Below are 57,671 nucleotides of genomic sequence, written 5' to 3' on the forward strand. Positions count from 1 at the left end.
TTTCATATTGAGAGTGGGCGTTGTCCGAACCCGCCTAGCGAGCATCCTTTGGAATTCAAAATTACTCAGATGGAAACTCAAGCCCTTGGGCACTATGACATTGAATACGGAGGTTATATCAATCTATTTGATGAGGAAAACCACCTCGTCGGCGGATTACAGCTTCAACGTCGCTGGCAAATGTGCAAGTTATTCGCGTTTTGGTTAGAGGAACAATACCGAGGGATGGGTCTAGGCAAATATTTATTAGCCGAGGCAGAATCCTTGGCACAGTTGATGGGTGCAAACCATTTAATGCTGGAAACCAGCACGTTGCATCATTATGCCTTTTATTTAGCTCAAGGTTTTGAAGTCATTTCGGCGTTAGATAATGTTATCCCCGGACACGATTTTTACATTATGCGTAAATCAATTTTCACCTCGGCCTCCCAAGAAGAGAGCCGATTGGCGTCCGTTTAAAATGAATAATCGCCAGTTACACGACGTAAATAAACACCGCCTCTTGGATTGGGCGCAGCAGCAATTGTGCCAGCTTGATGCGAACGAGAAGCGGAAATGGCCTGCCCTAAGTGCACCGACTCAAGAGCAGCATGCCGTTGAAAATAAGCACTACGACCTTGATTTTGAAGAGGGAGCATCCCACCCCGAAGTTGTTGCTGTAGCTGTGGAGAAAGTTGATAAGAAAGTGCCGTTTGTTCACGTGCAGGGAGTGGTTGTTTAATGCCGGTTGCCGCACCGTTTCCAGCGTTTTGTGGGCGACCATTGTGGGCAACGCCCCAAGCAGAGGCAACGCTTTCGCGTTTGTTGTGGCTGCTGCTAAATTCGCGACCAAATTGTAACTTGGGCTCAAAAGGTGCGTTGATACCGATCAATTGCACGGGATTTTGGCCAAGGCGGCTATCGGATAAACTCATCGTGTTTCATTCGTACAAAACTGTGCTTATTGCCTGACATTAGGTGTTATTTAATCGATTTACAACGTTAATTTTCAAAAGAGAAAGCCGTTTTGCGCGTATTTCAAACCTTTAATCAAGGTGAAGCTCACTATATTGCCTACATTACTCAGGATGTAAGCCAAGCGGATTTGTGTGTTTATATCACTAAAAATCAAGGACTTGCTTATGGTGAAAACCGCTGGTTTATCACCAACAATAAAACCCAAACCGATAAAACGTTGTTCTTTGGTAGCCGTGGCTCAGCGCAATTGGTGGTGTGCTTTGTTAACTCCCCCGCTCTGGCAGGATGGCAGCGTAATCATCCACTCCAAGGAAAGCTGTGTCGTTTTTAACAGCACAAATTTTGTATTAGGCACTATTCGGACTGAGGAGGAGGCAAACGCACCACGGAAAGGTTAATGTCGTAGCGAATTTCTAGGGCTTTTTCTCGCTCTTGTGCCGCGTTTTGAGTGGAAAACTCCCCAAGCGTCACCAATACCCACTGACTGCCTGTTGGCCGCATAAAATCAAAATAAAACACAGTTTCTTCGATATTTCGATCTGCAATAAATTGTTCAGCGGCCTGCTTTGAAGGAAAGCTATCTAACGATAGTGTGGCTTTTTCTGGCAAATTCTTTGAGGAAAACATCAAGTCTGAGATACCGATGTAGGTTGTCTGCTGACTATCCCCTTCGATAACCTCGTTTGTTGGTGCGGTGTTTTTTGAAAGTGCTTCTGTTAATACCTTATCTTCACTTTGTTGTTCACTTGTCTCATTCCCTGTGACTTGTGCTTCTATTGTATTAACCGAGTTTGCACTTAGTTCTGATAATTTTGAGGAGAGGTTTTCTGGCAGCGGAAACCAGAAGGCAATCAGGTAGCCTAGGGCAACAAGCAAAACAACAAGCATGATTTTCTTCAACAGAAGACTTCCTTATTTCAATGGCTTAGCTCAACCAATGTAACCCTAGCAATGTGTTTATGCTTCATTATTGTTCATAATTCGGCTAACACAAGCACAAATTTGCCTAAACACTAATGCATTAAAGACAAAAAAACAATTGATAACAATGGTCTAAACAAGAATCATTCTTTTTGGTATCTATTTGTTTTTTAAATATTTTTTTGATTTCGATCAAGTTTAAAACTATACTCCGTCGGAAAGTTAGCAAATACCAGCGAGTGTAATTCTCATGCAAGGCAACACTAAAATTGTCAGCTTATTAAACGAGGTTTTGACTCAAGAACTGACATCCATTAATCAGTTCTTTCTCCATGCCCGTATGTACAAGAATTGGGGACTCGAAAAGCTCAATAGCGCCTGTTACAAAAAGTCAATTAAAGACATGAAACAAGCCGACAAGCTTATGGAGCGAATCTTATTTTTAGAAGGGCTACCTAACCTTCAGAATCTTGGCAAATTGATGATTGGCGAAGAAACGAAGGAAATGTTGAAGTGTGATTTGGATTTCCAAACGGCTCAACTCGACAAACTGAGACAAGCCATTAGCGTTTGTGAACAAGAGAAAGATTACGTTACCCGTTTACTTCTCGTCGACATTTTAGATTACGAAGAAGAGCATATCGATTGGCTAGAAACGCAATTTTATCAAATCGATAACATGGGCATCGAAAATTATCTTCAAGCTCAAGTAGGAGATGAATAACATGCAAGGCAAACAAAATATTATCGATGCGTTAAACCTTTTGTTGAAAAACGAACTCACTGCAATGGATCAGTATTTTATCCATTCCAGAATGTATCACGACTGGGGTTTAACCAAATTATATGAACGCATCGACCACGAATTTGACGATGAAAAGCAACACGCTTCCCTACTCATTGAGCGAATTTTATTCCTTGAAGGAACGCCGGATTTAAGTCAACGTGATCCGCTAATGGTAGGCAAAGATGTGCCTAGTATGTTGGAAAATGACTTAAAAGTTGAATACTTAGTCGATACGTTATTGAAAGATACCATCGCATTATGTGAGCAAGAACAAGATTACGTAACCCGTCATATGTTGTACACGCTCATTGAAGAAACCGAAATGGATCATGCGTATTGGTTAGAGCAACAACTTCGCTTAATCAAAACTTTAGGATTAAGCAACTATTTGCAATCGCAAATGTAATTCGAATTTCGATTGATAAAAAAGGGCGTCTTTTCAGGCGCCCTTTTCGTTTTCATCGGTTTTATTGTTAATTAAAAACGATAATTCAACGTGACTTTGAATTGTCTTGGTGTGCCGTAGCGATATTGTTCGAAAAAGCCGATTTGGCTGAAGTATTTTTTATCGAACAGGTTGTCGAGGTTCACTTGAATGCGAGTTTTTGGATTAATATCATAACGCGCCATCAAATTCACAATGGAATAGGCTTCTTGATCTAACCGAATACTGCCATTCACAGAATAAGTTTCATCCTGCCAATTGACACCACCACCAACGGTTAGCTCTGGTAATGCATCAACAAATTGATAAGTCGTAAAAAGCTTAAATTGTTTACGAGGATGATCGGTGTTTACGTCAATACCCTGTGCATCTTCAGCATTAAAGTATGAATAACCGGCGTTAATGTTCCAACCTTCAACGGGCTGACCAACCACTTCCAATTCAAAACCCTCACTCACCGTACCTTGTGCTTCTCGTTGCGCTTGGGTGTTGACTGTGCCGGGAACAAGGTAGCCGACATCAGGCTGCGCTAAATTATCTTGCTCAATGCGGAAAACCGCCACAGAGGTATGCAAGGCATCATTTAAGAAGGTGCTTTTCAGGCCGATTTCTTTGCTCTTTCCTTTAATAGAGTCGAGAAAATCACCGAATCTATCTTGAGCATTTTGTGGCTGGAAAATTTCGGTGTAGCTGGCATAAACACGATGTTGTTGGTTAATATCGTAAAGCACCCCAGTATAAGGAATGAGCACATCGTCTTCACCAAAATCGGTCACAACATCGTAGCTAATTCCCGTTCTGTCCCAACTTGATAAACGTGCACCAACAATCACTTTTAGATCGTCATTAATATGAAAACGTGTTGCTCCGTAAAAGCCTTTTTGTTCAGTATCCATATCTTGTGCAATGCTGCTTTCAGTTGACCAATCCGGCTCAGGAAACTCACCATTCCATTCAAAGAAATTACCCACTGGCAAAAAGGCATTGGTTAACGCTGCATAAGTCAGGGTGTCTGCGCTTTGCTCACTGTAAATTGCCCCCAACACAAACTCGTGGATGTCGCCAAAGGCACTGTAATCGCCTTTTAACTGAATATCGTAGCTATTTTGCGAACTCTCGCCGCTACTTTTATAAGGAAATGAACTTAAGCCAATACCCGTGTCTTTGTCTAACACACCTGATAGATATAGAAGCTCGGTGCTTTGTTCATACTTCAAATTGTTGTAGTTAACTAAAAGCTCCCAGCCATTAGCAAAGCTGTGTTGCACGTTAGCGAATACATTTTTGCCTGTTGTTTCCCATTCTGTCCATGTCGCTGCGGTGGTAGTAGATACATCCCAATCGGTTGTGCTGCCATCAGTGTAAAAGCTAGGTAAAGCGCCCCACGTTGGCGATGTTGGATCGTTATTTTGGTAGCTCGCTCCCACGCGCACTAGCGTATTTTTGCTCACATCCGCTTCAAAAACACCATATAAAACGGAAACGCTGTCTTCATATAAATCAAGAAAGGATTCGCCATCTTGATACTTTGCTACAACACGACCTCGCATTGTGCCGCTGCGGTTGAGCCCAGTGCTAACATCAGCACTTAATTCACGACTTTCCCAGCTACCAATTGCCGCATTTACAAAGCCCGTTAGCTCTGTACTGTTAGCGCGCTTTCTGACAAGGTTGATAGAAGCAGAAGGATCACCCGCGCCAGTTAATAATCCCGTGGCACCACGCACAAACTCAATACGCTCGTAGATAGAAACATCTTGTATGGTTTCGCCTGAATCACCAGCGAGACTCCAAGAAAGTGGCACACCATCAATTTGATAATTGCTGATTTCAAAGCCCCGTGCTTGCAGTGTATTACGCACGTTATCAATTTCTTTTGCTGATACACCAACCGCGTTTAATACGGTATCGACAATGGTATCAAGCGCCTGATCTTGAACGCGCAATTCGGTAATTACACTCACCGATTGCGGTGTTTCACGTAAGGTTAATCCCAACCCTGTTGCGGTATCAATGACTTCACTAACAGTATAACCACCACTTACTGTAATTCGCTCGATGCTGGGGTCAGCGTTGGTTGCGTTAGTTTGGATATCAGTTTGAGTTTGGGCATGTGCCATCCCCGTACAGGCAAAAGCGATTGATGCAGTTAATGGCATCAATGTGAATCGATTTTTAATGCTCACAGAATACAACCTTGTGTCAATTTAATGAAAATAATTTAATGATAATGCGATTAATTATTATTTGCGTTATGATGTTAGCGCTTTCCTTTTTATCTGGAAAGACATTTTTATAATTCACAAAAAAAACACAGCAGTATGAACAACACTAAACGCTCGAAACTAACAAACCGCTTTTGGTTTCAATTACACGGATGGTTTTCCCTCCCTCTTTGGATACTATTCTGTTTCATCGCTTTAACGGGGAGCATTGCTTCAATTAGTCACGAATTAACGTGGTTAACTAATCCCAATGCCAGAGCCACGAACCCTGACTCCGTTAGTGCCAAATCCCCCGACGACATTATTCAAATTGTGCAGCAAGCGCATCCAAGTGCAGATATATCTGGCATGAGCACCTTTGAACCTTATCTGGTGAATGCGGTGTTGTTTTCCGATAAAGACAAACCCTTCGCCATTGCCTACGTAAATCAATACACAGGTGAAATACAAGAAATCAACACAGGTACCACATTTATTACCTTTATGCGTTCACTACACGGTTGGTTACTTTTCCCTTGGCATCATGGTTACAGTGTGGGCTATTATCTTGTCAGCCTATTTTCGCTGCTGTTAATGGGGGCCGTTGTCACGGGTATGATTGTTTACAAAAAGTTTTGGCGCGCCTTTTTCCAATTTAAACTGCGTTTTCACCAAGGCGGGCGCACTTTTCTGTCCGATCTACATAGGCTTTGCGGCGTGTGGTCTATTTGGTTCATGATTATCATGAGCTTAACGGGTTTATGGTATTTAATTCAGGCGGTAATGTGGCATAACGATGTAGAAATTGACCCCTACCCCAATATTATTCCTGTAGAACACATCCCGATGCAAAAGACATCCGTTCCTAATGCCGCAGAGCGTGTTAAAACCGCGCTGGCAGCAGCAAAAGCGACTTATCCTGATTTTGAGTTGAGCTACATGATGTTGCCTGAACACAACCGAGATACGTTAAAACTTTACGGTAGTGGTAATGATATTTTCTATGATAATTTCAGTTATGTTGTTGCAGTGGATCCATGGAGTGGCAATGTAACCCATGAATTGAGTCCTGATAATATGAACCTGACTCAAAGTGTGATGCATATTGCCGATCCCCTGCATTTTGGTTACATCGGTGGACTGTGGACTAAGTTTATTTGGTTTTTCTTTGGTTTAGTTTTATCAGGAATGATGCTTTCCGGCTTTTTAATGTGGCGTAAACGCGTGATTACGCCAAAAGCAAAACGCCCAGCCACACAAAACAAGGAGGTAATATCATGAGAAATGCCAATAAAAGCGTTTGGAAAAGATACCAATATTTGCTCAATGGCATGTTATTAGCATTGCCTGTTTTATTTTTGTATCAATCACTTACCCCAAGTTTCCCTGCGAGCTTAGGCACTAAAACCGTGGGCGAATTTGAAATCAGCGCCATGCCATTTGATGCCAACCCGCCTTATTTACACGATGGTGTTTACGTTAAAGATTTTATGGTGACGTTTACGAAGGGCAATGTTGATGAGATTCGCCAAGCTTATTTAAATATTGGCGAAAAAGCACGTCCACTTAACCAAATGCAGCGCGCTTCAGAAGGTATTTTACATGGCAGCCGCTACGGGAAACATGTTCATGCATTGGCTTCTGAGAGCATCCATCCATCAGACAAAGTATGGTTAACAATTGAGCATTGGGATGGTCGTATTGAGCAGGTGAATTGGGACTGGCGCTGAAATAGCGCCTTTGAGGCTAATCAATATGCGTGGAAAAATCGTAGAATGCTGTTACGCTTTGCTGTGTTTTTTCGTGTTTCCATTGCGTTGTTAAACGCCAGTTCATATCGGGTTCACTGCAACTTCCTAAGAAAAAAACCGCTTGATATTGGTTTTTCTGGCTCTGACTTTCTTGTATGAGAAGGGGGGTTTTTCCCATATACATATTCACCCCTTCAACCCACCCTCGTTCAAGTTTCCAACCTTTGGATAAAAACAATATCGCCTGAATTTCCTCCTCAACGAGCACGGGATCAGGTGCCAGTTTTACCTTCAGCTTGGCATAGGTTTGACAATCGTCTCCATCTAAACACACTTTTGTCCCCTGATGAGATTTTCCCGACTGAAACCCCGCTAGTTGATCGGAAAAAATATAAGAAAAAACTACCAATAAGAGCAGTAATGTTACCGAGATAATCGCTTTCAGTTGCACCAAATTTAGCCTTTATTTTGAGTTTCTGCGTATAAGCTACTTTGTAACCTTGACCAAGATCAATTTAAAGTCGAAGGTACTGTTAATTTCTTTTCAAAAACCGTATTATCTGCCGCGTTTAGCTTCCGGCAATTGCAGCATTTTTAGCTAACAAATCGGCACATTACGAACTATGCTTGTATCATCTTTAAGTTGTTATCAAGGCAGTTTGTAGACATTTTAAAGATGTATGTAAGTCGTATTTAAATAGAATGTTACGCGGTTGTGAAAAGAAGCTTAAAACCGATACTAAAATAATTAACCGCATTGAACTGATTAACTAGTGGAAGAACTCCGAAAATGAGTGAAATGAGTCACACACTCCCGAATTACAACTACAAAGTTGTTAGACAATTTGCAGTCATGACTGTCATATGGGGTATCGTCGGAATGTCTGTCGGTGTTTTACTTGCGGCCCAATTGATTTGGCCCGAGTTAAACTTCGAAACACCCTGGCTTACCTATTCTCGTCTAAGACCACTTCACACGAACGCTGTTATTTTCGCGTTTGGTGGATGTGCGTTATTTGCTACCTCTTACTACGTTGTCCAACGTACTTGTCAAACTAAGTTGTTTAGTGACAAGCTTGCTACTTTCACGTTTTGGGGTTGGCAAGCAGTAATTCTTTCTGCTGCGATTTCGTTGCCACTTGGTTACACAACTTCTAAAGAATATGCAGAGTTGGAATGGCCAATTGACATCCTAATTGCCGTTGTTTGGATTGCATACTTAATTAACTTCTTTGGAACGTTAGTGATTCGCCGTGTTTCACATATCTACGTTGCCAATTGGTTTTTCGGTGCATTTATTATCACCGTTGCAGTATTGCATATTGGTAATAGTATGGCCGTTCCCGTTTCGCTCACCAAATCCTACTCTCTCTATGCTGGGGCAGTAGATGCGATAATGCAGTGGTGGTACGGTCACAACGCCGTCGGTTTCTTCTTAACGGCAGGCTTTTTGGGTATGATGTATTACTTCGTTCCTAAGCAAGCCGAACGCCCTGTTTATTCCTATCGTTTATCGGTTATTCACTTCTGGGCACTTATTTCTCTTTATATTTGGGCTGGCCCTCACCACCTTCACTACACTGCACTTCCAGATTGGACTCAGTCATTAGGTATGGTGATGTCAATTATTCTATTTGTGCCTTCTTGGGGGGGAATGATCAACGGTATCATGACGCTTTCTGGTGCTTGGCATAAATTACGTACCGACCCAATTTTACGTTTCCTTATCGTTTCTTTGTCTTTCTACGGCATGTCGACCTTCGAAGGTCCAATGATGTCAATCAAGACAGTAAACGCCCTTTCTCACTATACAGATTGGACAATTGGTCACGTACACTCAGGGGCTTTAGGCTGGGTTGCAATGGTATCAATCGGCTCAATTTATCACTTAATCCCAGTGTTATTTGGTCAACCTAAGATGTTCAGTACGCGTTTGATCAACGTGCATTTCTGGTTAACCACAATCGGTGTTGTACTTTACATCGTAGCAATGTGGATCTCAGGTATCATGCAAGGTTTGATGTGGCGTGCAATTAATGATGACGGCACATTAACTTATAGCTTTGTTGAGAGCGTTGAAGCATCAATGCCTTATTACTTCATGCGCTTCTTAGGCGGCTGTTTCATTGTAGTAGGCATGTTGATCATGGCTTACAACGTATTTAAGACAGTTTCTGCGCCTAAATCTGAAAAGAATGCGCAAGCAGAACCTCAACCGGCATAAGGAAAAGACCTGATGAAAAATGTTCATGAGTTAGTAGAAAAGAATACTGGTCTTCTTACCATTTTTATTCTGATTGCTATCAGTTTTGGTGCAATGGTTGAAATTGCTCCGCTTATGTTTCAACAACATACAATGACGCCAGTAAAAGGCTTAAAGCCATACACTGCACTGCAAATGGAAGGTCGAGACATCTACATCCGTGAAGGTTGTGTGGGGTGTCATAGCCAAATGGTTCGTCCTTTCCGCGCAGAAACTGAGCGTTACGGTCACTACTCGGTTGCGGGTGAATCGGTATGGGAGAGACCTTTCCTTTGGGGCTCTAAGCGTACTGGTCCTGACCTTGCCCGTGTAGGTGGTCGTTATAGTGATGATTGGCATTTTGCACACTTAATGGACCCGCGTTCTGTGGTTCCTGAGTCTAATATGCCGGGCTATCCTTGGCTTGCTGAAAACACGCTAACAGGTGAATTAACGGCTAAAAAGCTGGAAACCTTCCGTTCTTTAGGCGTGCCATACACGGATGAAGATATTGCGGGCGCAAAGAAAGCGGTTGAAGGCAAAACGGAAATTCAAGCCCTTATCGCTTATTTGCAATCATTAGGTACGGCATTGAAATGATAGATTACGGCATGATCGGTAGTATTTTCACCGTATTAGTATTCGTATTTTTTATTGGAATTGTTGCTTGGGCATATAGTAAGAAATCCAAAAAGGGCTTTGATGAAGCTGCTAATTTGGTTTTCGATGATGAACCCACTCAAGCCACAAAACAAAATAACGGGAGTCATCGTTAAATGAGTAGTTTTTGGAGCATTTGGATTAGCATCATTAGCTTAGGCACAATAATGGGGTGCTTCCTGTTATTACGCTGGTGCTTAAAAAACAAAACTGGTGTTACTGAAGGTGACGATATGCATCATGAATTTGATGGTATCGTTGAGATTAACAACCCCCTTCCGAAGTGGTGGACCTACTTATTCTACGCTTGTATCGTTTGGGGCTTGGCCTATTTAGCACTGTATCCGGGCTTAGGTAACTTTGAAGGGATGCTAGGTTGGAAGAGTTCTAATCAAGGCGTTTTAACATTAGAAGAGTCACGCGCAGCGGTAGCGAAAGCAAAGGCTGAAGGTAAGATCGTTCAGTATGACCGTGAAATCGCACATGCTAAACAAAAGTATGATCCTATCTTTGATGAGTACGCGAGCCGTCCTATTCCAGAGTTAATTAACGACCCAGAAGCATTGAAAGTAGGTCAGCGTTTGTTCTTACAAAACTGTTCTCAGTGCCATGGTTCAGATGCACGTGGTCAACTTGGTTTCCCTAACCTGACTGACAACGATTGGTTGTACGGCGGTACACCTGAGAAGATTAAGGAAACCTTGTTAGGTGGTCGTAGTGGTCAAATGCCATCATGGGCGAGCTTTGGTGAGCAAGGTGTAAAAGAAGTTGTTGCTTATACACTGAGCTTAAGTGGTCGTGAAGTTGATGCGGGCCTGAAAGCTGCGGGTGAATCTCGCTTTGCAACTTGTTCAGCATGTCATGGCTCTGATGGTAAAGGTAATCAAATGCTAGGCGCACCTAACCTAACTGACAACATTTGGTTGTACGGTGCAACTGAAGAGTCTGTTACCGAAACAGTTATGAATGGTCGTAACGGCGTTATGCCATCATTCAAGGACAGATTAGGCGAAAACAAAGTTCACGTTGTTGCTGCTTACATCTATAGCCTTTCTCACAAATAAGTTGTTGTATGTATAAGCCTCGCCTTCGGCGGGGCTTTTTCTAAGTCTCAAAATCATGATAAATAACCACACTCCTCCACCTTGGTATAAACAATTTTGGCCATGGTTTTTAATCACTGTGCCAGTGGTCACGCTTATTGTAGGTGCCATACTCATAACGCTTGCTACACAAACGCAAGATTCCTTAGTCAAAGATGACTATTACAAAGAAGGAAAGCTCATCAATGCTGATTTAAGTCGCGATCAAAAAGCCAAAGATTTAAATATCAGCGCGGAGCTAAATGTGACGGATTCCGAGGTTGCATTGCACTTTCTATCTGGCGAGCCTGAAGAAGGAGCGGCGCTTACCCTTGAGTTTTTCCACTCTACACTTTCGGATAAAGATTTTTCATTACAACTAACAAAAGAAACTGATGGCTTTTATAAAGCCAATATCCCTGCCGCTTTAAAGGGTAAATGGCGAATTACTCTATGGCCTTATCACAAAGAATGGCGTATCCAGAAAACGCTCGCTTTCCCCTACTCTGGCCCAGTTAAGTTAACACCGTAATGCCAAAGAACACGACTTGCTTCCATTGTGCCGAACCCATTCCCGAGTCAGCCCATTTTCATTTATCCCTATTAGGCGCAGAACAATCATTTTGTTGTCCCGGTTGCAAAGCGGTAGCTCAAGCTGTCGTAGAAAATGGTTTAGAGGATTACTATCGTTATCGAAGTGAACCAGCAGAAAAAGCCCAAGGTGACGAAGCCTTATTGGAAAAATTACGGCTGTACGATAATCCCGTATTACGCGACGAACTCGTCGTAGATGAAGGCGAAAAAAGTACCATACAACTTACCGTCTCTGGCATAAAATGCGCAGCTTGTGCTTGGCTCATCGAAAAACAATGCTTACAGGTAGAAGGCGTTAACCGAATTGGTGTCGATGTGGCGGCAAACCGAGCAACGGTTGAATGGAATAATCAGCGCACTAAACTCAGCGATATACTTTCTAGTATTGCCACCATTGGCTATGACGCCTCGCCATTTCAGCCCGACAGCCATGAGCAGGTTTTCAAAAACGAATCGAAACGATTTCTTAAAAAATTAGGTTTATCCGGCTTGCTAACGATGCAAGTCATGATGTTGGCATTTGGCCTTTATTTCGGCGTATTTGGCGACATTGATACAGAAACTCGCAGTTATTTTCATTGGGTTAGTTTGTTGCTTACAACGCCTGTGGTGTTTTATTCAGGCTCTGAGTTTTTTTCTCGAGCACTAAGTGCGTTGGCATTAAAAGAAGTCAATATGGATGTTCCCATTAGCCTCGCGATCATGATTATTTTCGGCTCAAGCTGCTGGGCCACAATCCAAGATTCTGGAACGGTTTATTTTGAATCCGTGTGCATGTTCATCTTCTTATTACTCATAAGCCGCTTTTTGGAACATCAAAGTCGTAAAAAAGCCGCTACGATCGCCGCAAACACCAATAAACATATCCCTGTTACCGCGCATCTACTGCATGAAGGACAGGAAGTCGAAGCGCTTGCCCGCTCACTCAAACCCGGCGATAGAGTAAGAGTCAAACCGGGGGAAACCATTCCCGTGGATGCCAAAGTGGTTTCAGGCAGCAGTGATGTAGATGAATCCATGTTAACAGGTGAATTTCGCCATATTGCCAAAGACGTTGGTAGTAACGTGTTAGGTGGGACGATTAACCAAAGCAGCGTGATGGAATTACGCGTAGAAAAACGTCTTCAGAATTCAGTAGTGCAAGAAATTAGCCGTTTACAAGAACTTGCATTGAGTCAAAAACCACGTATCGCAGTGCTTGTTGATAATATCGCCAAATACTTTGTGTATGCCGTTTTAATTTTGGCGGTAATCACCTATCTATATTGGACGCTAGTGTCGCCAGAACACGCACTACTCTATGCTGTTGCAGTGCTCGTCGCGACTTGCCCTTGCGCCTTGGGATTAGCCACACCAACGGCATTAACCGCAGCAATGGCGAAACTAAAAGAATTTAACATCATCCTAAAATCAGCGGATTTTTTAGAGAACTTACCCAATATTGATACCGTGATATTCGATAAAACAGGCACGCTAACAGAAGGAAAGTTCAGCTTAACAGATATACAACTGCATGATTTTGCCGATAATGAACACGATGCAATGCGTGTTAAAGCCATTGCCGCTAGCCTAGAGGCCCACTCTGAGCACCCCATTGCCGCAGCGTTCCAAAATCCACCTAACACACTGTTAAATGTGGAGCAGGTTAAAGTTCACACCGGCGCTGGCGTTGAAGGTATGATAAAGGGCCGCCACTATGCGATTGGCTCTCCAAGTTTCATTGGTGTTAAAGAAGAAAACGGCTCTTTTAATGTACTCTTAAGCTGCGATAATAAGCACATTGCTAGCTTCACGGTTAAAGATACGATTGCTTCAGGAACTAAAGAGTTTGTTAACTCTGTTGCTCATCTAAACCCCACTATTTTAAGCGGCGATGCCGAAATTAACGTGGCTGATACAGCAAAGCAACTCGGTATTCAGCATTGGCGTTCACGTTGTTTACCAAAAGATAAACTGGCCTATATTGAGCAGTTACAGCAGCAAGGAAAGCGTGTGCTCATGATTGGTGATGGTATTAACGACGGACCAGTTCTAGCCCAAGCGGATGTTTCGATTGCGGTAAACAAAGCCACGGATTTAGCCAAAAATGCCGCGGATGTCATTATGATGCGTGACAATATTAGTACATTAAATGTACTTTTTCGTATTGCCAAACGCACTAAAGTAACGATTCGAAGCAATATTTTATGGGCATTAGGATACAATTCTTGCGCTTTACCACTTGCCATGACGGGTGTCCTGGCGCCTTGGATGGCGGTTATTGGTATGTCATTAAGCTCCATCATTGTGGTCTTTAATTCAACACGCTTGCTTTCGACAGAGAAAAAGCCAGCGAAAATTTCAGGGGTTTAACATTCATGAGCATTATCTATGTGCTAATCCCATTAGCCATCATCATCATTCTTATTGCTATTGGCGTGTTTTTCTGGGCGGTGAAAAGCGATCAATTTAACGACTTAGAAAGGCAAGGCTATAACATTCTTTTTGATGAAGAAAATATCCCACCTAAAGATGCCCAAGCACAGGTGAAAGATTCAACAACAAAGAACAAAAACGTTGAAGATAAACACCCTACAGTGAATAAGCCCTAAGAAAAGGTTATTTTCATCGTGACATCCGATTTTATATCTGCCTTTCTTATAGGCATCGCCGGCAGCGTTCACTGTATCGCTATGTGTGGAGGTGTGACTGCGGGCTTATCACTCGCGATCCCCAAAGGGAAACAGCAACTACCGTTTATTTTTGCATACAACCTGGGCCGGATTACTAGCTACAGCATAGCTGGTGGCCTCGCTGGGGCCTTAAGTAGCATTTTGTCACATCAACTCCAAGATGGAATTGCATGGCTCAATTTACTCAGTGGATTATTTTTACTACTAATGGCTGCTTACATCGGGAACTGGTGGCCTATTTTAAGCCAATTAGAACGAATTGGAGGCGTATTGTGGCGCAGAATTAGCCCTCTTTCAAAGCGTTTTATGCCTTTTAAACACCCTCTTTATGCGCTTCCTTATGGGCTGATTTGGGGTTGGCTTCCGTGTGGTTTAGTTTACTCTTCTCTCACTTGGAGTTTGGCCAGTGGCAACGCAACAAACGGGGCATTAAGCATGTTCTTTTTCGGGTTAGGCACACTGCCCTCTATGATATTAGCCGCCTATTCGGCAACACAAGTGACTCATCTATTAAAAAAGCCTCGAACAAAACAACTGATCGCCCTGATATTAGCGTTGTTTGGTATTCTAAATATTTCCCAATCTCTCGCAAATATTTTATAGTGAAGGCAGAGCTCTAGAAGGAATCCCGCATGACATCACAAACCAATTTTTCAATTCATTGTCAAAATTGCAGCTTCAGTCAATTATGCCTGCCTTTTAACCTGAACAGTCAGGAACTAAACAAATTAGACGACATAATTCAACGTAAGCGCCCAATTCAGAAAAATGAACGCCTTTTCACTGCTGGCGCTCCACTTAACGCATTGTATGCGGTTCGCTCTGGCTCATTTAAAACCTTTACCGTTTCTCAAGATGGTGAAGAACAAATCACGGCTTTCCATTTGCCCGGTGAAATCATTGGCTTCGATGGATTAATTCAACAATCTCATCAGAGCTTTGCCCAAGCACTGGAAACCTCAATGGTCTGTGAAATTCCATATCAAACACTTGATGAACTTTCTGGCGAATTTCCTAAATTACGTCAACAGATAATGCGGTTGATGAGTAACGAAATCCATCAAGATCAAGAAATGTTTATGTTGTTGAACAAACGCACCGCAGAGGAAAGACTCGCATACTTTATTAAGAGCTTATCGAACCGATTCCATGATAGAGGCTTTTCATCTAACGAATTCCGTTTGACCATGACTCGAGGTGAAATCGGTAACTATTTGGGTCTGACCGTAGAAACCATAAGCCGCTTGCTAACTCGCTTTCAAAAAGAAAGCCTGATATCGGTAAGCGGTAAGTTAATTCAAATTTTAGACCACGCAAAACTGGATGCTAGAATCGGCTCTAAGCGTCATGTCTGTTCAACGCCATTACAGTAACCTACGGTAATCTAAAAATATTTGATCTTGAACAAGCCTTTTCCTAAGAAAAAGCCTAAGCTAATGTTAGATGTTTGACTTAGCGTAGGAAAAGGTACACTTATGAGTGATTTCAAAAAGATCCTCGCGGTAATTGACCCCACCGTACAGAAACAAAAATCCCTTGATCGTGCAATCGAGCTTGCTCAAAAAACAAACGGCAATATTACGGCATTTTTGAGTATTTATGATTTTTCTTATGATCTCACAACGATGCTTTCGTTAGATGAAAGAGAAACCATGAAACAAGCTTTGCTTGATGACAAAGTGGAATGGGTTACTAACCTTATTGCAGCGAAAAAGGGCGATAATAATCTCGAGATAGACATCAAGGTCGTTTGGCATAATCGCCCTTATGAGAGCATCATTATTGAATCTATCCAAGGCAATTATGATCTTATTGTAAAAGGCACACATAAGCACGACACGCTTAAGTCAGTGATATTCACACCAACAGACTGGCACCTTATGCGTAAGGCGCCTACCTCAGTTTTATTAGTGAAAGAACACGATTGGCCCATTAACGGACAAGTGTTAGCCGCGGTAAATGTGGGTACAGAAGATGACGCACACCGTCAGCTTAACGATAAAGTCACAAAAGTCGCCCATGAAATGGCAAATGTACTCCAAGCTAATGTGCACTTAGTTAACTCTTACCCGGGCACCCCAGTCAATATTGCTATTGAAATTCCTGAATTCGACCCTCAAGGTTATAACGAATCAGTGAAAAATTATCACAATAAAAGCATGACGGAGCACGCACAGCAATTTCAAGTTGCCCTTGAAAACTGCCATGTAAAAGAAGGTCTGCCAGAAGATGTGATTCCAAACGTTGCAAAAGAAATCGACGCTGAACTTGTTATCATTGGCACCATTGGCCGCCATGGCATTTCTGCGGCACTCATTGGTAATACAGCAGAACATGTTATCGATATGCTTGACTGCGATATACTGGCGCTTAAGCCCGATGGGTTTGAATCCCCTGTTATTATCGATTAGATAAGCAAACAACAGAGAGTCATCCGTAGAGATTGTGTGCAACTTGCCTTATAGTGCTTGCTTCTTCACGGCATAGAGTTGCATTTACTCTCTACTGGTGACAAATTTTTTGTATCCTTCTTCATCGTAGTTTAAGCCTTCTTTTTAATCTTCGACGTTAGCCGTTTCTCATAAGAAACCTCTTCACTACGTTGAATTGAAACACTTTTCTCTGAATCCCTGTCGTGAAAACGCTTACTTACCAAAAATTTTCATTTCATTAACATATTGGGTTGATTCTTTTCTCGCAGCAGTGTAACTATCTACCAACTAAGTAATCCAAATCATTCACCTTTATTCATAATCTGGACACATAATGAATCACCGCAGTAAACACGCTAATTTTAAAATGAAACGGATCGCGTTAGCTTTAGCTGGCCTTACCTTAACCAATAGTGCAGTAGCGCAACAGGAAACAACCGAAGCCGAAGGAGGAATTGAGGTCATCAACGTTACCGCACAAAAGCGTAGCGAAAACCTACAAGAAGTCCCCATTGCTATTACCGCTTTTTCCGAGGACGCTATTCGTAAAATCGGAGCAAGTGACCTCAATGACTTAGGTCTGTACACACCGGGTTTTGAATCAAACAATGCCACAGCCACACAAACCGCTTGGACTGTACGCGGTATCACAACGAATGACTTTGGCATCGGTCTAGACCCAGCCGTCGCAGTCTATATTGATGGCGTTTATATTGGTCGCCGTGGCACATCTAACCTCAACTTCAATGACGTAGAGCGTGTTGAAGTTCTAAAAGGGCCTCAAGGCACTCTATTTGGACGGAACTCCGCAGCAGGTGCAGTGAATATCATCACCAAAGCGCCCGTTAATGATGTTGAAGGCAATGTTCGCGTAACGCTCGGAAATTACAAAAAGCGGAAGCTAGAAGGGTTGGTAAACCTGCCGATCAACGATAATTGGTCTTTTAGAGGCTCATACACCAACAATAACCGCGACGGTCATATCAAAACCTTTGGTCGAGAAGACATTGGAAACGAGCATGACTGGGGAGCAAGAGCAGCATTTTTCGCAGAATACGATAATTTTGAAGCGGTAATACGTGCAGATGTTTCAAGTCTGAATCAAGACTCTCGTCCCGCAGCAACACTCAACACAGGTTATGGCCCGGGCGATCCATTTGGCGTATATCACACCGATGGCGGTGATGACGTATACGAAGCGCGCGATGTAAAAGGTGTCTCTGCAGAACTTAATTGGCATTTTGGCGACATCACTTTTACCTCAATTACCGCTTATCGCGAATTCGAACGTTACAATGGTATGGAAGATGATGGCAGTGCCTTCGATCGTGCTCGGTTTGTGAGTGTACTTGATGAAGATCAGGACCAATTTAGCCAAGAATTTCGTCTAACGGGAAGTAGCGAAAAGGTAAAGTGGACCGTTGGTGCAACCTATTTCCAAGAAGACATCGCCCAAACAACCGATGCCAAGTTCAATACACAAAGTTTTGATGGCTTCGCGTTAACCTCAGCCGGTGTTGATCCATCGTTAATTCCCAATATTCAACAGGGATTAGGGATGGCCGGGCTGTATCAACAGTTCATTCCAAGCTCAACATTGGCAGGCATCGTTAACGATACAATATTCACCCCCGAGCAAGTGCTTGGTTTAATTGTTGCCGCCAATTACGGTAAACCTCACATTGAAACTACCGCTAACAGTAATGATATTGAAAGTTACGCAGCCTACGGTGACATGACCTACTCTGTTACCGACAAACTCGATTTAACCTTCGGCTTGCGTTATACGCGAGATGAAAAAACATTCGATATTTTCACACAGTATCAAAACGAAATTGAGATCCCATTCGCAGGCTACGATAACGTGCCAATCGGTATCGCCTTCTCAGTCCCTACCGATGTCACGCAAAACGCAACATGGAACAAGTTAACACCCCGCTTTGTTATTGATTATCAGTGGACGCGAGACTTCATGACCTACGCCAGCTATTCAGAAGGCTTTAAGGCCGGTGGATTCAACACTCTTGGTGAAGCGCCGCCAGTAGACGAAGAAACCGTGGAAAACATTGAAATTGGTATGAAATCATCTTGGCTTGAAAACCAATTACGCTTGAATGTGGCACTTTACAGCTACGATTACACCGACTTACAAAATCATGAATTAGACGGCCCTGTAGGCTCTGTTCCAACCTATAATTTGCGTAATGTTGATGCTGAAGGCCAAGGCGCAGAAGTTGAATTAAAATGGCAAGCGACTAGAGACTTATTAGTTTCTGTCAATTACGCGTACTTAGACACGGAATACACCAAGTGGGAGTTCTTCCCTTGGGAAATTGACGAAATGGCGCAAGGTTTGACCGTGGAAGACCGAGTTGGCGAGCCTATTTCTGGTATGCCCAAAACGCAATATAACGTTGCTTTCGACTATTTAATGGAAACAGGTTCCGGTGATATTAGCTGGCACTTTGACTATGCCTACAGCAGTGAGCGTCAACAAGATATTGATGGGCCAACATTGCCTATTTTACCTTATAACCCAGCAGACGTTACTGGCTTAACCGCAGATAATAAGATTGACTCTTATGGTATAGCCAACGCGCGAATCACCTACTTCCCAGCAGACGCCGATTACGAAATTTCTGTATACGCACGTAATTTGTTTGATGAGGAATATCTATTAGCCATCGGTGGTCAAGCAATGGCAGTGGGCTCACCGATTGCGAATCCAGGATTACCACGAATGTACGGTGTAGAAGTGAATTATCGATTCTAAGACCAGACCATTCAACGTAAAAAAACAGGAGCTTGTCTCCTGTTTTTTGTGTTCCTCTATCACTATTAAGCGCTATATCGCTCGCTTAATTGGAGTCGCCTTTGTCTTGCTTTGAAAGCTCTTTTTCAATCAATACAGTAGAACGAAATTTCAAGGTTTCGATAAAGCAAATTACGCCCAATACAAACCATAATCCTCCTTCCAACAACAACCTTGCCCCTTCCACAAAATTATCGGAAACATCAGCAATACCAACCATAAAAATGGCAAAGCCTGTTAAATAGAACAAAACACCAAGAATGAAGCTACCAAAACCCAAAAATCTATCCATCGGCGAGATGTTAACAGCCAAACGTCCATTAACAAGCCGCAGGCAACTACTGGCTCTGCGAAAATGGTCGAACTTTAACTCACCTTCAAATCGCTCATGAGCTCGGGTAATCGCGTCTCGTAATTGTGGTTCAGCTTTGAATCCCGTTGCTAAACGGTAATACTCTGACTCTAATTCTCGCTCAAGATGCCTTCGCGTTAACCCCTTAATACATTCACACTGCAACGCCTCTTTTAAATGACTCAGCTTAATTCGCCGCCTTTCATCCCAAAAGGTAACGATACTTTTTGCTTTAAACAGCACCAATAAAATACCCAATGTGAGCATAAGCCAAATATTCCCATCTTCGATGGCATTGATCAGAGCAAACAGTATATCGGGCATGGCTTGGTTCCTTTTTTATGCAGCTTTAACGGTAGACTTTATACCCTACATTTAGGCGTGTTGCGAGATTTAACCAAAGAAAGAAAAGTGAAATAGTTGATGTAATACAAAACGTTAGTCATAAAAAAAGAGCGCTTTCTTAAGCTTTCTCATTTTCTAAGTATCATTTTGATTTTTCTCATAAGTCAACGGGTTAACTCAACGATAAACGTCAGAAAATTGTACTTTCGCTTACGCGCTTTTCCGCTATGCAATCCCCAAAAAGAACGCCCAAGAAACTCTCTTTTGAATGCCCAACAACATCAAGTATAATGCGCGCCAATTTCCTTAAGAGACAACGGCTGTTAAGTTCATGTCGGTGATACAGAAAGTAAAATACAACGAAAACAAACTACAAAAACGCCTGCGTGGAAAAGTCGGTAAAGCTATCGCCGACTTTAATATGATCGAAGAAGGTGATGTAGTGATGGCGGCTATTAGCGGCGGTAAAGACTCTTTCGCCATGCTGGATATTTTGTTGAGCCTGCAAAAGTCTGCGCCGGTTTCGTTTGAAGTCATTGCCGTAAACCTTGACCAAAAACAGCCGGGCTTCCCTGAGCATATTCTGCCAGAATATTTTGAATCACTAGATATCCCCTACTACATCATCGATAAAGACACCTACTCTGTTGTTAAAGCAAAAGTTCCCGAAGGGAAAACCACTTGCGGCCTATGCTCTCGTTTACGTAGAGGCACGCTATATTCTTTTGCGGAGAAAATAGGTGCGAATAAAATCGCGCTTGGACATCACATGGATGACATCGTAGAAACGTTATTTTTAAACATGTTTCACGGCTCTAAGATGAAAGCAATGCCGCCTAAGCTGCGTTCAGATGATATGCGTAATGTGGTCATTCGCCCACTCGCTTATTGCCGAGAAAAAGACTTAATTCGCTTTGCCGAAGTGCGTGAATATCCCATTATTCCGTGCAATTTATGTGGCTCACAAGAAAACCTGCAACGCCAGAGCATTAAAGCGATGCTAACCCAATGGGACAAGCAATCGCCGGGACGCGTGGAAAACATCTTTAAATCGTTGCAAAACGTTAGTCCCAGTCAGCTTGCGGACACTAGCCTTTTCGACTTTCAGAATTTACCAATAGATAGAAGCACACCTAAAGCAGAATATGAGTTTACTGATGAGCAAGTCTCGTCAACCAATATTGATGACTCTCTCATCATTGATGTGACGCATGTTTAAACCACTTTGTAGTGTTATGGGCGATTAAGAATCGCCTAATTTTCAACCCATGCAGTAATATGTGAGATTGCCGCTAGAGGAAGCGCTTGTTGATTCTGGTTAATCCAGTCCGTATCCAACTTGATTAACTCCCCCTCTTGATTCATTCCCGCTAACCCTTCTTGCAGAAGTTGGCTGGCCTGATAATCAGGTTTCAGATAAAGCTTTAAACCTAGCGTTTCTGGCATCATAAAGCCAAATAGCCCGCCCCCCATCGATTCAAAAAACTGCTGAAACTGTGTATTCAACTTCGCTAGACGCTCTGCACTAATGTGTGTTTTCGCCAGCGGCGGCTCTTTCGGCTCAACAATATTCAACTTACTCTTTTCTTGTTCACTCAACTCCACACCGGGAATAGCGGAGGTTTGTAACGGCAGCTCTGCTAACCAACGGGGGTTCGCTTCTAGGAGCACAGAAAGCTGACACGCTTCAAAACCGGCGTTTTGAAATTGAACATTCACTTCAGCATCCGCTAATTTGAGCGCACGCTCTTTTGGTAAACTGAAGCGATTTAGGGCATCTAAGGCAACAGGAATATCGATTTTAGGCGTGTGAATCGTGACATTTTTCATCACACAGGGAACTTTGCTTTCTGTATTCACGAAACCAAAAGCAAACTGTAACCCGGGCGTATCCTCTATATCGATTTTGCGTAAATGACTGTAAAAGGTTTTGTATTCAAGATTGAGTAAATTGGATGCTGTTTCAGCTTGCACAAATGAAAATGGGAGCATTGTAGCTCCCAAGGTAAGAAGGCATTTTTTTAACACTACATGTATTTCCTATTAACGCGAATCATAGCGTGTAATTCTTCAATATACGCCTGACCTCGTTCAGAGTAACTCAGCAAGCCTTCAATTAAGGCACTAGCGGTAATTGTTTGTTGATTGTTTCGTAAAACACTACGGATAACACGCAATTCTTCATAGGCAGGATGACGATTCAAATTACGCAGATACTTGCGCACACCTTCGGATAGACTGCCAAAGCGGGCAACCTCATGAGCGCTATCTTCATCTCGTCGGCGAGGCACAAAACCACAGCCTTTTCTAAAGCACCACAATCCGAAAAAGTTATATCCTTGCCGGGCAAACCGTGAGGTTCCCCACGCCGATTCATTCGCGGCTTGCACCAATACTAGCTCTACCGGAATAATGTCGACCTTACGCAATAGCTCGTCGAAAACGGCATCATTCAAGGTTGCACATTTTACGTTATAGTTATCACATACCTGCTTTAATTTGTTTAGCTCCGACGCGCTCACAGGCGCCCCACTACTAACCCGTTCTTGCAATAAAATAATTTTGCTTCTTAAGATCAAAATCCACTGATTTTGACGCTCTACTTCTGGCTTTAAATAATTGAAAAACGCTTTTTTCTTGTCCGTCACACGCTCATACTGACTAAAATCAGGCACGGGCGAGGAAGGAGAAAAGCGCACTTCATTTGGAATGAACTTTACTTTGGGTGGAATAACAAATGGGTAGAAAAAAGCAACTATCGCGATAAACGTAATTGCACCAACCCATAATCTTGTCCTGATAGATTTATGCATGGAATATATTATCTGACTTTAACTTTTCATTATTGTTTGGCAGCACTTTAACTTGAACGCCAAAAATATCTCGGTACAACACACCTTTGACATTGTAATAAAATGGTAGCGTCCAAATTAACGCAATACCAAAAGTCATAGCACAAATTACGCCTAAAAGCGCAAAAAAACCAAAGACTTTCATGAATTCTAACAAACGCCTATTCACAACGCTAATCGAGGTGACAAGTGCCCGAACCGGCGTAAAGCCTTTATCAAGAATCAAAGGAATCGTAAAAGAGCTTGCCATCAGTAAATAGATGCCGGGTAAAATCAGAAAAGCAAAACCGATTTGCACAACAAATCCAACCAAAAGAGAAGCCACGCTTAAAATCAATGTTTTAGGAACGAAATGAAAAATAAAAGATGGCCTTGAAATAGCGCGAATACTGTTACTTATGCCTGTCATTTCGAGTGCGGCAAAAAATGGCGCCAACAATACTGTTAAAGATGCTTCCATCAAGAATTGATTTAAAAATGCCGTTTCACCCTCTGGGTTCTTACCAAACTCTGTAAATTGATATAAAAATAAGGAGAATCCCGCTGTTATCCAAAAAATAAGCAAAACACCGAGCAACAGAACTGACTTGCCATTCTTAGTAATTTCCCAACCTTCTTTTAAAACCGACTCCGCAGAAAATGTAAACTCACCTTTCAAGGCTGACTCCAAACTTCCACCAATCGTATATCTATTATCTTCCACGTCTATTTAAACCTTTTGGGACAATCTGGCGACTATTATCCTGAAATACGAAAATAATCGCTACTCAGTTGCCAATTTTATACTTGTGAGTGAGTAACATGTGAAAACACCAACTTACGAGTTAGTGAATATAACCAATAAGTTGTGATTCTTGTTAGATAGTGGTCGACAATTACATAAAAAAACTATCAACCGACCAAGATTGAATTTATTTTCTTTATATTTCAATAAGTTAAAAGGTGGCATTGTAATTGCCAATCAATAACAAAATAAGAGAAACATGTGTTATCGGACAACTTTCATTTTTAATTGCCGATACTTTATCAGGAGAATACATATGAATAAATTGGTCACAAGTCTTATCGGCGTTTCTGCATTCATCAGCGCTTCGGTTTTAGCAGGTAATACCACCACTTTAAACGATACCTTTTCCATTCCAAGCAAAGGCACACTGCACTTAGATGTACCGGTTGGTCAAGTGATTTTAGAAACTCACGATGCCAATAACATTCAGGTCCGCGTTGAAGTCCGAAATGAAAGCGATATTTGGTTTGGCGACGACGATGAAAAAGTCAATCTGGAAAATGCTGAAATTAAACATCGCAATTCAAACAACAATCTTTATTTAGAAATAAACAACGAAAAACTTATTCAGAAATGGACCGTTTACATGCCTGAAAATACCAACTTGGAATTAGAGGTTGGTGTCGGTGAGGTCAACCTAAAAGGTCAACTTGCAGATATTGATGTAGAAGTAGGCGTTGGTGAAGTCGACGTTGAACTTGAACACAACAATTACACTTCCATTGAACTTGAATCTGGCGTAGGCGACGTTGATTTAGATGGTTTTAAAGGCGCAACGCAAGAACGTGGCATGGTCAGTGGCGGCGTAGAATGGCATGGCTCAGGTGACTACAAAATTGATATTGAGGTTGGCGTAGGTGAAGTAGACGTCGAGCGCTAAGCCACGACTCACTCAATACGATTCTCTCCCTTTCTTTTAATGTTCTTCTCGTCAATTAATGACGTTCCCGCTTGCCCATCCTAACGGATGGGCCTTTTTAAATACGTTTTTTATTGCACACCGGATGTTACTAGCTTAATAGCCAGCAGTATCAAAATCACTCCCATTACCCGATCGAACCAATGGCTTTGCTTCTGAATAAATTGACGTACTTTTTTCGAACTTAAAAAGTACGATAGAAAGCAGAACCAAACACCTGTAGCCAATGCCAAATACAAGCCATAGGCCAAACGCACTGAATTCGGTGTTTGCGTTGAAATAATGACGGCGAATAAACTCAAGAAAAATAGCGTCGCTTTAGGGTTTAGCCCATTAGTCAAAAAGCCAACCCAAAATGCTTTTTTGTCAGAGATATAATTTTCTACTGCTTTTTCCGGCGAGAGATTTTCTTCTACTGAAGCCGGTTGACTCCGCACCGCTCCATAGCCGAGATAAACAAGATAAGCGGCGGCCAAGTAACTAAATGCAGCAAATAACCAAGGCGTGGTTTGAATCAAAATCCCAATTCCTAATAGTGAATACGCAACGTGAACCAAAATAGCAACGCCAATGCCAATACTGGTAATGATCGCAGCTCTACGCCCAAAACTAATACTGTGTTTCAACACCACAGCGAAGTCGGGGCCGGGGCTCGCTACTGCGAATAAATGCACCGTGGCAATTGTTAAAAACTCGACCCAATACTGTTGAAATGCGGACATATTTCTCTTTAACTCTTGGTAACTGTTTAAAAAATTAATTAAGTTCTGCTATTAAGTTATCAACAAAGCGAGGGACAACCTCCCCTGCTTTACCGTATTCAGCTGCTTGAAAATCCGTTCCGTTTTCACTGGGTTCGAGGTTTAATTCAATTGTTTGCGCACCATAAAAGTTAGCTTCACGCACAAACCCCGCAGCGGGATAAACATTGCCGGAAGTGCCAATTGAAATAAACACATCTGCTTGCTGCAACGCTTTAGATATGCTTTCCATGTGATACGGCATCTCCCCAAACCAAACAATATCGGGCCTAACTGGCTGCGCCGGCGTACAACATTCACAGCGTGAATTCACATCAATATCTCCCGTCAGCACAAATCGTTTTTCCGAATAACAACAAAACGCACTGAGTAATTCACCGTGCATATGTAAAATTCGTTTGGATCCCGCTCGCTCATGCAAATTATCGACATTTTGTGTCACCAGTAAAAAGCGCTCGCCTAAAGCCTGTTCGAGCTTAGCCAATGCATAATGAGCAGGATTAGGCTCAATGTCAGAAAAAAGCTGTTTGCGCCTTTCGTTATAGAAGCGATACACCAACTCAGGATTGCGCTCAAAGGCTTCTGGTGTGGCAACATCTTCTACTCGATGCTTTTCCCACAGTCCGTTGTTGTCTCGGAAGGTCCCAAGGCCAGACTCAGCGGAAATACCTGCGCCAGTAAGCACAACAATGTTCTTTTTTTGCATCTTTTGCATAAATAAAGGTTTGTCTGGATGGGATTTGAAAAAGCTAGATTGTACCTTAAGCGAAATCAATTAAAACTAAACTTACGCCACTATTTTCATTTACTTATAACGAATATTAACCATGGTTTTTGCGCTTTTGTTGCAGACTGTGGAATAATCCGTAAGGAAAAATTCACATCTTATTTTTTAGCACCTACTTGAGCATCTAACATGATCAACGATTTAGTTCCTATTGTACTTGCCTTAGTGGCAGCCGGCACATTCGCAGGTATTTTAGCAGGGTTACTTGGCGTCGGCGGCGGAATTATAATCGTACCGGTTTTGTTCTTTATATTTCAGCACATGGGGGTTTCGCCTGATAGTGCAATGGTCATTGCTACGGCTACCTCACTCGCCACCATTGTCCCTACGTCATTAAGCTCAATTCGTTCACATCACCAAAGAGGTAATGTGGATTTCAACTTATTTTGGCGCTGGGCGCCCGCCGTTACACTGGGCGTGTTGCTCGGTAGTTGGATGATTACCACGATTTCTGGCATTTGGTTTACCTTACTGTTTGGTATTTTAGCCGTCTACTCCTCCTTAAGCATGCTGTTTAAACGCAAACAATCGGTTATTCGCGAAGGGCTTCCAAGTGCAGGCATTCAACGCATTATTGCCACATTTGTTGGATTTTTAGCATCAATGGTTGGCATCGGTGGCGGCACCATTTCAATTCCAGTATTAACGGCCTGTAACTATAGCGCGCAACGGGCCGTTGGCACTGCCGCTGCGATTGGCTTATCCGTTGCGCTCCCCGGGGCAATTACTTTGTTATTTTTGGGTAATACGCCCCCGGATGCTCCTCAAGGTACTTATGGTTTAGTTAACTTTTTAGCAATTGCCTGCATTGTGCCTCTCACGGTTTTCTTTGCCCCACAGGGTGCAAAATTGGCAAGTCGGTTAAATAGCGATATGCTAAAGCGTATTTTCGCCATCTTGCTGTTTATAACTGGGCTGAGAATGCTCTCTCAACTTTTCCTGTAACCATCTATATTTTAAAGAGATTTGTGCATGACTGACTTTGCTGACTTGGCTCAAGAAGTGTTTGATCAATGTGAAACGCTGGCACAATTTAGCCAAGCGGAAGGCATGATGGATAGGCGTTTTTTGACCAAAGAACACCAACAAGCCAATGCTCAAACCGCTTTTTGGATGGAAGCCGCTGGCATGCAAACATGGCAAGATGAAGCAGGAAACCAATATGGTCGTTTCGAGTGCAGCACTCCTGATGCCCCCACTTTACTGTTCGGAAGTCATTTAGATACGGTGCCGAACGGCGGTAAATACGATGGCATTTTGGGCGTACTCACCCCTATTGCGTTAGTAAAATACTTAAATCAAACCAACCAAGCTTTACCTTTTCATATCGAAATTGTTGGTTTCGGTGACGAAGAAGGTACGCGATTTGGCATCACGTTAATTGGCAGCCGCGCGATTTCGGGCAATTGGGACGACAACTGGCTGCTATTACAAGATGCAAACGGGGTAAATCTATCTCAAGCCATGGCGGAATTTGGTTTGGATTACACCAAAATTCAGCAAGCGAGTCGCAAGTCTTCAAATTTATTGGCCTTTGTTGAAATCCACATTGAACAAGGGCCTGTTTTAGAAAAAGAAAACCTGCCAGTTGGTATCGTTTCATCCATCGCAGGAGCGAAACGTGCCATTATCAGCCTAAAAGGCAAAGCTGGTCACGCAGGCACAGTGCCCATGCATTTGAGGCAGGATGCAGTGGTCGCCTTTGCTCATATGGCTGTTGCTATTAACGATATTGCGAAAAAACACGGAGTCGTTGCTACCGTTGGTTATTTGGAAAACAAGCCCAATGCAGTTAACGTCATCCCTTCCCGAACCCAATTTTCCTTGGATATTCGTTCTGAGTACGATGCACTTCGCGATGAAGCATTAGCAGAAATTGAATCGCAACTCGCGGTTTTAGCAAATGAATATCAGGTTGAGCTCGAGTGGAAACAAACTCATTCCGCATCTGCGGTCGCCTGTGACCCTGCACTTAAATCTATGTTAGAAAGCGCAGTTGCGGACACAGGAACTCAACCACTGACCTTATTTTCAGGCGCAGGGCATGATGCTATGGAATTAGCCAATTTATGCCCAATGGCAATGTTATTTGTTCGTTGTAAAGAAGGGATTAGCCATCACCCAGATGAAGCCATTCAAGTGGGTGATGTTGAGGCAAGCCTGCACGTTTTAGCTCGTTTTATTGAGCGTTTTGCCGAAGAAAACCGTTAACGACTTTGTTAGCCTGTAAACGGATGCGTCTGCAACCAATGTTGAGCTATCTGCTCTCGTGTACACACCCACACTTTATCGTGTTGTTGTATATATTCAATAAAGCGTTTAAGCCCCGCAATTCTACCCGGGCGCCCAATTAATCGATTATGCAAACCAATCGATAGCATTTTCGGGTGAGTTTCACCCTCTTCGTAAAGCACATCAAACGCATCTTTTAAATACGTGAAGAAGTGTTCGCTCGTATTAAAGCCTTGCATCGTGGCAAAGCGCATATCGTTACTATCCAGCGTGTAAGGCACCATCAATAATGGCTTGCTATAGTGACAATCGTAGTAAGGCAAATCGTCGGCGTAAGAATCGGCGCAATATAGTATGTCATCACGCTCTGCGATCAGTTTTAGGGTGTTTGGGCTGGTTCTTCCCGTGTACCACCCTGCTGGCTTGCTCCCAGTTAAAGACTCATGAAGCTGAATACTGGCTTCAATCATGTCGCGTTCTTTTGCTTCGTCCATATCTTGGAAATGGATCCAACGCATTGCATGACTGGCAATTTCCCACTTCGCTTCTCGCATCGCTGTTACTGCTTCTGGGTGACGTTGCATCGCCATAGTCACACCGAACACCGTTACTGGTAATTGATACTTTTCGAACAACCGATGTAAGCGCCAAAACCCCGCCCGAGAGCCATATTCATAAATCGACTCCATGCTTAAATGCCTATCTGGATAAGCCTGTGCGCCAATAATTTCTGATAGAAAAATCTCTGAGTGACTGTCACCATGCAACACACAATTTTCGCCACCTTCTTCGTAATTCAAAACAAAATTAATGGCAATTTTGGCTTTATTTGGCCAATTTGCGTGAGGAGGTGTTTTTCCGTAACCAATCAGATCTCTGGGATAATCATTTTGCATATTCATACCTAAAAGAAGCGCTCATTGTAATGGGAACTCGTCGCAGTGTTATTATTCTGATGGCTTAAGCCCGCATCCTGCTAAAATACTGCGAACTAAATATTCCGTTGCATCTTCATATTCTTCGCCTTTCAACTCACCACGATTCAAACGAGCAATTTGAGCGCTAAAGTCTGCATAGTGCTGAGTTGAAGCCCAAATATGAAATAGCAAAAATTTGGGGTTGATCGGCTGCATTTTGCCTTGGTCAATCCACGATTGAATTACCGCTAAACGCGACGCAAACCATTCCGCTAACTCGTTTTCTAAGTAGGCATCAATATTTTGCGCCCCACTAATAATTTCCAAGGCGAAAACGCGTGAAGCCTCTGGTCTTTCAAGCGACAACTGCATCTTTTCGCGAATATATTCGCTTAATACTTCAGCAGGATCATCGTCAATTTCTGCTTTATCAAAAACCGAATTCCACAAGGTTAAAATTTGATCTAATACCGCATGATAGAGGTCTTTTTTACTTTTGAAATAATACAAAACATTGGCTTTTGGCAATCCACAATCATCGGCAATACTTTGTACCCGTGTGCCAGCAAACCCAACTTTTGCGAACATTTTTGTTGCTGATTGAAGGATTTTTTCACAATTCGCTGTTCTTATTTCTGAACCACTCATTTTATTATTTTTACCTAGATTCAAAAGTTATTTTAGTTATTGTAACCAGAACTCTGGCAGAGACTCACCTATATCAGAAAATATCCGGTGATTGACTTGCTTATAAGCGTAAATATAAATATATTGACCAGTTGGTCAAGTTTTAAAATTATCACCTAATAAAGAAGCGTCCATCCCTATGATTAATTTCTTGCTAAACGACTCATTAATAAGTTTGAGTGATGTTCGTCCTAATTTAACCGTCCTTGAGTATCTGCGGGAACATGCACGCTTAACGGGCACCAAAGAAGGTTGTGCCTCTGGTGATTGTGGCGCTTGCACTGTTGTTTTAGCAGAATTGAACACAAACACCCAGCAGCTCGAATATAAAAGCATTAATAGCTGTATTACGCTAGTTGCGGCGCTTCACGGCAAACAGCTTATCACTATTGAGCATTTAGCCAATGGGAAAAACTTACATCCAGTGCAACAAGCTATGGTGGATCATCATGCTTCTCAATGTGGATTTTGTACTCCCGGATTTGTGATGTCGATGTTTGCGCTTTATCAAGCCCAACATAATAAAAATGCGAAATGCATCAACCGCGAAACCGTTGAACATGCCCTTTCTGGCAACTTATGTCGCTGCACCGGTTATCGCCCTATTTTGGACGCTGCGCTGGACGCCTGCCAGCAATATCAACCAGATAAATTTGCTAATAACGCTAAACAAACTATTCATAATTTAGCGACAATTGAAAATGGCGCGGAAGTCACTGGCATTTGCATTCCTGAGTCCAAGCAAGCATTACAACAAGCTAAACAAGATTATCCCAAAGCCAGATTAGTTGCTGGCGGCACCGACATCGCTCTTGAATCCACACAACAATATAAAGATTTCGATAGCGTGATTTATTTAGGACGCGTAAAAGAATTAAATCGCCTTGAAGAAACAGATACAGGCTTAGTGATTGGCGCAGGCGTAACTTACCAAATGCTATTACCCTTGCTAGTGAAACATTTCCCCGAAACCGAAGAATTGATTCAGCGGTTAGGTTCCATGCCGGTACGTAATCAAGGCACAATGGGCGGTAATATTGCCAACGCTTCCCCCATTGGCGACACGCCACCGCTTTTAATCGCACTAAACGCCCGCATTGTAGTGGATAACGGCACTCAGCAACGAAGTTTGCCCGCAGTAGGCTTTTTCACTGGCTACCGACAAACACAAATGCACGACGATGAATGGATTGACAGCATCGAAATACCTTATCGCCAGCCCAACACCCTACTTCGCGCTTACAAAGTGAGCAAACGTTTTGAAGATGATATTTCAACTGTATGTGCTGTTTTTTCTGTACTGTTAAACAATGGCAAAGTACAGCAAGTGAATGTTGGATTCGGCGGTGTCGCAGCCACACCGATGAGTTTAAATAAGCTCGGCATTGCCCTTCATAATCTGGAGTGGTCAAGTCAGGAAACACTGAAAAAAGGTCAGCACATATTAGGCAACGCCTTTGCTCCTATTACCGATGTCCGAGCCAGCGCTGAATACCGCCAAACCCTGTTAAGCAACTTATGGCATCGTTTCTGGCTGGAAACACATCAAATCGCAACACAATCAGTCGTCGTGAGGGTAAACTAATGCGCAAATTAATCACGCCCAAATCGGTATCCGAAACCCAAAACCGCACTGACCAAAACCTTCCTAAAGATAAGCTCAGTGTGGCTCATGAAAGTGCCATTCAGCATGTTACTGGCTCTGCATCTTACATTGATGACTTACCTGAGCCACAAAACACTCGATACGCCGCCATCGGTTTAACACAACACGCCAAAGGCAAAATTACTCGCTTGAATCTAGATCCTGTGCGCCAAGCGCCCGGTGTTATTGATGTAATTGATATTAATGATATTCCCGGCCACACAGACATCGGCCCCGTATTTAAAGGCGATCCAATTCTTGCCGATCATGAAATACGGTTTCACGGGCAAGCTCTGTTTGCCGTGCTGGCCAATTCAGTGCGCGAAGCACGACAAGCCGCGTTACTTGCTCATTATGAGTTGGAAGAAGAGACGCCGATATTAAGTGTTGAACATGCTCACGCAGAAAACACTTTTGTGCGCCCTGTTCATACCATGTCTCGCGGCGATCATGAAACAGCAATTCAAAATAGTGAGCATCAAATATCAGGTTCGTTAACTATTGGCGGTCAAGAGCATTTGTACCTTGAAGGCCAAGCGGCACTTGCCATTCCTAGCGATAACAGTAGTTTAATTGTGTACAGCTCAACCCAGCACCCAAGCGAAGTGCAAAAACTTATTGCGGAGGTGCTAGATTGGCGCTTACACAAAGTTAACGTTGAAATTCGTAGAATGGGAGGCGCTTTTGGTGGCAAAGAAACACAAGCCGCACAATGGGCTTGTTTAGCTTCCGTGCTCGCCGTACGCAATCAATGTGCGGTTAAACTGCGCTTACCGCGCGCGCAAGACATGCAAGTAACGGGCAAACGCCATCCCTTTAGCAATCATTATCAAGTCGGCTTCAACAAAGAAGGCGTGATACAAGGTAGCAACATCCACATTAACGGCAACTGTGGGCACTCGCCAGATTTATCAGATGCCATCGTTGATAGAGCGATGTTTCACTGCGATAACGCTTACTATTTAGGTGATTGTTACATTGAAGGTCATCGCTGCCAAACTAACCAAGTATCACACACTGCGTTTCGAGGGTTTGGAGGTCCACAAGGAATGATCATGGGTGAAGCCATCATCGATCGTATCGCCCGCGTTATTGGTGAAGATCCGCTCACCGTTCGCAAACGCAATTATTACAATGAGCAGCGTAACCAAACGCATTACGGCATGGAAGTAGAGCATTTTAGTTTGCCACAACTGGTGCAGCAACTTGAAGAGAAGTCCGACTATTGGACACGCCGTGAAGCGATCACCGTATTCAACAACACCAATCCGTTTGTGAAAAAAGGTTTAGCATTAACACCTGTTAAATTTGGTATTTCATTCACTGCACAATTGCTCAATCAAGCTGGCGCCCTCGTACACATCTATACCGATGGCAGTTTGCAAGTGAATCATGGCGGCACGGAAATGGGCCAAGGTTTGCATACTAAAATTCAACAAATAGCGGCCCACGAATTCGGCTTGCCACTAAATTACATAGAAGTAACTGCCACGCGCACAGATAAGGTCCCAAATACGTCGCCAACCGCTGCATCGAGCGGCACAGATTTAAACGGCAAAGCCGTGCAAAATGCGTGTATCACGCTAAAGCAACGTCTCGCAGACTTTATTTCAGAGAAATACGAAGTGTCTGCACAGAGTGTCACTTTTGAGAACGGAAAAGTGATAGCAGGCGCACTAAGCTTTGAATTCGCTAAATTGATCCAAGACGCCTACGTTAATCGCATTCAACTCTCTGCGAATGGCTTTTACAAAACACCGAAAATCCATTACGCCAGAAGCACAGGGAAAGGCCGCCCATTTTTCTATTTTGCCAATGGCGCTGCGGTATCGGAAGTCACACTGGATACCCTTACTGGCGAATATAAGGTAGAACGCGTCGATATTTTGCACGATGTCGGCAATAGCATTAACCCATCACTGGATATTGGGCAAATTGAAGGTGGTTTTATTCAAGGCATGGGCTGGCTCACTACAGAAGAATTAGTCTGGGATGAAAAAGGCCGTTTGCTCAGCCAAAACCCCGCTACCTACAAAATTCCGGCCATTGGCGATTTACCAAAAATCTTCAACGTTGAATTGTTTGATCAAGCTAATCCAGAAGACACAATTTATCATTCCAAAGCCGTTGGAGAACCCCCTTTTATGTTGGCTATTAGCGTGTGGAGCGCGATAAAAGATGCCATTAGCAGCCTGAGTAATTACCAAATTGATCCCGATTTACACCCACCTGCCACACCGGAAGCCGTGCTAAAAGCGATCCAAAGCATCGCATCAAAAACGGACTCAAAAGACAAAAATGAGGCCAGCCAATGAAACACCCAAACACATGGCATGATGCTGTACAATTTTGCCAACAAACAGGCAAGAGTTATGTGCTTGTAACCGTGTTAAGCACCTCTGGCTCGGCTCCTCGCAGTAGTGGCGCAAAAATGGTGATTACAGACGCCACAACCCACGATACTATTGGCGGTGGACATTTAGAGCACCTAGTTACGCGTAACGCCAGATCGCATCTTTTGGCGGGTAGTTCGCAACAAATTATCGAGAATTACCCTTTTGATAGTGGCTTAGGGCAATGCTGTGGTGGCGCGGTTCATGTTTTATACGAAGTTATCACTCAGCACAGCCAACATTTAGCCATTTTTGGGGCCGGACATGTGGCGAAAGCGCTGGTGCCTATTCTAGCGCAGTTACCAATTCAAATTCATTGGATAGACACCCGCAGCGAATTGTTCCCAGCGACCGTTCCAACATCAGTAAACCGTATTCACAGTGAAGAGCCCACTTACGAACTAAAAACCCTACCAGAACATAGTTGGGTATTGGTAATGACCCACAATCATCAGCTGGATTTCGACATTGTGCTTCAAACTTTAAAGCTCAATTGTTTTGATTTTGTGGGCATGATTGGTTCCGATACTAAAGCGAGACGTTTCAAAAAACGTTTAGCACAACGAGGGTTAGTCGCAACACAAATTCAACAACTTGTTTCACCTGTAGGTGATTTAAGTATTCCGGGAAAACGCCCGATTGAAGTTGCCATTTCAATTGCGGCGCAGCTCACCCGAAAATTACATGAGCAAATACCATTAGCAGAAAAATCGACCCAAAAGGCGTTATGGGACGCCTCTAAAAACGCATTAGATTTGCTCAAATAATCAATGCATAACGTAAAAAACACATAGAAAACATATGATGACCTTGGACACTCTTAACACACTGCCAGAGCAAGAAGCTGACGCATGGTTTGGGCAATGCTGTGCCGCCACAAAATGGCGCAAGCAAATGACTCAACAACGCCCTTTCACGTCACTGGAATCGATAAAAAAAGCCGCTGTAAGTATTTGGAATACGCTAGAAGAAACAGATTTTCTTGAAGCCTTTGAAGCTCATCCCATGATTGGTGATGTGGCTTCGTTAAAAGCGAAATTTGCGCATACGCAAGCAATGGCCTCCCATGAACAAAAAGGCGCAAGTGAAGCCGATGACAGTGTGCTTCAACGACTTAGCGAATTAAATCATGCGTATTTAAACAAAAATGGCTTTATTTTTATTATTTGTGCCACCGGGTTAAGTGCTCAAATCATGCTAGAGGCATTAGAAGAACGCATTCATCACTCACGCGAAGAAGAATTGCGTATTGCTGCACAGCAGCAAATTCAAATTACGCTTTTACGACTGGAGAAAAACCTATGATCACCCTTTCTAGCCACGTACTCGACACCACACTTGGTTCGCCAGCACATAATATGGTGATCACCTTAACCACCCCAGCAGGCGACCGTGTGACCGCTAAAACTGACAACGATGGTCGCTGTAAAAATTGGGGCGACATCAACTTCAGCGCGGGCGTGTACTGCTTACGTTTTGAAACCGCTGAGTACCTGCAAACACATCACGGAAAGTCTTTTTATCCGTTTGTCGACATTCACTTTGAAATGCTTGAAGACGGCGGTCATTACCACGTCCCTTTACTGATTTCACCGTTTGGCTTTAGTAGTTACCGAGGGAGTTAATATGGCAAACCTTTTTGCAATTAAAGCCAATATTTTACATTTTCCCAATGCCACCACGAATCCAGAAACTGAATATCAGTATTTTGAAAATGGCGTCATGGTGGTAGAAAGTGACAAAATCAAAGCGTTAGGCCATGAACAGGATATTCTGCCGCACTTTCATGGCATCGAGGTTATAGATGCCTCGGGCAAGCTATTAGTTCCGGGTTTTATCGACACTCACTTGCATTTTCCGCAAACCGAAATGATTGCTAGCTATGGCGAGCAACTACTTGAGTGGCTGGAAAACTATACTTTTCCAACAGAAAGAAAATTCGAAAACGTCGAATATTCCCGCTTCATTGCGAGTAAATTTATGAATCAGTTGTGGAGCAACGGCACCACAACTGCCCTTGCCTATTCAACGGTACATGCATGCTCAGCAGAAGCTTTGTTTGAAAAAGCCGATACCCACAACATGTTAATGATCACCGGCAAAACCTGCATGGATAGACATTGTCCCGACTGGTTGCAAGATACTGCTGAAACGGCGGAAAATGAAACCCGCGCGCTCATTGATAAATGGCACAACAAAGGCCGGTTAAAATACGCTATTACCCCACGTTTTGCTCCTACTAGCACCACAGAGCAACTGCAACGCCTTGGGCGAATTGTGCAAGATCATAGCGACGTGTTTATTCAAACGCACTTAAGCGAAAACAAAGATGAAATTGAATGGGTGAAAAGCCTTTATCCTGAATGTATCGACTATTTGCACGTTTACGAGCAATTTGGTTTGGTCAATGAAAGAACCGTGTTTGGTCACTGTATTCACTTAGAAGATCATACATGGGAGCGTTTAGGTGAACTGCAATCGATTATTGCTTTTTGTCCTCGCTCTAACCTGTTTCTTGGCAGTGGCCTGTTCGAGATCGCCAAAGCGGAGCAATATAAGGTGCCTGTTACACTGGCGTCGGATGTAGGCGCAGGTGATAGTTTCAGTATGCTACGTACTCAAGGTGAAGCCTACAAAGTGTGTCAGTTGCAGCACATTAAACTACACCCATTTAAAGGCTTATACATGATGACACAAGGCTCCGCTCACGCCTTATCGTTAGATGATTCCATCGGTAATTTAAATGTGGGTAGCCACGCTGATTTCACCTTGTTAGATCCCAAATTCAATGAATTATCAGATTTAAGAATGTCGTCGCGCACAAACACGCCAGACGACACCTTATTTGCGCTGAGCATGTTGAGTGATGAGCGCACAATTGCAGGCACTTGGATAGCAGGCAAGCCTGTTTATCAAGGTACAAATTCAGGAGTGTAACTATGCCTTGGCTTGATTGGTTTACCTTAGCAGCAAGATGGTTTCATGTTGTTGTTGGCGTTGCGTGGATTGGCGCGTCTTTTTACTTTATTTGGTTGGATAACAACTTAAAAACACCTCCAAAGTGGAAATTGGAAAAAGGTATAAAAGGTGACTTGTGGGCAGTTCATGGCGGTGGGTTTTACGAAATTGCCAAGTATCAATATGGACCTGAAACCATGCCAGAACCCTTACATTGGTTCAAATGGGAGGCTTATTCCACATGGCTCAGTGGCATGCTATTACTGTCACTTGTTTATTATTTAGGCGCTTCAGCCTACCTTATAGATCCTAACGTGATGCCATTGACCCCGACTCAGGCGGTCATTTACGGTGTGGTTTATATTTTTGGTGGCATCGCTATTTATGAAGCCGCTTGTAGAAGCCCGTTAGCAAAATCTGCCATCCTATTTGCAATATTTTTGGTGGCGTTTCTGACTTTTGCAGCATGGTTAGCTACCAACCTATTCAGTGCAAGAGGCGCCTATATTCACGTTGGCGCGCTGATTGGCTCGATTATGGCGGGAAACGTATTTTTAAATATCATGCCCGGTCAAAGAAAGATGGTGGCAGCGGTAGCGAATAAGCAAGACATTGATCCGGCATGGGGTGCTGGGGCAAAACTACGCTCTGTTCATAACAATTACCTTACCCTACCCTTGCTATTCATTATGATCAGCAATCATTACCCCATGACCTATCAACATCCACAAAACTGGTTAGTTTTGGTATTAATGAGCGTGGTTTTGGCTTGGGTACGCCATTATTTCAACCTAAAACATCAAGGCACAAAGCAACCGCTGATACTTGTCACAGGTTTTATCGGCTTTTTGTGCATTGCCCTTTGGGTATCATGGCCTTCAACCTCAACAAATGCAGACGCATCCGTTTCTACAAAAGCAATCACACAGCAACAAATCCAGCAGCTTATCGAGCAGCATTGTGTCACCTGCCATTCCGCTCAACCGACGGATGATGTATTTAAAGTGGCACCTTTAGGTGTGAAATTAGATTCTTGGGCCGAAATTCAGCAATGGGCGCCGAAAATTATGAATCGAGTGTCTGTTACTAAAGACATGCCCTTTTTAAATAAAACCAACATGACAGAAACAGAAAGGCAGCTAATTGCACAGTGGTATCAACAAAGCATCCAATAGTTAACGAGCCATTTAGATACGTTAATAGCACCACTTAAAAAGCTGTAGATAAAAGCCGAGTTTACATAGCTTGGCTTTTTTATGTTTGATAGCGCATCGGATGCATGCTTTGTAGGTGGCTCTATTAATCTTGCATTTACTCTCTGCAAAACAACGAAAACCAAACCTAGTGAAAAGCGCATTATTGAATTCGTTGTTGAGTGCTTGCGGTTGCAGCTTTGAATTCATTTAACGCAGTAAGATAAGCAAAGAAAAAGCCCGCATAACGCGGGCTTTAATGTCATTTTATCATCGATAATTTATCGATGATAAATGTTCAGCTTATTGGTAGCTGTAGTTCATTGTTACGCCGCTATACGTAGAGTAAGCGCGGATACCAACGTGCCAAGTACCTGAAGACGGATTGTTGAAAGTACATGTCTCGTTGTTACCTGAACGATAAGGACGGCAATCGTAAGTAGACGTTGTTGGCTGTGCACCATATCTTAAGTAAAGGTCAGCATCACCTGAACCACCAGAGATAGAAACGCTCATAGTCGCTACGCCTGCTGGAATATCCCAAGTGTAACGATCCCATGCTGAACGACTACCAGAAAGACCTGACAACTGACCAGATACTGGCTCAACACCGCCGCCATTACCGCCACCGTTGTTACCGCCGTCACCGCCGCCAGCACAACCGTATTGGTTTAAGTAGTTAACGGCGTCAAGCGCTTTAACGATACCGTGACCATAGAAGTTATCACGACCAGAAGCACCGCGATCTTGTGCAGTTGCGTTTAACGCAGCACGGATTTGCTGGTTAGAACAAGACTGGTGATAAGACCAAACTAGCGCTGCAACACCAGAAACGTGCGGAGTCGCCATAGACGTACCGCTGATGCTGTTGTAGCCACCGTTGTTCCAAGTAGAGTTTACAGCTACACCAGGACCTGCAATTTCAACTTGGCTGTTATATTGCGAGAAAGATGCAACGTTTGAAGAAGAATCAACTGCTGCAACAGACATTACCGCATCGTAAGAAGCAGGGTAAGAGAAAGAACTGTTACCAGAGTTACCCGCTGCTGCGATAAGCATCATACCGTCGTTTACAAAGCCTTGAAGTGAGCTAGCTTCTGCAGAAGAAGAACCAGAACCACCTAAAGACATGCTAACGACGTCAGCACCGGCATCTTTACACTGTTGAATAGCGTTGATGATGTTAGACGCGCTTGTCCAGTTACCTTGGTCGTTAAAGATTTTAACGATGTGAAGGTCAACACCAGGGAATACACCAACAACACCTGTGTTGTTATCTAGTGCAGCAACGGTACCCGCTACGTGAGTACCGTGACCGTTACCGTCGTTGCTCCAAGAACCCACTTGAGAGTTGTTAGCTTGACCAGACGCGCTTGGTAAATCTGCGTGACCAAGTGTGTAACCCGTATCGATGATACATACTTCACGAGCAGTTGTGTTGGACTGACTTAACTGGTTAGCTTGAACCATTGGAATACCATATGGTGTGCTTTGAGCTAACAAGTAACGGCGTGGATCGTCAGAAACCGATTCAACATTACGGTTATTAAGAAGGTCGTTGTATTGCTTCTTAGTTAAGTTAGCAACAGACATACGTTGCTTTTCAATAGAAGAAATGTATTTACCGCCAACAGCAGCAATAGCAGCTTCAGCAGCTTTAGCGTTCAAAACGCCATCTTTAACCATTGCTACGCCAGTAGCATTACGGCCTTGACCATTAGTGAAGATCGCATCTTCTTTAAAAGTGATGATATAGCGACCCGTTTTTTCTTTATCTTTTACAGAAGAAGAAACGAGAGTTGGTTTTGAATCGAAACCGCCTACGACTTTTTGAGGCGTTGCAGCCATTACACTAGTTGCAACTAAAGTTAAGGCAGAAACACCTAATCCTACGAACACGTTGTTTTTAGTAATCTTCATAAATACTTCTCTTGTTTTATTTTTTAGTACAAGTTTCTTGTAATTATCTTTAAGTAACGACCTTTGGAAACAGCTAAACCGTTACTATTCTGAATTAGTCGGCTTCAATTTTTTACCGACCCTTTCGATTAAGAACCAAATGGACTTCATTTTCAAGTGCTTATTAAAGATTTATTTCACCTTAATTAAAAAAATATTATGAGACACTTTTAACTCAATATGGTTATTTTCGTTTAAGTCTAGAAAAAATGAGGCATGCAGGAGGATTGAGAAGGGTATTTATACACAAAATGGATATATAGATACCCCCTAATTAACTAAGCACAACCTAAAAGAGTAAAGCTATAATTACATATTATTACTTTTTTAAGGCGTAAAAAAACAACGAATAAAATAAAAATTAATCATATTTGAATAGCTAAAACTTTCACATAAACGAAAGCTAATATTCCCTAAGGCAGGGCTTGTCCTCGTGCTGTAACCAATAATTTATACCAATGATTTCGACTTAACAGCACGCTATTAGCTTCTGTGCAAGCTTTAATTCGTTCAGGTTGAATCGTTCCAATGACAGGTTGTACATTTGCGGGATGACGCATTAACCAACCAAGCACAATTGCTTCTTTTGTGGTTTGATATTCCGCAGCAAGCTCAGCCACCAAAGCCGCAGTATTCTGTACAGCCAAGCTTTCACTTGAAATATCGCGTCCCGAAAACAGCCCTTGCGCTAAACTACCCCAGGCTTGAATTTGAATATCGTTCATGGCGCAGTGCTCTAACTGACCGCCTGACCAATGAGTCGTATTTAATGGTGCATTTCCAGCGTGTAGTGTTTCTTCAACCCAACCATATTTAAACAAACTCATCTCTAGTTGGTTTACAATTAGTGGAACATCACAGTAGTACTGTAAATACTTAATTTGGTGCACATGCATATTAGAAACACCAAAATGCTTCACTTTTCCCTCGTTATGTAACCTATTAAAAACATCAGCCACTTCTTCCACTTGCATAAGTGGATCTGGTCGATGTATTAATAAGATGTCTAAGTAATCTGTTTTGAGCCTTTTCAGTGAAGCTTCTACTGAAGTTTGTATCCAATCTGCAGAAGCATCGTATTGCCCGACTAAACTCCCCTCTTCTAACCGAATACCGCATTTGCTCTGAATCACTATTTGTTCACGCACATTCGGCATCGACATTAAGATCTCGCCAAAAACGCTTTCCGATTTTCCATGGCAATAAATATCAGCGTGATCAAAAAAGCGGATGCCTGACTCTAATGCTGTATTCACCGCATCATGAGCCTCTCTCAATTGAGATTTTGTTAGTGTGTTCTTATCCCAACTTCCTCCAAGGCCCATGCATCCAAAAGCAATACGGCTTGTATTTTTAACGTGTTTTTGAAGTGGAATGCTCATTCATCTTGTCCTTTTATGGGTTGCATATTTTCTTTTAACCATGAATTAAGAAGTTTTATTTGGCCGCATTTGTATGCTGCATAGGTAATTTTAAGCGCGTTACTTAAAATTTCACTATCGGTCCACGAAGTCACTTCTTGGATATTTTGGTAGCATTCAAGCGCTTGCTGATCGACGTACCCTCTTACCTGTTTATGACCTTTCGCCTTCTGTCTTTCCCGATAACGTTTTTGCTTATCCGCATTTACATTGGTTTTCTGGTTCATCGTTGACCCACTCAACTATTTTCTCTTATTAGAATATCTTAACGTCAGTATACCGGACATTGTTTTGGGCGAGTTTGCCTGATCTATAAAAAATTTACTGTTCAGAGTTGTTTAGCTTACAAGTGTTCGCTAAATTATACCTTTGTAGCTTTAAAACTGATTATCTCTCTATGTTTGAACCAAAAAATAGTTATTCAAAAGAAGAATTGTTGTCCTGTAGTCAAGGAGAGCTTTTCGGACCCGGAAACAGTCAACTTCCCGCCCCTAATATGCTAATGATGGACCGCATCGTGCAAATTACAAATGACGGTGGTGAACACGGTAAAGGCTACATTGAAGCTGAGCTCGATATTACTCCTGATTTATGGTTCTTTGACTGCCATTTTCCAGGAGACCCTGTTATGCCAGGCTGCTTGGGGCTTGATGCGATGTGGCAACTTGTCGGTTTTTTCCTTGGCTGGAACAAAGGTCCCGGTAAAGGCCGAGCTCTCGGTGTAGGAGAAGTAAAATTTACTGGGCAAATATTACCAACCGCTAAAAAAGTCACCTACAAAATCACGATGAAACGCGTTATTAAACGTAAGTTATTCATGGGAATTGGTGACGGGGTGGTAGAAGTGGATGGTCGCCCAATTTATCAGGCAGATAACCTCAAAGTAGGACTGTTCCAAGATACCAGCTCATTTTAGAGTACACTTGTTAGCTAAAGTGCCTTGCTGTACCCACGACAAGGCACTTTACACAATCCAGCTAACACCTTAGCTCAACGATATGTAACTTTTATTACGCTTTGTGTACTTAAAAGTGTGATTTCCTATTTTTAATTCGCTTTTACCTGTTACAAATTCGGTGTATTAGTGAAACTGGTCTACACTAAAAGTGGTTCGAAAACTTAAATTTTAACAATGCTTCAGTCGCCTAACTTTGTTGATACTGACTTCGAAACCATTTCTTACCCCGCATAATTAACTCTTTATACGTAGTAGTGATAAAAATCGTCATAAATATGAAAAAAAAATGTAACCGTAAAAATCGTTCGCTTTTATCTGGTTATAAAATGTCAATAGTCTCTTTTGGAAAAAAGCATTGAAAAGTTTGGATGCATCCCCTATTTCTAGTTATGTAGCCACAGCATTTGTGGTTCCACATCTTCAAATAAGTAGAGGTGAAAATGAAAAGACAAAAAAGAGACAAACTATCCCGCGCCCACGCTAAAGGGTATCAAGCAGGAATCATTGGTCGCTCTAAAGAAAATTGTCCCTTTCAAGCTGTAGAAGCAAGATCCCATTGGTTAGGAGGTTGGAGAGCCGCCATGGAGGATAGGAGTTTAGGATTCGGTAAAACCTAATTCACCAGTTACAATGAACTGATTTTTAACATTGAAGAAAGCTATCATTCCAGAAACCTCAAAGATACTTATTCGGGTTTCTGGAATGTTGAAATATCTATTAACTTACCCTTTGTAAAAGCGTCTACGCCCGAAGCCAATCAAGCCCGCAATAAGCAAAGCTCCCCAACTAAGGCTACCACTGCTTCTTTCCTGATTATCAGGAAGATCAGGTTCATCAACACACTCATCGATTGTACCGCCTTCAATAGGGTTCAATAAAACCGAAACAATAGCATCATCCAAAATTGGCTCATCGTTTTCATCTACTGCCGGCTCACCTTTAATATTGTAGGCTTGACGATGAATGATCGCTGTCGCTGCAATTTGATTACTATTATTAATGCTGTTGGCTTGAACAATGGTATAAGGTGAGTCACACGATGTTAAATCGTTAAGGTTTTGGAATGTCGCATTATCAATATCGTATAAAAAACCGTGATCACGACGAGTTACATTAATCGAGGAGTCCACCTCTCCCTCACCCACAACAAGGTTGTTATCGTTAATATCACGGGCAACACTAGCCGAAGTTGGGAAAAAGTCTTCGGGATACACAACCGAGTCAGCATCAACATCGTAAACGAAAAACTTAGTGCGAGTAATACCGCTAATACGACGACTAGCTTGACCAACAGCGATGTTGTTATTGTTAATGTCAATCGCAATACTGTTGAAGTATTCTTCGTGATCGGTGAAACCAATCACTTCGTCGTCACGAAAGACGGCGGCAAAAGTTCGTGGTAAATCTTCGTCTTCTTGAAAAAAGTTCGTTGCTTCACCCACTGCAATACCCGCATTGTTTACCGCTAGCGCTCGACTGATATGAATACGTGTATCATCTTCTGCTGGAGTGATGTGTAAGCCAAGTATTTTACGATCAACGACTTCCCCTTGATCATTAAGCTGCCACAACGCACCACGCAGTTGAAAGCCGGTTAAAAAGCCTGCATTGATAATTTGTTGCTGACAAATTTCTACCGGAATATCACCACGCTCTTCATCATCTAAACAATTGGCTGATGCATTTATACGTGCACTGGTTGGTTCCACGGTTTCATAACCTGCCACTAACAAATTATCGTTAATGGAAAAACCTTCTGTTACCGCACCTATAGCATCAGTTTCTGGGGCGATACCGTAATTTACTCCGTTCATATTCACAAAAGCACGCAAACCGTGTGACTGAGCAACATAAGTAATGTCGGTGTCAGATTCGTTGGTATAAGGCACTTTTTCAAATTTACCTTCACTTGAACCTACCGCAATACCGGCATTACTAAGTAAACGAATACGCGTATCTGTACTACGGGAGTAAGCACTGAAATCTGGGTCGATTTCATCAAAGCCTTGAATGAATGTAACTTCTTCAGGAGAAGTTGCTCCGGCCGGAACTACATAACTTTGTGAACTCGCCAACTGCTGGCTAATACTGCTGGATTGACCATCAATAAATGCCGCAATAAACGTTAAATCAACAGCATTAAAGTTGCCTTGTCTGGCGCTTTCAATGTCAGTTAAATTGTTCACTAAGGTTTCGCTTTCAAAATCCAGTAAACTTAAATCAATCGGCGGATTAAACACACCGGTTGCCACTACGCTTACGTCACCAGCATCATTGATACTTGATGAAAAACCTCTGAGGGATATGTCCTGCATTGGCAGCTCTACTACTTCGTACACTGCCGCTTGCGCCGCTTGGCTGAAAATAACTGACAGACTTGCTGCCACCAACGCTAACTTAACCTGTCTCATGTTGTTTGTTCTTTCCTATTTCATGCTTTCTAGCTCATCCCAGCGGGCATAAGCTTGTTCTAATTCTGTTTGTAAATCCGATAAATTTTGTAACGCTTGATTGGACTCGTTTGGGTCCTGCTTGAAAAAATCTGGCGCATTCACGACTTGTTGGAATTCTTCTACTTTTTCTTCTAGCTCTTCAATTTTGGCGGGAAGTGATTCCAGTTCCAACTGAAGTTTGTATGATAGCTTTTTCTTGCTACCGGATGAAGTGTCAGCCTTTGGACTCTGCTTCTTGGTTTTAGTTTCGGCCTCGGCCTGTTTTTTTCTGCGCTGCTCATACCACGCATTAATATCTTGATAGCCACCAACAAAATCCCGGACGATGCCATTGCCTTCAAAAAACAAGCTATGGGTAACGACGTTATCGACAAATTCCCTATCGTGGCTCACCAATATTAACGTGCCGGGATATTCAGCCAGCGTATCTTCCAGCATTTCCAATGTTTCAACGTCTAAGTCGTTGGTAGGTTCATCCATAATCAGCAAGTTACTTGGCTTGGATAGCAACTTAGCTAAAAGAAGTCGGTTTTTTTCACCACCTGATAAGGCTTTTACCGGCGAGTTGGCGCGATCTGGGGTAAATAGAAAGTCTTGTAGATAGCTAATGACATGACGGCTGCGTCCATTAACATCAATTTCACGCTTACCGTCGGCGACCACATCAATCACCGATTTTTCAGGATCAAGCTGCTCACGATGTTGATCAAAGTAAGCTAGTTCAAGATTGGTTCCTTGCTTCACATTACCTTCGTCTGGTGGCAAATCACCAAGCAACAAGCGGATCAAAGTGGTTTTACCACTGCCGTTAGGACCAATTAATGCAATACGATCGCCACGCATAATGGTTGTAGTTAGCCCCGTAACAATACATTGATCTTCAATGCTGTAGGCTAAATCTTGAACATCAAAGACAACTTTACCCGATTGACTACCTTCTTGCAGAGTGACTTTTGAGGTTCCGAGTTTTTCTCGGCGCTGAGAATATTCGTTTCTTAGTTTATGAAGCGCTCTTACCCTGCCTTCGTTACGGGTACGGCGCGCCTTAATACCTTGTCGGATCCACGTTTCTTCTTGGCTCAGCTTTTTATCGAACAACTTATTTTGCTGCTCTTCAACTTCTAAATCTTTCGCTTTTTTCTCAAGATATTCGGCGTAGTTTCCCGGATAACTCACTAACTGTCCGCGGTCTAAATCAACGATGCGCGTAGCAACTCTGCGGATAAACGCCCTATCGTGGCTTACGAAAACCATGGCGCCGTTGAAGTCCATCAGTTGCTTTTCAAGCCATTCGATCATACTGACATCAAGGTGGTTGGTCGGCTCGTCCAACAATAAAATATCTGGGTTCACAACAAGCGCTTTAGCCAGCGCTGCTTTTCTGCGCCAACCGCCGGATAGCTCAGATAACATCTGATCTTCTGGTAACTGTAATTGCGTTAACACTTGTTGAATACGCTGTTCTAATTGCCAACCATCTAATAAGTCCAATTGTTTTTGGATTTGCTCCAAACGATTGTAGGCTTTGTCGGTTTGCTCTTCGGCAATGGAAAGCGTGAGATGATGATATTCTTTAAGTAAATCCCCCACTTCGGCTAAACCTTGCGATACATAATCGAAAACCGAAATTTCGCTGGTAATGGGTGGGTCTTGCGGCAAAGTGGAAATCCGTACGCCGTTATCGACTATGCGCATACCGTCATCTAACTGAACATCGCCAGCAATCACTTTAAGTAACGTCGACTTGCCCGTACCATTGCGCCCCACTAAACATAGGCGCTCTCCTTTATTTACCAACAAGTCGGCTTTATCCAATAATTGGATACCGTAAGATAAGTTGGCTTCTTTTAACTGCAATAATCGTGTCATTTTAAGAATTCAGTTAGCTGATTCGCGTCGAACGGCCAAGGCAATTCGTTCAGGTTGTCTTCGCGTTTAACTACCGGAATACGCGCGCCATATTCATGAAAATATTCCCGCTGTGCTTTTACATCGATGCTCGTGACATCAAAGTCGCCAGCCTGTTCATCAAGCATGGCTTTAGCCATATCGCATAAACTGCACTCAGAGCCGGAAAATAAAGTTAATTTAAGCGTCATCTTGCATTACCCAGCAATGATGGATTTTTTGGTTACGTTTAAAGTCAAACGGAATGCTTTCTGCACTGATATCGGTAATCCGCAAGCCAAGTGAATCTTGGAGATCTGGATCTAACTTAAATTGACGCAAATTATTAGAGAAAATGATTGTGCCGCCCGGCGCCAAACGCATACGAACTAAGCGTAAAAAGCCAGCATGATCGCGTTGTACATCCCATGAACCTTGCATATTCTTGGAATTTGAAAACGAAGGAGGGTCAACAAAAATTAAGTCAAATTGCTGCTCACACTCTCGGATCCATGTAAGACAATCTTTTCGTACAAGCGGATACTGATAAGCGCCTTTAATCCCGTTTAACGCCAAATTACGCTTCGCCCAATTTAAATACGTATTAGACATATCCACCGTGGTTACGGATTTAGCTCCGCCCAAAGCAGCAAACACTGAGACTGACCCTGTGTATGCGAACAAATTCAATACACGCTTGTCCTTGCTCATTTGACGAACCTTTTGGCGTACATCACGATGGTCGAGGAACAAGCCAGTATCAAGATAATCGTGCAAATTCACCGCAAACTTGGCGCCATTTTCATGCACAATCAGTTCATCTGAAGACTTATCAAGCTTTTGATATTGTGCTTTGCCCTTTTGCACTTGTCGCGTTTTCAAAACAAGCTGACTCGGCTCAATTTGCATAATATCTGGAATGGCAATCAAGATATCCTGAAGGCGGCTGATAGTTTTATGCTTAGGAATGTTTTTAGGGGCGGCATATTCCTGCACAACCACCCAATCACCATAAACATCAATGGCTACGTTATATTCGGGCAAGTCAGCATCATAAACGCGATAACAATCCGTATTGGCCGTTTTTAGCCACTTTTTCAATTTGCTGATATTTTTACGTAATCGATTGGCGAAGTCGGAATGGTTATCTTGCTCTTTGTCTGCAATATGACAATTTTTTTCGTCCAAATGGAAATTCACCAACTGACATTCAATATTGCCGTTGATGAATTGATATTCCTTGCCCGCCATCAGTCGTAATTGGCGTAACATATCTCTGTCACTGGTGAGCAAGGATAAATGCCATTCTGGGAAGGCTTGTTTTAAGTGTCCCCCCCAGCTTTTAAACATCGGCAACAGCTCTGTTAGCTCACCTAAACGCTCCCCATAAGGCACGTTACTGACAATATAACCCGCTTTTTCGAAGGTATTAGGTTGTTGAGTTGCATCTGCCACCTCAAATTGAATAAAGTCGCCAACGTCGGCAATATTGGCATTATCTTTAGCAATTTCGATGACATGTGCGTCAATATCCGTTCCTAAAAAACGCATAGATGGTGTGATTTGCCCCACTTTTGCTTCATCTAGTAATGAAAACCAAAGTGGAATGTCATGGCCTTTCCAATGAGAAAAACCCCACTGATGACGATGTAGACCCGGTGCAATTTTGGCTGCGTATTGCGCGGCCTCAATCAAAATCGTACCTGAACCACACATTGGATCAAATACAGGAATCTCTGCACTAGACTCATCACCATTTCGAATAGCGTCCACCCATCCACTACGCATTAGCACTGCAAACGCTAAGTTTTCTTTAATGGGGGCTCGTCCCGCTCGCTCGCGGTAACGGCGCTGATGCAAACTGCCACCAGATAAGTCTAAATAAATGCCAAAGCCTTCTTTATTCAAACGACCATGAAATTTTAAATCGGGAAATTGTTTTTCAACATTAGGACGCGTGTCGAACAGGTCTTTAAAATGATCGACGATCGCATCTTTGATTTTCATTGCGCCGAACTGAGTATTGTTAATTGCCCGGCTGGTGCCAACAAAATCAATACTAAAGCTTTGATCAGCAGAGAAATGTGAAGACCAATTGACTTTATTCGCTAAATCATAAAGTTCATCCCCAGTCTCCCCTTTACCACTGCGCAATTGCAGTAACACGCGGTTTGCTAAACGTGACCACAAACACAAACGATAAGCGTCGGCGAGTTCGGCTTCAAACACGACCTGCCCCGGACGATTACGGGTCTCGATTTCAGGTAAAAGGTGTTGAATTTCTTGCTGTAATAATTGTTCCAACCCTTTTGAGGTTGTGATTAGAAAACGGTACATAATTCTTCGATTGATAAGCGGAGCGGCATTATACGCAAGCCCTTGAAGCACTGTCGATGCTTTTTTCGTAACCTCATCAGGTTACAAATAGGTAATAAGGTCATCGCCGACCGCCGAATTTAAGGTATTTATGTTGGTTTTTATAACATGATAGCGCGCAAATGACTTTTGTTCAGGCACGGCTAACGCAGCCGATAACAATAACAGCGTGGCAAAGCCGGCGCTTTTTTCGAGCACTAACGCCAAACCTCTATCCGTTTGTGAGTGCAAGAATACAAGTGGCGTAGTATGCAGCGCGGCGTCTGCGGGTATAAACAACCAACTTTTGTTGGCAACAGACTTGTGAAACGTGTTCGCCGCTATGGCATGAACCACAATTTGAAACAATACTGGCTCAGGCACATTTTTAACGCACTGACTCACGATGTCAGCTAGCTCATGATATGCCTCAGATTGTGCCAAATTAAATGCTTCGTTGAAGCCGGGTTTGACAATAAGTTGCTTGCTCGAGTAAGCGCTGGTTAAGACGGTATCGGCATCATCTGCTAACACCAACTTATCCTGTGCTGTGTTAAAACACCAATGCCAGTCCATTTGTGGTGTTCTAATCATTTATTTAAGTCCTGTTGCAATGCGTTGGATTAATTGCGGTCCTTGATAAATAAGTGCTGAGTAAACTTGAACCAAACTTGCTCCTGCATCTAAACGCGCTTGTGCCGCCTCCGCTGAATCGATTCCCCCAACAGAAACAATAGGCAACTCTGCTTGAAGCGCTGAAGCAAGCGTCTGCGTGACTTGCAAGCTTTTCTCTAGCAGAGGCGCACCTGACAATCCTCCAGCTTCTTTTCCATGATGTAAGCCTTCTACGCCTTCTCGGGATAAAGTGGTATTAGTAGCAATTACACCATCAATTTCAGCCTTGCGTAATGAATCAGCAATGGATTGAATTTCTTCATTGGTTAAATCTGGGGCAATTTTCACTAATAATGGCACATACTTTCCGTGCTGTTGCGCAAGTTTAGTTTGTGCTTGTTTCAAACCCGACAACAAGTTATCTAGGGCCTCACCGTATTGTAAATTACGCAGTCCCGGGGTATTTGGAGAGGAAATATTCACTGTGACATAGCTGGCATGAGCATAAACTTTTTCTAAACAAATTAGATAATCTTCTAATGCTTTTTCTTCCGGTGTGACTTTGTTTTTACCAATATTAATGCCCAAAATGCCTTGATAACGAGAGGCTTTTACTTGTTCAATAAGGTAGTCCACGCCTTTGTTGTTAAAGCCCATACGGTTGATAATGCCTTTAGCGTCTTTAATACGGAATAGACGTGGCTTATCGTTACCCGCCTGCGGTTTTGGCGTTACCGTTCCAATTTCAACAAAGCCAAATCCCATGGCATCAAATGCATCTATGCACTCTCCGTTTTTGTCTAATCCTGCGGCTAATCCGATAGGGTTTTGAAAAGTTAAACCGAACACCGTTGTTGGCTTAGCGGGAATGGTTTGCGCATAAGCAGACTTTAAAAAATTATGCTGAGAATGTTTTAAAAACCACAGAGTCATGTCGTGGCTCATTTCAGCATCAAGTTGAAACAGTGCGGACTGTGCCAAAGAATACATCTCGTTTTACCTGTTGCAAAAAAGCCCGGCTGACGCCAGGCTTTGGTTAACTTCTATTTTTTAGCTTTAGCATTTGTTTGCTAAATTGAGCAATTATGTCGCACTCAAATCACACTGATTTTGTGTTAAATGAGTGCATTATCGAATCGTTTTAGAGCTTTTACCCACAATTTAAGCTTAACAACATCAGTTCCCTAAGCGCAACGGAGAATTTCGCAAATTCGTGAGTTTTGCTTGTTTTGAACTCTGCCATCATGTGATACCAGCGCCCTAGTAAATGTTGCTGCTCTTCAATCCATTTATCGAGGATTTCATCCGCATCTTCACCCTTCTTGTCTCGGTTTAGGATCACGCTGGTTAATGAGCGTTGCTGCCAATCGAGCTCTTCACGATAAGCGGCTCTTGCCATTGCTTGCCAATGATTAGCGACCGATTGCGCGTTGATTTGTTCTAAGAACCAATGCAATTCCAGCTTTGAACCTAGCAAGAAGTACAAACGTGAGATCAAGGCAATGTCACGCGACTCGGTCTCTGCCATTTGCGCTAAATCTAATGTTGGGAATAGATTACTCAAGCTAGAAACCTGATAAGCAATGTCTTGTGGCACATTTTTATTAGTTAGCTCACGTACCTTTGCTTCCATTTGTTCGTATTCTTCTGGCACTAGGTACGCTTGTAAATTCTTATCTAGGTCATCAAACGCAGGAGTGTAGAAGTCGATACAGCTTTGAATATCTTCGCCTTTCTTACCGTGTCGTAGATACCATCGCGATGCACGTCTCAAAGTACGTCGTAGCGATACCAACATATCTAACTGAACACTGGAAGGCGCTTTGTTATCCAAAGCTTCAATGCCTTGCCACAGCCCTTTTTTGTTGTAGATCCCTTTTACAACACTGTACGCATTAGCAATTTCTGCAATGGATGAACCTGTTTCTTCTTCCATTCTAAACAGATAATTTAAGCCCATATCGTTGATCATATTATTGGCGAGTTTTGTCGCAATAATCTCAGCGCGTAGTGGGTGCTCATCCATATTTGCGGCAAATTTATCTTGAAGCACTTGCGGGAATGCCGTAACCAATAAGCGATGGTGGTATTTATTATTGGTAATTTCTGGAATATTGAGCTTTTCCTTTAATACCATTTTTGAGTAAGCAATTAACACAGACAATTCAGGTCGAGTTAGTCCTCTTCCCATTGCTAGACGTTCAGATAACTCATCATCCGTTGGAATAAACTCTAATTCACGGTTCAGATACCCTTCGCGCTCTAAACCATGAATAAAGCGAATTTGTTCTTTTAATGATTCAGGACCATTAAAGTCTGTAATCGAAATAGATTGTGTTTGACGATAGCAATCTTGCAATACTAACTCTGCAACATCATCGGTCATGTCATATAACAGTTTATTACGCTGCTTTGTGGTTAAATCTCCAGAATTCACTACTGAATTTAACAAAATCTTTATGTTAACTTCATTATCTGAGCAATCTACCCCACCAACATTATCGATGAAATCTGTATTAATGCGCCCCCCGTGGCTCGCATATTCTACGCGGCCTAATTGAGTCACACCCAGATTTCCACCTTCACCAACAACCTTCGCTTTGACTTCTTTGCCGTTAACACGTAAGTCATCATTGGCGCGATCTCCACAATCCGTATGAGATTCTTTGCTGCCTTTGATGTATGTGCCGATACCGCCATTCCAAATTAAATCGACAGGCATCTTAAGCGCGTTACGAATTAATTCGTTTGGTGTCATCGTGGATTGACGAGTGCCTAACCATTTCTTCATTTCTGCTGTCAAAGAAATAGATTTAGACGCGCGTGAAAAAACACCACCGCCTTTTGAGATTAACGATTTGTCATAATCGTCCCACGTCAAAGATGGGTTCTCGAATAAACGTTGTCTCTCTTTGTACGAAGATTTTGCATCCGGGTTTGGGTCGAAGAAAATATGCAAATGGTTAAAGGCAAACACTAAACGTGTGTGCTCTGATAGCAACATGCCATTACCAAATACATCACCTGCCATGTCGCCGACTGCTAAACAAGTAAAATCGGTTGTTTGGCAGTCAATATCCATTTCGCGGAAGTGACGCTTAACGCTCTCCCACGCACCACGAGCTGTAATCCCCATTCCTTTGTGGTCATAACCAACGCTGCCACCAGAAGCAAACGCATCACCAAGCCAGAAGTTATATTCACTTGAAATAGCATTAGCGATGTCGGAAAAGGTTGCGGTGCCTTTATCTGCGGCAACAACCAAATAAGGGTCATCTTCGTCATGACGCACTACATCCGCAGGATAAATAACATTACCATCAACAATATTGTCGGTAATATCCAAGAGGCTTCTGATGAAAATTCGATAACAGGCTTTACCTTCTTCTAAGAACTCATTACGACTCATGTCGTTTTTGAGCTGCTTACAAACGAAACCACCTTTCGCACCAACAGGAACAATAACGGTGTTCTTCACCTGTTGCGCTTTAACCAATCCCAATACTTCGGTGCGGAAATCTTCTCGACGGTCAGACCAACGTAAACCACCACGGGCAACCTTGCCGCCTCGTAAATGAACACCTTCAATACGAGGTGAGTAAACAAAGATCTCAAACTTCGGCAACGGTAAAGGCATTTCTGGAATAAGATCGGGCTGGAACTTGAAGGAAATGTAAGGTTTCTCATTGCCTTCCTCATCGGTCTGGTAGAAGTTGGTTCTGAAGGTTGCCAAAATCATTTCCATATATCGACGAATAATACGGTCATCGTCTAGATTAGCAACTTGCTCCAAGCTTTCTTTAATCTGACCAATCAGGTTTTCTTCTTTCTTTTCACTATACTTTTTAGACGGGTCGAAACGTTGTTCGAATAAGGCCACAATTTGAGTCGCAATTTGCGGATATCGGTCTAGTGTATTAGCGATGTAATTGTTACTGAAAGAGCTGCCAGTTTGACGCATATACTTGGCATAAGCGCGCAGAATAGTAACGCTACGTCCCGTTAACCCAGCGCCAAGCACCAAACGGTTAAATCCATCGTCTTCAAGCTGGTTATACCAAACTTTAGAGAACGCATCTTGGAACAATTCCATCGCGGTGGTCATATTCATGCTGCCACCCATGCTATGTAGCATGGAGAAGTCCATAATCCAGTTAATTTCTCCATCACTGGTTTTGACTTCATAGGGACTTTCATCAACTACGCGCAAGCCAAAATTTTCCAACATTGGCAAAACAGCAGATAAGTGAATTGGCTCATTTTTGTGGAACAGTTTTAAACGTACAGATTGACTGTCTGTACGTTCTTCTTGTGGCCGATAGAACAACATATCAAGTGTATGGTTTTCATCCAACAATTCTAACTTTTCAATATCGACAACACTCACACTTGGCAAGTTACGCTCTTTATAGCTTGGTGCAAATGCGTTGGCGTATTTTTCATCGAGCACTTTACCATTCGCTTCACCGTGACTCTTACGAATTGCACTTGACAGTTTGTCGTCCCAGCTTTTGGTTAGCTCAATAATGTTCTTTTCTATTTCCTTCACATTAAATTCCGCATTGTTGTTGTCGACTCTCACCATGTATTGCGTTCTCGCATACACAGACTCTGAGAAATACGTCGTAAACTCAACTTCTTCAATACTATTGAAAGATTGTTGCAGCAATGCCTGCGTTTCTTTACGCAATTTAGTGTTATAGCGCTCTCTTGGTACAAAAACCAAACAGGAATAGAAACGTCCGAAGATGTCTTTACGTACGAATAAGCGCGAAATACCACGCTCTTGCATTTGGAAAATACCCAAGACGATACTACGCAGCTCTTCTTCAGAACATTGTAGTAACTCATCACGAGGATAGGTTTCAAGGATATTCACCACCGCTTTGTACGCGTGAGACCCTTTATCAAATCCGGTTTTCTCACAAACACGCTCAAGTTTTTGATGAATAATCGGTAACTGAGTCACGCTACTGTTGTAGAAAGAGGCAGAGTACAAACCAATGAAACGGTGCTCACCTACGACATTGCCTTTTTCATCAAAGCTTTTAACACCAATATAGTCAAGATACGCTGGACGATGAACGCGAGAACGCGTCCCCGTTTTAGTCAGAATAACAGGCTCACTACTTAGCGTATATTCACGAGCTGAAGGAGGAACATTTGACAAGAGACGAGGCTTATCTGAAATTGAGTTTTTCATTAACCCTAAGCTGGTATCATTATCAGCAATCCACTGATAATCTCCTTCTATCGCTTTTACCGTGTAATGGCGATAACCCATTAAAGTAAAGTTATGGTTTTCAATCCAATCAAGAAACTTCTGCACTTCTTTTTTAGATTCTTCGCCACAAGGTAATTTGCTAGATTGATATTCTTTGATAACCGCTTCTAGTGCATCGCACATGGGCTTCCAATCAGCAACAGCAAGTGAAACCTCATCAACCACAGAGTGTAGTTCTGCAACCAAGTTGGATAACGCTTCCTTAGTTGTCTGGCGATCAATTTCAATAAGAAAAACCGTATTTCGTGTTAAGCCTTTGGCTTTACTGTTCTGAGACTCAAAACTGATAATCTCATTTTTATCGTTTCTTACAACGGAGATTGGAGTATGTAAAAGCAGGTGTGCATTAATGCCCATACGATTTAGGGTCATTCTCACTGAGTCCACTAAAAATGGACTATCTTTTACAATAATTTCTACGATGGTGTGTTCTGACTGCCAACCGCTTCTTGCTAAGTCAGGATTAAACACCTGAATAATGGGTTGACTTCCGTCAAACTTAAAAAACTCATTCCACAAGCTTAATGCCGCACCATATAGATCACTATCGTTTCGGTGATCTAAGTCTTCTTTAGGGATATTTTGATAAAGGTTGCGGGCAAACTGCTCAACTAAATTGACTTGTGAAGCGTCAACTTTATTTCGAATAAACTGATACACATTCTCTAAGAGAACAGAGTGCTGATTCGATTTAACCGTCATTGTAATTGCCTTTATGTCGATCGGTTTCTGTAGGTACAGGGAAAGCCGTCTTTTCGTTTATTATCATCAAAAAAATTCGGTATAGCTAAGTCGCTACATGGGATTAATTCTAGAGCATTTTAAATTATTAACAATTGTTTAAATAACAATTGTTTGAGAGTGGAAAAATGGCACGGATAAATATGCAGAAGGGGTAAATAAAAAAGCAAATTTTGCGTTTTTACTTGCACATTGATTAGAAAAATTTGGGGTAAACAGGACGTTTACCCCAAAATAAGTAAATTAATATTTAAATAACAATTAATTTGTAAAAATTGTTAATAAATTTAACTTTCGTTCTGCTTTCTCCAAAAGACAGCAGCAAGAGCAGGCAGAACTAATATTGCACCCAGCATGTTTACGACGAACATGAATGTTAACAAAATGCCCATATCCATCTGGAACTTCAACGATGAGAAGACCCAAGTGCTAACGCCTACTGCAAGCGTAATTCCGGTAAATAATACCGCGCTACCGCGCTCTTTAAGTGCCTCAATGTAAGCCAAGCGACAAGACATGCCATCTCTTAACTTTTGGTTCATTGTCGAAAGAATATAAATGCCGTAGTCAACACCAATTCCCACACCAAGTGCAATAACAGGTAGCGTTGATACCGTTAAGCCAATTTCAAGGAACGTCATCAAGGCTTGTGCAAGTATCGATACCACATACAAAGGAATAATCACAGATAATGTGGCTTTAACTGATTTAAAGCTGAGTAAACAAAGCAAAACAACCGCTGCAAATACGTAAACCATCATCGGTGATTGCGCATTTTCCACTGCTTCATTTTGCGCAGCCATTACGCCTACAGGCCCAGACGCTAACTTAAAGCGTAAGTCTTCAGACTCATATTGAGTTCGATAATCCTTCACAGCAGCCACAACACGATTAATCGTTTCTGCTTTGTGGTCTTCCATAAAGAGAATAACTGGCATCACCGAACAATTACTGTTTAATAATCCAGAAGTAGTTGGTACACGACCAATGGCCTGAACCAGAGTTTGTTGATTACGAGGTAAAACCTGCCATTTGGGGTTGCCCTCGTTGTAGCCCGCGTTAACTTTTTTCGCAACAGCAGACAAACTAATTGCCGACTGAACGCCTTCTACGTTCGCCATTTTCCACTGGAAGTCGTCAATGGCATTCATGATAGTAAAATCAGTACACGCCTCTGGCTTGGTTTCTACCAGTACAGAAATGTAATCCACTGTAATCTCAAACTTATCAGTGATGAGGAAAGTATCTTGGTTGTAACGGGAATCGGCATGAAGAGCGGGCGCCCCTGCATGTAAATCACCAATTTTCATTTTTTCCGACTGATACCAACCAAATACGAATAGGATAGCTGTCACAGCAATAATGTATTTTGATACTTTATTCGTAGCGCAATGCCCAATTCGCGTCCAAACACGTTCAGCCAACTTATGATCTTTACCTGACATGCGCTGTTTATAAGCCTCTCCTAATTTCAAGTATGACATTAAGAGCGGTAACAACAGCAAGTTAGTTAGGATAATCACCGCCACTCCCATACTGGCCGTTATCGCTAACTCACGAATAATACCAATATCAATGACGAGCAATGTCATGAAGCCAACAGTATCGGAG

The 57,671-nt window shown here is 42.6% G+C and carries 53 protein-coding genes (2 of these 53 cut by a window edge); 30 read left to right on the plus strand and 23 right to left on the minus strand.

Going from position 1 to position 57,671, the window contains the following annotated elements:
• Window positions 1–459 carry the 3' portion of a GNAT family N-acetyltransferase gene (locus HJG39_RS00265; RefSeq protein ID WP_268405406.1) on the plus strand. Its footprint begins 69 nt before the window's first position, so only the last 459 of its 528 coding nucleotides appear in the window; its start codon lies beyond the left edge, outside the window; the stop codon is at window positions 457–459.
• Here HJG39_RS00265 and HJG39_RS00270 read toward each other — a convergent pair.
• Entirely contained in the window at window positions 456–914 is a 459-nt protein-coding gene (locus HJG39_RS00270) for a hypothetical protein (RefSeq protein ID WP_268405408.1), read from the minus strand. The two genes, HJG39_RS00265 and HJG39_RS00270, sit on opposite strands and share 4 nt — an antisense overlap.
• Before the next feature lie 92 nt (window positions 915–1,006).
• Between HJG39_RS00270 and HJG39_RS00275 the strand changes: the two genes are divergently transcribed.
• On the plus strand, window positions 1,007–1,288 hold the full coding sequence (locus tag HJG39_RS00275) for a DUF6150 family protein (protein ID WP_268405410.1): 282 nt from the start codon (window positions 1,007–1,009) through the stop codon (window positions 1,286–1,288).
• Window positions 1,289–1,311: 23 nt separating this feature from the next.
• Here HJG39_RS00275 and HJG39_RS00280 read toward each other — a convergent pair whose 3' ends face one another.
• Window positions 1,312–1,857, minus strand: a complete 546-nt coding sequence (locus HJG39_RS00280) for a hypothetical protein (protein ID WP_268405412.1) — start codon at window positions 1,855–1,857, stop codon at window positions 1,312–1,314.
• A gap of 271 nt (window positions 1,858–2,128) precedes the next feature.
• Between HJG39_RS00280 and bfr (HJG39_RS00285) the strand changes: the two genes are divergently transcribed.
• Window positions 2,129–2,602 (plus strand): bacterioferritin, encoded by a 474-nt coding sequence (gene bfr, locus HJG39_RS00285; RefSeq protein ID WP_268405414.1) that lies wholly within the window; start codon window positions 2,129–2,131, stop codon window positions 2,600–2,602.
• A gap of 1 nt (window position 2,603) precedes the next feature.
• On the plus strand, window positions 2,604–3,071 hold the full coding sequence (bfr, locus tag HJG39_RS00290) for a bacterioferritin (protein ID WP_268405416.1): 468 nt from the start codon (window positions 2,604–2,606) through the stop codon (window positions 3,069–3,071).
• A 71-nt stretch (window positions 3,072–3,142) separates the two neighbouring features.
• Here bfr (HJG39_RS00290) and HJG39_RS00295 read toward each other — a convergent pair whose 3' ends face one another.
• Window positions 3,143–5,230, minus strand: a complete 2,088-nt coding sequence (locus tag HJG39_RS00295; protein WP_268406239.1) for a TonB-dependent siderophore receptor — start codon at window positions 5,228–5,230, stop codon at window positions 3,143–3,145.
• 201 nt (window positions 5,231–5,431) lie between these two features.
• Here HJG39_RS00295 and HJG39_RS00300 point away from each other — a divergent pair, with 201 nt between their 5' ends.
• Both HJG39_RS00300 and HJG39_RS00305 read left to right on the plus strand, forming a co-directional pair.
• The gene (locus HJG39_RS00300; protein ID WP_268405418.1) at window positions 5,432–6,595 is read left to right on the plus strand and encodes a PepSY-associated TM helix domain-containing protein; all 1,164 of its coding nucleotides are present in this window, start codon (window positions 5,432–5,434) and stop codon (window positions 6,593–6,595) included.
• Entirely contained in the window at window positions 6,592–7,044 is a 453-nt protein-coding gene (locus HJG39_RS00305; protein WP_268405420.1) for a hypothetical protein, read from the plus strand. Before HJG39_RS00300 ends, HJG39_RS00305 begins: the two co-directional genes overlap by 4 nt.
• 16 nt (window positions 7,045–7,060) lie before the next feature.
• Here HJG39_RS00305 and HJG39_RS00310 read toward each other — a convergent pair whose 3' ends face one another.
• Window positions 7,061–7,516: a hypothetical protein gene (locus HJG39_RS00310; protein ID WP_268405422.1), complete on the minus strand. Its 456-nt coding sequence runs from the start codon at window positions 7,514–7,516 to the stop codon at window positions 7,061–7,063.
• A 339-nt stretch (window positions 7,517–7,855) separates the two neighbouring features.
• Between HJG39_RS00310 and ccoN the strand changes: the two genes are divergently transcribed.
• The 11 genes from ccoN to HJG39_RS00365 all read left to right on the plus strand — a co-directional run bounded on the left by ccoN (window position 7,856) and on the right by HJG39_RS00365 (window position 19,520).
• The gene (gene ccoN / locus HJG39_RS00315) at window positions 7,856–9,289 is read left to right on the plus strand and encodes a cytochrome-c oxidase, cbb3-type subunit I (protein WP_268405424.1); all 1,434 of its coding nucleotides are present in this window, start codon (window positions 7,856–7,858) and stop codon (window positions 9,287–9,289) included.
• 12 nt (window positions 9,290–9,301) lie between these two features.
• Window positions 9,302–9,907, plus strand: a complete 606-nt coding sequence (ccoO, locus tag HJG39_RS00320) for a cytochrome-c oxidase, cbb3-type subunit II (RefSeq protein WP_268405426.1) — start codon at window positions 9,302–9,304, stop codon at window positions 9,905–9,907.
• Window positions 9,907–10,083: a cbb3-type cytochrome oxidase subunit 3 gene (locus HJG39_RS00325; protein WP_268406240.1), complete on the plus strand. Its 177-nt coding sequence runs from the start codon at window positions 9,907–9,909 to the stop codon at window positions 10,081–10,083. The genes ccoO and HJG39_RS00325 overlap by 1 nt, the downstream gene beginning before the upstream one ends.
• Window positions 10,084–11,031 carry a cytochrome-c oxidase, cbb3-type subunit III gene (ccoP, locus tag HJG39_RS00330; protein ID WP_268405428.1) on the plus strand — a complete coding sequence of 316 codons (948 nt, stop codon included), beginning with the start codon at window positions 10,084–10,086 and terminating at the stop codon, window positions 11,029–11,031. It begins immediately after the preceding gene.
• Window positions 11,032–11,086: 55 nt separating this feature from the next.
• Window positions 11,087–11,581 (plus strand): FixH family protein, encoded by a 495-nt coding sequence (locus HJG39_RS00335; RefSeq protein ID WP_268405430.1) that lies wholly within the window; start codon window positions 11,087–11,089, stop codon window positions 11,579–11,581.
• Window positions 11,581–13,995 (plus strand): heavy metal translocating P-type ATPase, encoded by a 2,415-nt coding sequence (locus tag HJG39_RS00340; RefSeq protein WP_268405432.1) that lies wholly within the window; start codon window positions 11,581–11,583, stop codon window positions 13,993–13,995. The genes HJG39_RS00335 and HJG39_RS00340 overlap by 1 nt, the downstream gene beginning before the upstream one ends.
• A gap of 5 nt (window positions 13,996–14,000) precedes the next feature.
• Window positions 14,001–14,234, plus strand: coding sequence for a cbb3-type cytochrome oxidase assembly protein CcoS (gene ccoS / locus HJG39_RS00345; RefSeq protein WP_268405434.1), 234 nt, complete (start codon window positions 14,001–14,003; stop codon window positions 14,232–14,234).
• A gap of 15 nt (window positions 14,235–14,249) precedes the next feature.
• Window positions 14,250–14,918: a sulfite exporter TauE/SafE family protein gene (locus tag HJG39_RS00350; RefSeq protein ID WP_268406243.1), complete on the plus strand. Its 669-nt coding sequence runs from the start codon at window positions 14,250–14,252 to the stop codon at window positions 14,916–14,918.
• Between the two features lie 29 nt (window positions 14,919–14,947).
• Entirely contained in the window at window positions 14,948–15,688 is a 741-nt protein-coding gene (gene fnr / locus HJG39_RS00355; RefSeq protein WP_268405436.1) for a fumarate/nitrate reduction transcriptional regulator Fnr, read from the plus strand.
• Window positions 15,689–15,790: 102 nt separating this feature from the next.
• The gene (uspE, locus tag HJG39_RS00360; RefSeq protein ID WP_268405438.1) at window positions 15,791–16,726 is read left to right on the plus strand and encodes a universal stress protein UspE; all 936 of its coding nucleotides are present in this window, start codon (window positions 15,791–15,793) and stop codon (window positions 16,724–16,726) included.
• Between the two features lie 355 nt (window positions 16,727–17,081).
• The gene (locus tag HJG39_RS00365; protein WP_268405440.1) at window positions 17,082–19,520 is read left to right on the plus strand and encodes a TonB-dependent receptor; all 2,439 of its coding nucleotides are present in this window, start codon (window positions 17,082–17,084) and stop codon (window positions 19,518–19,520) included.
• Window positions 19,521–19,605: 85 nt separating this feature from the next.
• On the opposite strand, the gene HJG39_RS00370 is transcribed toward HJG39_RS00365, so the two are convergent.
• Entirely contained in the window at window positions 19,606–20,235 is a 630-nt protein-coding gene (locus HJG39_RS00370) for a hypothetical protein (protein WP_268405442.1), read from the minus strand.
• A gap of 352 nt (window positions 20,236–20,587) precedes the next feature.
• On the opposite strand from HJG39_RS00370, the gene ttcA reads away from it, so the two are divergent.
• Window positions 20,588–21,475, plus strand: a complete 888-nt coding sequence (gene ttcA / locus HJG39_RS00375) for a tRNA 2-thiocytidine(32) synthetase TtcA (RefSeq protein ID WP_268405444.1) — start codon at window positions 20,588–20,590, stop codon at window positions 21,473–21,475.
• Between the two features lie 35 nt (window positions 21,476–21,510).
• Here the strand turns inward: ttcA and HJG39_RS00380 are convergent, their stop codons facing one another.
• From HJG39_RS00380 to HJG39_RS00390, 3 genes are read right to left on the minus strand one after another with little or no spacing between them, the layout of a single operon-like run.
• Entirely contained in the window at window positions 21,511–22,248 is a 738-nt protein-coding gene (locus HJG39_RS00380; RefSeq protein WP_268405446.1) for a DUF2987 domain-containing protein, read from the minus strand.
• 35 nt (window positions 22,249–22,283) lie between these two features.
• Entirely contained in the window at window positions 22,284–23,069 is a 786-nt protein-coding gene (locus HJG39_RS00385) for a glucosaminidase domain-containing protein (protein ID WP_268405448.1), read from the minus strand.
• Window positions 23,062–23,811 carry a hypothetical protein gene (locus tag HJG39_RS00390; RefSeq protein WP_268405450.1) on the minus strand — a complete coding sequence of 250 codons (750 nt, stop codon included), beginning with the start codon at window positions 23,809–23,811 and terminating at the stop codon, window positions 23,062–23,064. Before HJG39_RS00390 ends, HJG39_RS00385 begins: the two co-directional genes overlap by 8 nt.
• Before the next feature lie 337 nt (window positions 23,812–24,148).
• On the opposite strand from HJG39_RS00390, the gene HJG39_RS00395 reads away from it, so the two are divergent.
• Window positions 24,149–24,775, plus strand: a complete 627-nt coding sequence (locus HJG39_RS00395) for a DUF4097 family beta strand repeat-containing protein (RefSeq protein WP_268405452.1) — start codon at window positions 24,149–24,151, stop codon at window positions 24,773–24,775.
• Between the two features lie 110 nt (window positions 24,776–24,885).
• Here the strand turns inward: HJG39_RS00395 and HJG39_RS00400 are convergent, their stop codons facing one another.
• Entirely contained in the window at window positions 24,886–25,536 is a 651-nt protein-coding gene (locus HJG39_RS00400) for a LysE family translocator (protein WP_268405454.1), read from the minus strand.
• A gap of 34 nt (window positions 25,537–25,570) precedes the next feature.
• Window positions 25,571–26,290: a Sir2 family NAD+-dependent deacetylase gene (gene cobB, locus HJG39_RS00405; RefSeq protein WP_268405456.1), complete on the minus strand. Its 720-nt coding sequence runs from the start codon at window positions 26,288–26,290 to the stop codon at window positions 25,571–25,573.
• A 201-nt stretch (window positions 26,291–26,491) separates the two neighbouring features.
• Here cobB and HJG39_RS00410 point away from each other — a divergent pair, with 201 nt between their 5' ends.
• Both HJG39_RS00410 and HJG39_RS00415 read left to right on the plus strand, forming a co-directional pair.
• Window positions 26,492–27,307, plus strand: coding sequence for a sulfite exporter TauE/SafE family protein (locus HJG39_RS00410; protein ID WP_268405458.1), 816 nt, complete (start codon window positions 26,492–26,494; stop codon window positions 27,305–27,307).
• A gap of 27 nt (window positions 27,308–27,334) precedes the next feature.
• On the plus strand, window positions 27,335–28,573 hold the full coding sequence (locus tag HJG39_RS00415) for an allantoate amidohydrolase (RefSeq protein WP_268405460.1): 1,239 nt from the start codon (window positions 27,335–27,337) through the stop codon (window positions 28,571–28,573).
• Between the two features lie 8 nt (window positions 28,574–28,581).
• Here the strand turns inward: HJG39_RS00415 and puuE are convergent, their stop codons facing one another.
• Both puuE and HJG39_RS00425 read right to left on the minus strand, forming a co-directional pair.
• On the minus strand, window positions 28,582–29,490 hold the full coding sequence (puuE, locus tag HJG39_RS00420) for an allantoinase PuuE (protein WP_268405462.1): 909 nt from the start codon (window positions 29,488–29,490) through the stop codon (window positions 28,582–28,584).
• A gap of 51 nt (window positions 29,491–29,541) precedes the next feature.
• Window positions 29,542–30,159: a TetR/AcrR family transcriptional regulator gene (locus HJG39_RS00425; protein WP_268405464.1), complete on the minus strand. Its 618-nt coding sequence runs from the start codon at window positions 30,157–30,159 to the stop codon at window positions 29,542–29,544.
• 178 nt (window positions 30,160–30,337) lie between these two features.
• On the opposite strand from HJG39_RS00425, the gene xdhA reads away from it, so the two are divergent.
• Genes xdhA through HJG39_RS00460 form a run of 7 tightly spaced genes read left to right on the plus strand, consistent with a single transcriptional unit; the run spans window position 30,338 to window position 38,369 of the window.
• Window positions 30,338–31,783, plus strand: a complete 1,446-nt coding sequence (gene xdhA / locus HJG39_RS00430; protein ID WP_268405466.1) for a xanthine dehydrogenase small subunit — start codon at window positions 30,338–30,340, stop codon at window positions 31,781–31,783.
• Window positions 31,783–34,158 carry a xanthine dehydrogenase molybdopterin binding subunit gene (gene xdhB / locus HJG39_RS00435; RefSeq protein ID WP_268405468.1) on the plus strand — a complete coding sequence of 792 codons (2,376 nt, stop codon included), beginning with the start codon at window positions 31,783–31,785 and terminating at the stop codon, window positions 34,156–34,158. Before xdhA ends, xdhB begins: the two co-directional genes overlap by 1 nt.
• Window positions 34,155–35,003 (plus strand): xanthine dehydrogenase accessory protein XdhC, encoded by an 849-nt coding sequence (gene xdhC / locus HJG39_RS00440; protein ID WP_268405470.1) that lies wholly within the window; start codon window positions 34,155–34,157, stop codon window positions 35,001–35,003. The genes xdhB and xdhC overlap by 4 nt, the downstream gene beginning before the upstream one ends.
• Before the next feature lie 37 nt (window positions 35,004–35,040).
• On the plus strand, window positions 35,041–35,541 hold the full coding sequence (uraD, locus tag HJG39_RS00445) for a 2-oxo-4-hydroxy-4-carboxy-5-ureidoimidazoline decarboxylase (RefSeq protein ID WP_268406244.1): 501 nt from the start codon (window positions 35,041–35,043) through the stop codon (window positions 35,539–35,541).
• On the plus strand, window positions 35,538–35,861 hold the full coding sequence (gene uraH / locus HJG39_RS00450) for a hydroxyisourate hydrolase (RefSeq protein WP_268405472.1): 324 nt from the start codon (window positions 35,538–35,540) through the stop codon (window positions 35,859–35,861). Before uraD ends, uraH begins: the two co-directional genes overlap by 4 nt.
• A gap of 1 nt (window position 35,862) precedes the next feature.
• Window positions 35,863–37,173, plus strand: coding sequence for a guanine deaminase (guaD, locus tag HJG39_RS00455; RefSeq protein ID WP_268405474.1), 1,311 nt, complete (start codon window positions 35,863–35,865; stop codon window positions 37,171–37,173).
• A 2-nt stretch (window positions 37,174–37,175) separates the two neighbouring features.
• On the plus strand, window positions 37,176–38,369 hold the full coding sequence (locus HJG39_RS00460; protein ID WP_268405476.1) for a urate hydroxylase PuuD: 1,194 nt from the start codon (window positions 37,176–37,178) through the stop codon (window positions 38,367–38,369).
• A 321-nt stretch (window positions 38,370–38,690) separates the two neighbouring features.
• Here HJG39_RS00460 and HJG39_RS00465 read toward each other — a convergent pair whose 3' ends face one another.
• From HJG39_RS00465 to HJG39_RS00475, 3 genes are all read right to left on the minus strand, one after another.
• Window positions 38,691–40,307, minus strand: coding sequence for a S8 family serine peptidase (locus HJG39_RS00465; RefSeq protein ID WP_268405478.1), 1,617 nt, complete (start codon window positions 40,305–40,307; stop codon window positions 38,691–38,693).
• 452 nt (window positions 40,308–40,759) lie between these two features.
• Window positions 40,760–41,728: an aldo/keto reductase gene (locus HJG39_RS00470; RefSeq protein WP_268405480.1), complete on the minus strand. Its 969-nt coding sequence runs from the start codon at window positions 41,726–41,728 to the stop codon at window positions 40,760–40,762.
• Complete coding sequence (locus tag HJG39_RS00475; RefSeq protein ID WP_268405482.1) at window positions 41,725–41,994, minus strand: hypothetical protein; 270 nt, start codon at window positions 41,992–41,994, stop codon at window positions 41,725–41,727. The genes HJG39_RS00470 and HJG39_RS00475 overlap by 4 nt, the downstream gene beginning before the upstream one ends.
• A gap of 170 nt (window positions 41,995–42,164) precedes the next feature.
• Between HJG39_RS00475 and fabA the strand changes: the two genes are divergently transcribed.
• Both fabA and rmf read left to right on the plus strand, forming a co-directional pair.
• A complete protein-coding gene (fabA, locus tag HJG39_RS00480; protein ID WP_268405484.1) occupies window positions 42,165–42,683 on the plus strand; it encodes a bifunctional 3-hydroxydecanoyl-ACP dehydratase/trans-2-decenoyl-ACP isomerase in 519 nt (172 codons plus the stop codon).
• 482 nt (window positions 42,684–43,165) lie between these two features.
• Complete coding sequence (rmf, locus tag HJG39_RS00485) at window positions 43,166–43,342, plus strand: ribosome modulation factor (protein WP_268405486.1); 177 nt, start codon at window positions 43,166–43,168, stop codon at window positions 43,340–43,342.
• Between the two features lie 105 nt (window positions 43,343–43,447).
• Here the strand turns inward: rmf and HJG39_RS00490 are convergent, their stop codons facing one another.
• From HJG39_RS00490 to HJG39_RS00525, 8 genes are all read right to left on the minus strand, one after another.
• The gene (locus HJG39_RS00490) at window positions 43,448–45,136 is read right to left on the minus strand and encodes a DUF3466 family protein (protein ID WP_268405488.1); all 1,689 of its coding nucleotides are present in this window, start codon (window positions 45,134–45,136) and stop codon (window positions 43,448–43,450) included.
• Window positions 45,137–45,151: 15 nt separating this feature from the next.
• Window positions 45,152–47,047: an ATP-binding cassette ATPase Uup gene (uup, locus tag HJG39_RS00495; protein ID WP_268405490.1), complete on the minus strand. Its 1,896-nt coding sequence runs from the start codon at window positions 47,045–47,047 to the stop codon at window positions 45,152–45,154.
• On the minus strand, window positions 47,044–47,277 hold the full coding sequence (locus HJG39_RS00500) for a glutaredoxin family protein (protein ID WP_268405492.1): 234 nt from the start codon (window positions 47,275–47,277) through the stop codon (window positions 47,044–47,046). The genes uup and HJG39_RS00500 overlap by 4 nt, the downstream gene beginning before the upstream one ends.
• On the minus strand, window positions 47,267–49,402 hold the full coding sequence (gene rlmKL / locus HJG39_RS00505) for a bifunctional 23S rRNA (guanine(2069)-N(7))-methyltransferase RlmK/23S rRNA (guanine(2445)-N(2))-methyltransferase RlmL (RefSeq protein WP_268405494.1): 2,136 nt from the start codon (window positions 49,400–49,402) through the stop codon (window positions 47,267–47,269). Before rlmKL ends, HJG39_RS00500 begins: the two co-directional genes overlap by 11 nt.
• An 81-nt stretch (window positions 49,403–49,483) precedes the next feature.
• The gene (locus HJG39_RS00510; RefSeq protein ID WP_268405496.1) at window positions 49,484–50,014 is read right to left on the minus strand and encodes a cell division protein ZapC domain-containing protein; all 531 of its coding nucleotides are present in this window, start codon (window positions 50,012–50,014) and stop codon (window positions 49,484–49,486) included.
• Window positions 50,015–51,025: a quinone-dependent dihydroorotate dehydrogenase gene (gene pyrD / locus HJG39_RS00515; protein WP_268405498.1), complete on the minus strand. Its 1,011-nt coding sequence runs from the start codon at window positions 51,023–51,025 to the stop codon at window positions 50,015–50,017.
• A gap of 160 nt (window positions 51,026–51,185) precedes the next feature.
• Complete coding sequence (locus HJG39_RS00520) at window positions 51,186–56,021, minus strand: NAD-glutamate dehydrogenase (protein ID WP_268405500.1); 4,836 nt, start codon at window positions 56,019–56,021, stop codon at window positions 51,186–51,188.
• Between the two features lie 326 nt (window positions 56,022–56,347).
• Window positions 56,348–57,671: the 3' portion of an efflux RND transporter permease subunit gene (locus tag HJG39_RS00525; RefSeq protein WP_268405502.1), read on the minus strand. 1,001 nt of this gene lie beyond the right edge of the window; the window shows 1,324 of its 2,325 coding nt (coding positions 1,002–2,325); its start codon lies off the right edge, out of view — the gene reads right to left on this strand; its stop codon occupies window positions 56,348–56,350.

Source organism: Alteromonas sp. a30 (genome assembly GCF_026788005.1).
GTDB lineage: Bacteria > Pseudomonadota > Gammaproteobacteria > Enterobacterales > Alteromonadaceae > Paraneptunicella.

Coding starts and splice junctions, on each gene's coding strand:
- HJG39_RS00465 (WP_268405478.1), bottom strand. CDS start 40,307: ATGAAGATTACTAAAAACAACGTGTTCGTAGGATTAGGTGTTTCTGCC.
- uup (WP_268405490.1), bottom strand. CDS start 47,047: ATGACACGATTATTGCAGTTAAAAGAAGCCAACTTATCTTACGGTATC.
- HJG39_RS00270 (WP_268405408.1), bottom strand. CDS start 914: ATGAGTTTATCCGATAGCCGCCTTGGCCAAAATCCCGTGCAATTGATC.
- HJG39_RS00400 (WP_268405454.1), bottom strand. CDS start 25,536: ATGTCCGCATTTCAACAGTATTGGGTCGAGTTTTTAACAATTGCCACG.
- HJG39_RS00415 (WP_268405460.1), top strand. CDS start 27,335: ATGACTGACTTTGCTGACTTGGCTCAAGAAGTGTTTGATCAATGTGAA.
- HJG39_RS00460 (WP_268405476.1), top strand. CDS start 37,176: ATGCCTTGGCTTGATTGGTTTACCTTAGCAGCAAGATGGTTTCATGTT.
- uraH (WP_268405472.1), top strand. CDS start 35,538: ATGATCACCCTTTCTAGCCACGTACTCGACACCACACTTGGTTCGCCA.
- ccoS (WP_268405434.1), top strand. CDS start 14,001: ATGAGCATTATCTATGTGCTAATCCCATTAGCCATCATCATCATTCTT.
- pyrD (WP_268405498.1), bottom strand. CDS start 51,025: ATGTATTCTTTGGCACAGTCCGCACTGTTTCAACTTGATGCTGAAATG.
- bfr (WP_268405416.1), top strand. CDS start 2,604: ATGCAAGGCAAACAAAATATTATCGATGCGTTAAACCTTTTGTTGAAA.
- HJG39_RS00425 (WP_268405464.1), bottom strand. CDS start 30,159: ATGAGTGGTTCAGAAATAAGAACAGCGAATTGTGAAAAAATCCTTCAA.
- HJG39_RS00410 (WP_268405458.1), top strand. CDS start 26,492: ATGATCAACGATTTAGTTCCTATTGTACTTGCCTTAGTGGCAGCCGGC.
- fnr (WP_268405436.1), top strand. CDS start 14,948: ATGACATCACAAACCAATTTTTCAATTCATTGTCAAAATTGCAGCTTC.
- ttcA (WP_268405444.1), top strand. CDS start 20,588: ATGTCGGTGATACAGAAAGTAAAATACAACGAAAACAAACTACAAAAA.
- HJG39_RS00380 (WP_268405446.1), bottom strand. CDS start 22,248: ATGCTCCCATTTTCATTTGTGCAAGCTGAAACAGCATCCAATTTACTC.
- rlmKL (WP_268405494.1), bottom strand. CDS start 49,402: ATGTACCGTTTTCTAATCACAACCTCAAAAGGGTTGGAACAATTATTA.
- HJG39_RS00500 (WP_268405492.1), bottom strand. CDS start 47,277: ATGACGCTTAAATTAACTTTATTTTCCGGCTCTGAGTGCAGTTTATGC.
- puuE (WP_268405462.1), bottom strand. CDS start 29,490: ATGCAAAATGATTATCCCAGAGATCTGATTGGTTACGGAAAAACACCT.
- xdhC (WP_268405470.1), top strand. CDS start 34,155: ATGAAACACCCAAACACATGGCATGATGCTGTACAATTTTGCCAACAA.
- uraD (WP_268406244.1), top strand. CDS start 35,041: ATGACCTTGGACACTCTTAACACACTGCCAGAGCAAGAAGCTGACGCA.
- HJG39_RS00475 (WP_268405482.1), bottom strand. CDS start 41,994: ATGAACCAGAAAACCAATGTAAATGCGGATAAGCAAAAACGTTATCGG.
- HJG39_RS00295 (WP_268406239.1), bottom strand. CDS start 5,230: ATGGCACATGCCCAAACTCAAACTGATATCCAAACTAACGCAACCAAC.
- fabA (WP_268405484.1), top strand. CDS start 42,165: ATGTTTGAACCAAAAAATAGTTATTCAAAAGAAGAATTGTTGTCCTGT.
- cobB (WP_268405456.1), bottom strand. CDS start 26,290: ATGCAAAAGATGCAAAAAAAGAACATTGTTGTGCTTACTGGCGCAGGT.
- HJG39_RS00300 (WP_268405418.1), top strand. CDS start 5,432: ATGAACAACACTAAACGCTCGAAACTAACAAACCGCTTTTGGTTTCAA.
- guaD (WP_268405474.1), top strand. CDS start 35,863: ATGGCAAACCTTTTTGCAATTAAAGCCAATATTTTACATTTTCCCAAT.
- bfr (WP_268405414.1), top strand. CDS start 2,129: ATGCAAGGCAACACTAAAATTGTCAGCTTATTAAACGAGGTTTTGACT.
- xdhA (WP_268405466.1), top strand. CDS start 30,338: ATGATTAATTTCTTGCTAAACGACTCATTAATAAGTTTGAGTGATGTT.
- HJG39_RS00490 (WP_268405488.1), bottom strand. CDS start 45,136: ATGAGACAGGTTAAGTTAGCGTTGGTGGCAGCAAGTCTGTCAGTTATT.
- xdhB (WP_268405468.1), top strand. CDS start 31,783: ATGCGCAAATTAATCACGCCCAAATCGGTATCCGAAACCCAAAACCGC.
- HJG39_RS00365 (WP_268405440.1), top strand. CDS start 17,082: ATGAATCACCGCAGTAAACACGCTAATTTTAAAATGAAACGGATCGCG.
- HJG39_RS00510 (WP_268405496.1), bottom strand. CDS start 50,014: ATGATTAGAACACCACAAATGGACTGGCATTGGTGTTTTAACACAGCA.
- HJG39_RS00470 (WP_268405480.1), bottom strand. CDS start 41,728: ATGAGCATTCCACTTCAAAAACACGTTAAAAATACAAGCCGTATTGCT.
- HJG39_RS00395 (WP_268405452.1), top strand. CDS start 24,149: ATGAATAAATTGGTCACAAGTCTTATCGGCGTTTCTGCATTCATCAGC.
- rmf (WP_268405486.1), top strand. CDS start 43,166: ATGAAAAGACAAAAAAGAGACAAACTATCCCGCGCCCACGCTAAAGGG.
- HJG39_RS00385 (WP_268405448.1), bottom strand. CDS start 23,069: ATGCATAAATCTATCAGGACAAGATTATGGGTTGGTGCAATTACGTTT.
- uspE (WP_268405438.1), top strand. CDS start 15,791: ATGAGTGATTTCAAAAAGATCCTCGCGGTAATTGACCCCACCGTACAG.
- HJG39_RS00305 (WP_268405420.1), top strand. CDS start 6,592: ATGAGAAATGCCAATAAAAGCGTTTGGAAAAGATACCAATATTTGCTC.
- HJG39_RS00335 (WP_268405430.1), top strand. CDS start 11,087: ATGATAAATAACCACACTCCTCCACCTTGGTATAAACAATTTTGGCCA.
- HJG39_RS00340 (WP_268405432.1), top strand. CDS start 11,581: ATGCCAAAGAACACGACTTGCTTCCATTGTGCCGAACCCATTCCCGAG.
- ccoN (WP_268405424.1), top strand. CDS start 7,856: ATGAGTGAAATGAGTCACACACTCCCGAATTACAACTACAAAGTTGTT.
- HJG39_RS00370 (WP_268405442.1), bottom strand. CDS start 20,235: ATGCCCGATATACTGTTTGCTCTGATCAATGCCATCGAAGATGGGAAT.
- ccoO (WP_268405426.1), top strand. CDS start 9,302: ATGAAAAATGTTCATGAGTTAGTAGAAAAGAATACTGGTCTTCTTACC.
- ccoP (WP_268405428.1), top strand. CDS start 10,084: ATGAGTAGTTTTTGGAGCATTTGGATTAGCATCATTAGCTTAGGCACA.
- HJG39_RS00520 (WP_268405500.1), bottom strand. CDS start 56,021: ATGACGGTTAAATCGAATCAGCACTCTGTTCTCTTAGAGAATGTGTAT.